Origin of the sequence: Xanthomonas melonis, assembly GCF_020783655.1 — a bacterium.
GTDB classification, from domain to species: Bacteria; Pseudomonadota; Gammaproteobacteria; order Xanthomonadales; family Xanthomonadaceae; genus Xanthomonas; species Xanthomonas melonis.
The window spans coordinates 56,660-114,330 of the sequence record NZ_JAJGQH010000012.1 but is presented as its reverse complement, the minus strand read 5'-3'; the positions used below and the strand labels follow the sequence as shown (position 1 = coordinate 114,330).

Genomic DNA, 57,671 nt, shown 5'->3' with positions numbered 1-57,671 from the left:
ATCGGCGTTGAACGGGCAGTGTTGCACCGGCAGCGCATGCCAGCGGCGCAGCGCCGTCGCCAGCGATTGCACGATGGCGAGGCCGCGTCCAGGCGCCTCCTGCAGCCATTCGTTCGCTGTCCGGCCCGGCATCGCGCGTGTCAGCAGCCAGCTGTGGCCTGCCGCGCACTCGAAGTGCTCGACGCTTGGCACCGGCGGCAGCTCGCCCGCCAAACTGGACAACCACTCCAGGCGGGCCATCTCCTCGGTCAGCGCGTGCGCGGTCGCGCCACTTGCCTGCTTGAGGAACACCTCCGGCCCGGTGGGGAGTCGCACGCGAAATACCTCCGCTCCCGCCTCTCCAACCAGATTGCGCTGCCATTGGCCATCCTGCAGGCGTGCAGCAAGGCTGGGCGAAAGAAACGGCGCTTGCGCTGCGATCTCGCGCGGCAATGCGTGGTCGCTGTGGTCGTCGTGCGGCTGCATCGTTACTCCCTCCAATGGAGCGGGTAGTGTAGCGGCCGGCGCAGCGGGCAACGGCTGCGCCGGCCTGCCGTGCGCGCTGCCTGGTCGGACGCGCGCGTTGGGCCGAGCCGGCTCAGCCCTTTTGCGCTGCGATCCAGCGCTGGATCTTGTCCTGCAGGATTTCCAGCGGCACCGAGCCGTCCTTGAGCACTTCGGTGTGGAAGGCGCGCACGTCGAAGCGCGGCCCCAGCTCGCGCTGGGCCTGTTCGCGCAACTGCGCGATCTTCATCTCGCCCACCTTGTAGGCCAGCGCCTGGCCGGGGATGGCCATGTAGCGGTCGACTTCGGCCTCGGCATCGGTGCGGCTCATCGCCGAGTTGTCCAGCATGTAATCGATGGCCTGGGTGCGCGTCCAACCCTTGCTGTGCAAGCCGGTATCGGCCACCAGCCGGATCGAACGCCACAGCGCGTTCTGCAGGTAGCCGTAGTAGTTGTAGGGGTCCTGGTAGAGCCCCAGCTCGCGGCCCAGCGATTCGGCGTACAGGCCCCAGCCTTCGATGTAGGCCGTCTCGCCGCCCAGGCGGCGGAACTTGGGCAGGTCGGTCAGCTGCTGCTGTAGCCCGAGCTGGTAGTGATGGCCGGGGATGGCTTCGTGCAGGTACAGGCTCTCCGCTTCCCAGGTCCGGCGCGAGGGCAGGTCGGAGGTATTGACGTAGAAGATGCCCGGTGTGCTGCCCGCGCTGCCATTCGCGCTGGGGCGCATGTACGAACCGCTGGCCGCCGACTGCGCGCGTTGCGGTTCCACCGCACGCACTTCCAGCTCGGGAATGCCCTGCAGCGCGAACAGGCGCGGCACCGCGGCCTGCACGCGTCCCTGCAGGCCGCGGTAATAGCCCAGCAGCTCGGTGTCGCTGCGGAAGCTGAAACGCTTGTCGGTCTGCATGAACTTGTAGAACTTGGGCAGGTTGCCGCGGAACTTCACCTGCCTGGTCAGCGTCTGGATCTCGCCCTGCAGGCGCGCCACCTCGTCCAGCCCGATCTGGTGGATCTGCTCGGGGGACAGCTCGGAGGTGGTGCTCTGGCGCACGTCATAGGCGTACCAGGCCGCGCCGTTGGGCAGCGCGGCCAGGCCGTCGGTATCGCGGCAGGCCGGCAGGTACTCGGTGGCGATGAAGCCGCGCAGCGCGCGATAGGCGGGCAGGATGCGCACTTCGATCAGCCGCTTGTACTCGGCGGTGAGGCGCTGCTTGTCGGCCTCGGGCATATCCGCCGGCAGGTTGCGGATCGGTCCCCAGAACAGGCTGTCCTCGGCGGTGCGCGCAATGATCGCATCCAGTTGCGGCAGCACCTTCTGCATCAGCACCTTGGGCTGCACCACGCCGGCCTGCATGCCGGCGCGCATATTGGCGATGGCCTGGTCGAACAGGTCGGGAATGCCGAGCGCACGCCGCGACCAGTTGTCGTAGTCCTTGACCGTCTTGAACGGTTGCGCGCCGGTGCCCGAGCCGAGCACCACCGCGATGCTGGCGATGTTGTAGAACTGGTTGATCGGCAGCATCCAGCTGGGGAACTGCTCGGCGGCCAGCGCGCTGCGCGCATCGCGCACGAAGATCTGGTAGCTGAGCAGGTCCTGGCCGCTCAGTCCGTCGGAGCCCAGCGCTTCGGCCTTGCCCAGCCACAGGACGGTGAAGTCGTGCGACTGCTGGCGGAACGCCGGCGACAGGAAATTGGGCAACTGGTCGTTGTAACGGCTCTCGCCCTGGAAGGTGGCCTGCAACGGGTTGAGCTTGAGCGAGGCGTCCCAGTACTGGTCGTAGAGCAGGTTGAGTTGCTGCGCCTTGCTCAGCACCACCGGTGCGGCCACTGCGCGCGGCCTGGCCTTGGCGGCTCTGCTGCCCTTGGCCGGCTTGGCGCTCCTGGCCGGCTTGGTGGTCTTCTTGGCCTTGCTCGCCTTCGCGCGCGTCTGCGTGGTCTGTGCCTTGGCGGTCTTCTTCTTGGCGGCATCGGCGGGCGGCGCCACCGACAGGCTCAGCACGGTGGCGAGGACCAGCGACAACAGGCGGGAAAAGCTCGGGGGCATTACCGGCTCCGGAAACAAGCGAGCGGGGAGCTTGCCCGATCCGCACCGCGACGGCCACCCATGGCGGGCATACCGCCCATCCGCAATTCATGCATGGCCCGGTCCTGGACCCGCCCGGCCACGCCTGGTGCGCTGCGCCAACCGGACCGGGCCTTTGCGGCGCCTGGCTCTGCGGAAGGCAGGCGCGCTGCGGCCAGGCTCAATCGGCGGCGGCTTCCTCGCGCAACTGCTCGGCACGCGCGGCGCCCAGATACAGGCCGATGCCGCGCCGCGCCAGATACAGCAGCGGGATCAGCGCCACCGCGAAGCCCATCTTGTAGACATAGTTGAGCGTGCTCACCGCCAGGAACTGGTCCATCGACCAATGCTGCGGGCCGAGCACGAAGGCGATGTAGATCACCACGAAGCTGTCCACCAGCTGGGAAACCGCGGTGGAACCGGTGGCGCGCAGCCACACGTGCTTTTCGCCGGTGACGCGGCGGATGCGGTGGAACACCGACACATCGATCAGCTGGCCGACCAGGAATGCCACCAGCGAGCCACCGATGGTCCACAAACCCTGCCCGAACACCGCCGCGAACGCCGCCTGGTAGTCCGGCACGCCCTGGCTCTGCGCTGCGGTGATCCACCAGCCAGCCGGTGCCAGTGCGATCGCAGCGAAGGCGAACACGAAGCCATAACCGATCAGCGCCACCGCCACCCACGAGATGAAACGCACCCCGCGGCTGCCGAAGAACTCGTTGATGGTGTCGGTCATGATGAACACCACCGGCCACAACAAGGTGCCGGCGGTGAAGCTCAGCGAGCCGGTCTGGCCGAACAGGTTCCAGTTCAGCGGCGCGATGCCCAGGGTGTCTTCCAGCGCGAAGATCTTGACCCCGATGAACTCGGCCAGCGCGGCGTTGACGCAGAAGAACGCAGCCAGCGCGATGAACAGGCGCACCGCGCGATCGTCCAGGGTCCGCGTGTGCGCCATGGTCTCAGCGATCCGCCGTGCGGGTGAAGGGCACCGATTCGGGTGCCACTGCGCCACCGGAGATGATGAAGCTCATCGCCTGGTCCACGCTCCAGTCGGTGGGCGTGAGCAGCTCCACCGGCACGATTTCCAGATAGCCGGAGGTGGGGTTGGGCGTGGTGGGCACATACACTGCCGCCAGCTCGCGGCCGGTGCCCTGCTCCTTGATCACGCGGGTGACCAGGCCCACCGATTTCATGTCGCGATGCGGGAAGTCGATCAGCACCACGCGCTGGGTGCTGCCGGGCTGCGTCTGCAGGATGTCCAGCAGCTTGCGCGCGCTGTCGTAGACCACGCTGGCCAGCGGAATGCGCCGCATGACCGCCTCGAACCAGCGCAGCAAGCGCTGGCCGATCACGCGCCGGCTCAGGATGCCGACGAACAGGATCACCGCCACCGTTGCGATCAGGGCGATGGTGTTCTGCACCCAGAGCGCCTTGATCCAGCCCAGGTAGTCCGGAAACGACGCGGCGATGCGCTCGGACAGGGGCACCACCCAGGGGCTACTGATGCCCGAGAGCAGCGCGAAGACAAACTTCACCACCACCCAGGTCAGCCAGACCGGTAGCAAGGTGAGCAACCCGGTCAGGAAGACGCGTTGCAGGGAAGGGCGTGCGTGCGGAGTGGGGGATTCGGACATCGGCATAGTGTAGGCATTCGGCCGCGTCCGGTGGAGGTGGGGCGGGGATTGGAGATTGGGCATTCGGGATTGGTCAAAGCGCTTCGCTGTGCGTCGACCGCCACAACCCGGTCATTGGTTCAAACGCTTCCCTTCTCCCCCTGAAAGAAGGTGGCGCGTAGCGCCGGATGAGGGCACCGCCGCCGCTGGTGTGCGGGACGATCGTTCTTGCAACGAATCTGCCGGGGAACAAGGTGGGAAGCGTCTGCTGCTCTTTGACGGAAGAGACGCGGGTTCGCCGCCCCATCGGCCGCCGAATGTTTTGCCCACTGAAACAGCGCGACATCGATAAGATGTGCGGCTTCCCAGGGAAGAACGTGCACATGCTCGCCAAGTTCCTCAAGACCGCCTTGCTCGGTGTCTGCATTCTGCTCGCGGTATTGGTGGCGCTGTATGCCGTTTCCCAACGCTGGCCGATCCCCGACGCAGAGCGGCAGGCGCTGGCGCAACTGCGTCAGCCGCTGCAGCCGTTGCGTGGGCCCAACATGTTCGCGGCGCTGTGGTCGTTGTCCTATGCGGTTCCGGAAGCGCAGCGCGAGACCGTGCTGGCCCAGGACATGGAACGCCTGAATCGGCTGCCGAGGCAGGCGCCGTTTCGCCGCGCCGCCGCGGACTATCCGCGCCTGCCTGGCTGGCCAGCCACCGCGCCAGCCCTGTGCCGTGCCGGCGCCGGCGGATGTCTGCAGCGCGTGCGCGAACAACCGCAGGCCTATGCCGATGCGCTGGCCGCACAGGCGCCGATGTTGGCCAGGATGCGGACGTTGGCGCACTACACCGACTACCGCAACCCGCTCCCGCCGCACGCCGAGACGCTGTTGCCGGAGCTGCCGCGGATAACGCTGGCGATGACGGCCAGCGCACTGGCCTTCGCAAAGGGGCATACCACCCAGGCCTTGAGCGATGTCTGCACCGATGCGCAGGTTGCCCGCGTCCTGCTGCGTAGCGGCGACAACCTGGCGATCACGTTGATTGGCGCTGCGATGCTGCGTGGCGATGCGCAGCTGTTCGCCGACATGCTGGCCGAGCTGCCTGCGCAGCTGCCGTTGCCAGCGCACTGTGCCGCGGCGTTCGCACCCGCAGGGATGGAGGAGCGTTCGCTCTGCAATGCCTTGCATGGCGAATCGCGGAGGGTGTTTTCGATGCTGCAGGACGCGTCCGTCCAGCAGGGCGATGGCGACTGGCTGGATCGCATCTCGCCACAGCTGCTGGATCGCGAGCGCACCCAGGCGCTGCTGGCGCCGACCTTTACCTGGGCCTGCAGCGCGCCGGTGCAGGCATTGCTGGCGCAGGATCAGGCGCTGCCGCCCGGCATGGTGGCAGAGCCCGACACGGCCACGGTGGCCTGCGTGGCCAATGCCATCGGCTGCCTGCTGGCCAACGTGGCGCGTCCGGACCATGCCAATCACCAGCACACGTTGCAGGACACCGCTGCGGCGGTACGGACGGTGACGGCCCTGCTGTGGCTGCGCGATCGTCCGGCCGATACAAGGCCGCTTGCGCAGCGACTCGCCGACCTGCCGCCAGCGCTACGCGGAACCACGCGCCCGCTGCAGGCCCAGGACGACGGCAAGCATCTGACCATCGTTCAGTACGCCCGACGCAAAGACGGCGCCGGAGAGTATCGCTGGCCAGTACCTGCCAGCCGGCGTGCCGCCGAGCGCGCGACCACTTCGATCCAGTCGCGTCGCGATGGGCGCAGTCTTCCGATGACGAGGGAGCGGGCAGCCACGGCCCAGTCCGCCAAACGTGGTCCTGGAGATTGAGGGCCGAATCGGTGCGGTCGCCACTGCAGCAGACGGTGTGCGGCCCGCGCTCCTGGCATCGACTGTCGTACAGACGGTGAAAAGCAACATGCCGCGCCCCGGACAGGGCGCGGCATGCGCATGCATCGCTGCTGCAGGTGAACGGCTGCACCGGCAAAACGCGTCGGTGCGCACGCGCACCGATCCACCGCAGGCACTCAGAAGCGGAAGTTCAACCAGCCCATCACGAAGGTCGAATCGCCGTAACCGGCCTTGGTCAGCGCCGGGCCGGCCATCAGGTGTTCGGCGCGGAAGGTCACCGACCAGTTCGGATCGATGTTCCAGGTGGCGTTGATGCGCGGCATGGTGCCGATGCGCCGTTCGCCGGTGTTCTGGGTCCGTGCATAGGCACGCGCCTGGTTGTTGTAGATCGCGTCGCTGGTGGTCTGGCGCCACAGGGTTTCCCATTCCAGATTGACGGTGATCTTGGAGGTGGGCGAGAAGGTGAACGTCGGCGCGGCGGTGACCAGATTGACCGGGCCGAAGAACGTGGCCCAGCTGAAGTAGATCGTGTTGCCGTACAGGAAATTGTTGTTGCGGAGCGTGCCGGTGCCGGACGTGCCGCCGCCGCCGGACGCGATTTCGCTATGGAAGCCCAGACGCGGCTTCCAGCCCGCATCGCTCAGGGTCCAGGCGTTGGAGGTGCTGGCCATATAGGCGCGCAGGTCACGCCCGCCGAAGCTGCCACGCTGCACGGCCACGAACGAATCGGTGCGCAGCTTGCCCACGTTGCCCCACAGGCGCAGGCCGTAGTAGTTGCGATTTTCCTCGGCGGTCTGCCGGCCCCAGACCTGGTTGTCGTTGCGGAACTGATAGAAGAACGGCTCCAGGTACATCGGCTTGGCGGTGGGCAACCGATAGCCGCCCACCACGCCGCGGAAATGCCGCGAACGGTCGATGCGGTCGTCGCCCAGGCCTTCGGTCCCGTCCAGGTTGAAGTTGAAGTCGAACACGTCCACGCGGGTCTTCTCACCGATCGCCCAGGCGCGCGCACCGTTGAAGGTGACGAAGATGTCGGTGTTGTCGCGCAGTGCCATCAAGGTGGTGGGGCCGTCGACAAACACCTGGCGGCCAACCCGCAGGCCGGTGTCGGCGCCGCCGATGTTGCCCTTCACGTCGAAGAAGACCTGCTGCAGGATGGCGTTGTTTTCCTGCGTACCGGTCTTGGTGCCTTCGTTGCGCCCGTCCAGGCTGCCGTGCGCCAGTTCGGTGTAGAGGCGGAAGTGCTCGCCCACGTGCCAGTCCGCGCCGAAGAACGCGCGGAACAGGTATTGCTGCTGCGAGTGGCTGCCGGGAATCAGGCCAGGATTGGTGATCGTATTGCTGCGCACGCGCAGCTCGTTGCTGAGCGAAACGTAGACATCGCCGTCCTCGCTGAGCGGAATGTATTTGAGCGGATCGAACGGACTCTTGCGCTTGGAGCGATCCTTCAGATACGACCAGTCCTCGGCCCAGCGCACCTGCCACATGTTGCCGCCCTGCTTGGAACCCCAGCCCTGGGCTTCGAGCGGGTAGCCCTTGGCCGTCGCCGGTGCCGTCGTGTCCGGGCGCTTGGCCGGCTCGGCGACCGCCTGTTCGGCGTTGGCAGGCGCAGGAGCGACCTGGGCCATGCCGAGTCCCGGCAGCGCCAGTCCGATCGCCAGGCACAGACGCCGGGTGGCGCCAAAGGAAGTGTCAGCCATGGCCGGCCGCGCCAAGCGTGTCAGTTGCATCGTATCGCCCTATCGAAAAGTGAAACCCACCTGGCCAGAGGTATCGGCACAGGGGACATCGACTGTAGATGAGCGCTGCCGGAATGGCTGTAACCCAAAGGTTTTAAGCTCATTCCCTGACACTGGGTCACGGGCGCTACTGACACGACGGGCAGGGAACATCGCCGGAGCGCTCTGCCACGCCCATAAACAACCATCCCCGGCCATTCCTGCCGGGGATGGTTGTCTGCCTGGATCAGGCGCGCTTGCCGCGCTTGCGGATCGGCGTGACGGTGGCCGGGTCGCGGCTGCCGACCGGATCGGCATCGTAGCGGGCGATGAATTCGCGCACCTGCGGGTACACCACTTCGCGCCAGCGGCGGCCGCTGAAGATGCCGTAGTGGCCGGCGCCTTCCACCACCAGGTGGCGGCGGTGCGCGGCATCGATGCCGGTGCACAGGTCGTGGACGGCCTCGGTCTGGCCCAGGCCAGCGATGTCGTCCAGCTCGCCTTCGATGCTGAGCAGGGCGGTGTTGCGGATCGCCGAGGGTTTGACCAACTGGCCATCCACGGTCCACTTGCCCTGCGGCAACAGGAACTCCTGGAACACCACGCGAATCGTGTCCAGGTAGTACTCGGCCGGCATGTCGAGCACGGCGTTGTACTCGTCGTAGAACTGCCGGTGTGCCTGTGCGTCCTGCAGGTCGCCCTTGACCAGATCGGTATAGAAATCCCAATGCGACATCACGTGCCGGTTGGGATTCATCGACAGGAAGCCGGCGTGCTGCAGAAAGCCTGGATACACCTGGCGGCCATGGCCCGGGTAGGGGAATGGCACGGTGTGGATCAGGTTGTTCTGGAACCACTCGATGCCGTTTTCGGTCGCCAGGTTGTTGACCTGGGTCGGGCTGCGCCGCGCATCGATCGGGCCGCCCATCATCACCAGCGAACGCGGCGTGGGTTCGTCGTTGGACGCCATCAGCGACACCGCCGCCAGCACCGGCACGGTGGGCTGGCACACGCTCACCACATGCAGGCGTTCGGCGCCGATATGACGGATGAAGTCCTGGATGTAGCTGATGTAATCCTCGAGCCGGAACGCGCCGGCTTCCAGCGGCACCATGCGTGCGTCTACCCAGTCGGTCACGTACACCTTGTGGTTGCGCAACAGGGTGCGCACGGTATCGCGCAGCAGGGTGGCGTGATGGCCGGACAGCGGCGCCACCACCAGCACGGCGGGCTGCTGCTTCATCGTGCCGATCAGCTCGACATGGTCGCTGAAACGCTTGAAGCGCAGCAGGCGGCAGAACGGCTTGCTCAGCACTTCACGTTCGATGATGGGCAGCGAATGGCCGTCCACTTCGACATCGTCCAGCGCCCAGGCAGGCTTTTCGTATTCCTTGCCCAGGCGATGGAACAGCTCGTTGCTGGCGGCCATGCGCTCGGCACCCGGAAGCGAAGCCCACAGGCTGTCGGGATCGGAGAACATCTTGGCGTTGGCCTGGGCCTGATGCACCCAGGGGGCAAGCAGATTGCGGGTCAGCTCATGCAGTTGATAAAGCATTCCACCCATCCGTGCGGTTTTGCTGCCGCGCAGCATACCGGTTTTGGCGCATTTGCACCTTAATGGGGCTGCTGGCGGTTGAGGTTGTCAGGGCAGAGGAAACGGGGCGAAGGCCGCGCCTCCGGTGCTCAGCCGTGCTCCAGGGCCGAGGCCTCGCTTGCCAGCGCCGGCGACAGCCAGCAATGCGACCCCAGCGCGGCAAAGCCGACGCTACCGAAGCGCTTGCGATACCAGCGCGCCGGGCGGGGCTGGAAACCGTCGTGGTCGCCCTCGAACGCGTCCTCCTGCGCAAAGGTTTCCAGGAACGCGACACCTGCACACAATTCGGCCAGCCCTGGCAGTCCCTGGTTGAGTTCGCGCGTGGGCACGTAATGCAGCACGTCCGAGCAGATCAGCAGGTCCACCGGCGCACAGGGGCGTAGCCAGGCGAAGTCGCCGAAACGGGCCGGATGGATCTGGCGGCTGCGGCCGTAGCGCTGCACGGCGTAGGCGCTGCTGTCGAAGCCCAGGTAGCTGAGCTTGGGGCGCAACGCCAACAGCGGCGCTCGCCATGCGCCTTCGCCGCAGCCGACGTCGAGCACGCTGCGGATCGGCCGCTCCAGGTAGTACTCGGCTTGGGCCACGGCCAATGCGACCTTGCGTCGCAGGCGCGCCGGGTCGGCCAGGCCGGCCTTGCCGTACCAGCGGGCGAAATAGGCGGCGTCGTACTGTTTGTCGTTGTGCATGTGCATGCCCGATGCGCTTTCGTAGCGGCGGATAGGTGAAAATGCGGGCCATCCTACGCGAGCCAGCGGAGCCAGCGCATGACCTTGTATCTGTGGATCAAGACCTTCCACCTGTTGTTCGTCATCGCCTGGATGGCTGCGGTGTTTTATCTGCCGCGCATCCTGGTCAATATCGCCGAAGCCGGCAGCGACACCGCCGTGCGCGCGCGCCTGGTGCTGATGGGCCGGCGGTTGTACAGGTTCGGCCACAGCATGCTCGGTCTGGCGCTGCTGCTGGGTGCGGTGCTGTGGCAGGGCTACCGCGTGATTCCCGATTTCCCGACGATGGTGGCCGGCGGCTGGTTGCATGCCAAGCTGTTCGCGGTGGCCTTGATCCTTGCGCACTACATCGTGGCCGGGCGCTGGTTGAAGGGCGTGGACCAACGCCGCGCGCTGCCCGGCGGCCGCGCGCTGCGGCTGTTCAACGAGGTGCCGGTGCTGCTGCTGGTGGGCGTGATCTGGCTGGTGCTGGCCAAGCCGTTCTGAGTGCAGGTCCAGGACGCATGCGGCAGCTCGTCACCGAAGCGGCGTGCGTAGCAGCGCGATCCGGTCGTCAACCGCGCGTCGTGACGGAGTGCGCCGATGAAAAGTGCGGCCGCCGCCGTGCCTGCAACGGCAATGATCGAAGCAGCACATCGACATGCGCGAGGGCCCGCCGTCGATGGTACGCCGAAGGGGCGCAGCACCGGGGCGGAGCGGCTTCATTCGCACTTGCGTGCCTGGTCCAGATACAACTCCAGATAGCGTTTCTGGTGCGCTGAAAATCCCTTCCTGCCGTACAGCGCGTAAATTCTGCCGAAGACTGCGCAGGCGCGTGCGTCATCTCCGAGCTGGAGCATCGCTTCGCCTTCGGTCATCAGCACGAGATGGTCGGTGCGTTCCGGGTCGTCGTACATCCGCGCCATCACCTCGATCCACTTGCGCACGTTGTCCGCATCGTGCAGGTCGGCGTAGTCCTTCACGAAGCTCGCCGACAGGCTTTGCGGGTAGTAGTCCCAGCTTTCCTTGGGCTCGGGAATCAGCGCCCAGGCCTGCAGGCCGAGGGCGAGCGATTCGGCCAGGGTGCCGCTGCGAAACGCCTGCGCCGACAACGCCAGCAAGTGATCGATCTCGGCTTTCAGGCCTGGCTCGATGTCGGGCTTTCTGGGCATGGTGGTCGCCTCGATCGCGGAGGGGCTATCCAAGGTGGGGCGCGCGTGGCGGTGCCTGGCGCGAGGTGATGCCTGAGCCAGCGTGCGATTACGCGCCCGTGTCCAGTTCGCGCAGGCCCTTGCGTGCCAGATCGACCCAGGCGCGTTGCTCGCGTTGGTAATGCTTGGGCGAGGCAGCGGCATGCCGCAGCACCTGTTCGTACACCGCCCTGGCCTGATCGCCACGGCCCATGCGGTGCAGCAGCTGTGCATAACGCACACGTGCTTCTTCGCCCGGGTAGCCCTGCGCCAACGTCTCATACTCGTGCAGGGCGGCATCGGTATCGCCGCAGTCTTCGACCGCACGCGCGTACAGCAGGTGACCGTCGTGCGAGCGGAAGCCGGGGTTGGCCGCAATCAGGGCATCCAGGGTCTGCCGTGCCTGCTGCGCCTGCCCGAGTCCGAACTGCGCCCGGGCCAGGCCGAGCATCAGGTGGGGATCGTCGCGATACAGCCCGCGCAAGGCGCCCTGGTAATGCTCGGCCGCCTGCGCGTAGTCGCCGCGAGCAAGCAGGCTCTCGGCGAGCTGGCGGCGATTCTCCGGGGTGTCGGCCACGTCCAGCCGGCGCGAGGCATCGCGCTGTTCGCGCTGCGGATCCAGGGTGTTGCGCACGCGCTTGAGGCTGCGGCGTGCGCCGGGGTCGTTGCGCAGATCGGGGATCACCGCCACGAACACGTAGACCAGCACCGCCAGCAGCGAAAACGCCAGCAGCAGAAAGATCCAGTACAGCGGGCGGCCGCTGCGCACCACATGGACGCAGCAGGCGGCTTGCAGCAACAGCGAGATCAGCAGGAGTGGGGTCATGCGAAGGAATCCTTTCCGAGGCCGCGCAGATGGCGCGGCCGGTCATCGTGCACGCGGATCAGTGCCCTTCGTAGGCGCCATAACTGCGCAGGCGCTCGTAGCGCTGCTGCAGCAGCGTTTCCATCGGGATCTTTTCCAGCGCGTCCAGTTCGTTGAGCAAGACCGCCTTCAGGCGCTTGCCCATCTGCTCCGGGTTGCGATGTGCGCCACCAGTGGGTTCGCGGATCACCTTGTCGACGAGCCCCAGGCCCTTGAGCCGCTTGGCGGTCAGGCCGAGCTGTTCGGCCGCATCCTTGGCCTTGGCCGCGTCCTTCCACAGGATCGAAGCGCAGCCTTCCGGCGAAATCACCGAATAGGTGCCGTATTCCAGCATCAGGGTGCGGTCGCCGACGCCGATGGCCAGCGCGCCGCCGGAGCCGCCTTCGCCGATCACGGTGCAGATCACCGGAATCTTCAGCTCGGCCATTTCCAGCAGGTTGCGCGCGATCGCCTCGGACTGGCCGCGTTCTTCGGCGCCGATGCCCGGGTAGGCACCGGGGGTGTCGATGAAGGTCAGCAGCGGCAGGCGGAAACGCTCGGCCAGCTTCATCAGGCGCAGCGCCTTGCGGTAACCCTCCGGGCGCGGCATGCCGAAGTTGCGTGCCACCTTGGTCTTGGTGTCACGGCCCTTCTGGTGGCCGATGATGACCACCGGGCGCCCGTCGATGCGGCCCAGGCCACCGACGATCGCCTTGTCGTCGGCATAGGCGCGGTCGCCGGCCAGCTCCTGGAATTCGTCGCAGATGGTGCCGATGTAGTCCAGCGTGTACGGGCGCTGCGGGTGCCGCGCCAGCTGCGACACCTGCCAGGCCGACAGGTCGCGGAAGATCTGCGCGGTGCGCACGCGCAGCTTGTCTCGCAGCGCCCGCACCTCGGTGTCCACGTTGACCGCAGGTCCGGTACTGGCCTTGCGCAGTTCCTGGATCTTGGCTTCCAGATCGGCGATGGGTTGCTCGAAGTCGAGGTAGTTGGGATTCATGCAGTGGCGTCGTCAACGTAAGGCGGGGAGTATAGCTGAAGCGCTGCGGCTGGCCCGTACGGGGGCGTTGGGATGGAGCCGGAGCTTGGAAGCCGGGACTCGGGACTCGGGACTCGGGACTCGGGACCCGGGACCCGGGACCCGGGACCCGGCAAGGCAAGGCAAGGCAAAGCAAGGCAAAGCAAGGCAAAGCAAGGCAAAGCAAGGCAAAGCAAGGCAAAGCAAAGCAAGGCAAAGCAAGGCAAAGCAAGGCAAAGCAAGGCAAGGCAAAGGCAAAGATCAAGACAGAAGCAGAGTCTGAGCGTGGAGGGTTTGGGGCCGCGTAAGCTCTTGCGGGTCCCGGGTCCCGGGTCCCGGGTCCCGGCTTCTGGCTTCTGGGTCCCGGCTTCTGAGTTCCGGCCTCACTGCGCCCACGGTGGGCTGTACTTGACCTTCACCGTGCGCACCGCCGGGTCGGCGCGCAGGCTGTCCATGAGGTGCTGGTCGATGCGTACCGAGTGGTTGCCGTTGAGGTCGAGCATGCCGGCCACGCCGCCGCTGGGCGCGCGTAGCAGCAGGTCCAGGCGCAGGGGGGTCTTGCCGGGACGGTGCTTGGCCAGCAAGGCGTCGATACGCGTGAAGGCCTGTTTCTCGCGCAGGTCCAGGCGCAGCGACAGCCGCTGGGCGTGGTCGGCGCAGATCTGCTCGTAGTCCCAGCACTGGCGGATGCGCAGGCTGTAGCCGCCGTTGAATTCGTCCTCGCGCAGGCCGCCCTTGACGATCAGGATGCGGTCGCGGGTGAGCAGGTGGCCGAACTCGGCCATCGCATCGGAAAACGCGCTGCATTCCACCCGCCCGCGGCCGTCTTCCAGTTGCACGAACACCTGGCTGTCGCCCTTGCGGCGCACGCCGACCACCTGGCCGGCCAGGATGGCACTGACCTCCGGGCGCCAGGCGCGTTTTTCGCCATCGCCGCCGCCTCCACCGCCGCCACGTTGTTGCGAGGCCAGGATCTTTTCCAGCGCACCCAGGTCGCAACCGACCAGCTCGCGCACGTCGTCGCGATGCGGGTCGAACGGATGCCCGCTGAGATAGAAGCCCAGCGTCTCGCGCTCGCCGCTCAGCAGCTGGCCCAGCGGCCATTCCTTGCTCTCGGGCAGGTCCAGTCGCATCGCCGGTGCGCCCGGATCCGGACCGCCGAACAGCGAGTTCTGGCCAGAAGCGCGCTCGCGCGCCATCTGCTCGGTGGCCTTCATCACCTCGGGCAGTTGCAGCATCAGCGAGGCGCGGTTCTTGCCCAGGCCATCCATCGCACCGGCATTGATCATCGCCTCCAGCGTGCGCCGGTTGAGCTTTGCGGTGCCCACGCGCGTGCAGAAATCCAGCAGCGTGGTGTACGGGCCGCCGCGCTGGCGTTCTTCGACGATCGCCTCGCAGGCGCCCTGGCCGACGCCCTTGATCGCGCCCAGGCCATATTGAATGGTGTCCGGGCTGGCCGCCTCGAACATATAGGCCGACTCGTTGACGCGCGGCGGCCTGACGCTGAGGCCGAGGTTGCGCACCTCATCCAGGAAGCCCACCACCTTATCGGTGTTGTCCATGTCCGAAGACAGCGTGGCGGCCATGAATTCGGCCGGGTAATGCCGTTTCAACCAGGCCGTCTGGTAGCTGACCAGCGCGTACGCGGCGGCGTGCGACTTGTTGAAGCCGTAGCCGGCGAACTTCTCCATCAGGTCGAAGATTTCGTCGGCCTTGGCCGCGCCGACGCCGCCCTTGGCCGCACCTTCGCGGAAGATCTCGCGGTGCTTGGCCATTTCGGCCGGCACCTTCTTGCCCATCGCGCGACGCAGCAGGTCGGCGCCGCCCAGCGAGTAATCGCCGACGATCTGCGCCATCTGCATCACCTGCTCCTGATACACCATGATGCCGTAGGTGTCTTTCAGGATGACTTCGGTGCGCGGGTCGGGGTAGACGATCTCCTGCTGGCCGTGCTTACGCGCGTTGAAGTCCGGGATCAGGTCCATCGGGCCCGGGCGGTACAGCGACACCAGCGCGATCAGGTCTTCGAAGCGATCCGGGCGCGCGTCCTTGAGCAGGCGGCGCATGCCCGAGGATTCGAACTGGAACACCGCGCCGGTGGCGCCGGAGGCGAACACGCCCTTGTAGGTCGGTGCGTCGTCGAGCGGGATGGCGGTGATGTCCACCGGATCGATGCCGGCGCGCGCATGGCGCACGTTGATCGCCTTGACCGCCCAATCGATGATGGTCAGCGTGCGCAGGCCGAGGAAGTCGAACTTCACCAGGCCCACTGCTTCGACGTCGTCCTTGTCGAACTGGGTGACCGGATTCTTGCCGCGGCCGTCCTCGTCGTGTTCGGCGAACAGCGGGCAGAACTCGGAGAGTGGATCGGGGGCGATCACCACGCCGCCGGCGTGCTTGCCGGCGTTGCGGGTGAGGTCTTCGAGCTGGCGCGCCAGATCCATCAGGTCGCGCACGTCGTCTTCGACCTGGTAGCGCTGGATCAGATCCGGCGAGGCCATCTCCGAGTCCTTGCCTTCGCCCATCGCGTCCTTGAGCGTGATGCCCAGGATGTTGGGAATCAGCTTGGCAACGCTATCCACCAGACCGTACGAGAAGCCCAGCACGCGGCCGGCATCGCGCACCACCGCCTTGGCGGCCATGGTGCCGTAGGTGATGATCTGGCTGACCCGCTCGCGGCCGTACTTGCGCGCCACGTAGTCGATGACTTCGTCGCGCCGGTCCATGCAGAAGTCGATGTCGAAGTCGGGCATCGACACGCGCTCTGGATTCAGGAAGCGCTCGAACAGCAGGTTGTACGGCAGCGGGTCCAGGTCGGTGATCTGCAGCGCCCAGGCCACCAGCGAGCCGGCACCGGAACCGCGGCCCGGGCCGATCGGGATGCCCTGGTTCTTGCCCCACTGGATGAAGTCGGCCACGATCAGGAAGTAGCCGGGGAAGCCCATCTTGATGATGGTGTCCAGCTCGAATTCGAGCCGGTCCACGTAGTCCTGGCGGGTCTTGCCCGGTGCGATCGGGTTCTTTTCCAGGCGTGCGGCCAGACCCTGCCGCGACTGGCTGCGGATCCAGGTGTCCAGGGTCTCGTCTTCCGGCACCGGGTAGGCGGGCAGGAAGTAGGTGCCCAGGCGCATCTCGATATTGCAACGCTGCGCCAGCGCGTGGGTATTGTCGATCGCGTCGGGGATGTCGGCGAACAGTGCCGCCATCTCCTCGCTGGATTTCATGTACTGCTGATCGCTGTACTCACGCGGGCGCTTGGGGTCGTCCAGCACGCGGCCGGAGGAAATGCACACGCGTGCCTCGTGCGCATTGAAGTCGCTGGCATACAGGAAGCGCACGTCGTTGCTGGCCACCACCGGCAGCCCGCGCACGCCGGCGGCATGCAGGGCGAACTGGTTGAAGCGTTCTTCGCCCTCGCGCCCGGTGCGTGTCAGCTCCAGATGCAGGCCATCGCCGAATACGCGCTGCCAGTCGGCCAGTTGCTGCTCGGCCAGGTCGGCACGACCTTCGGCGAACAGGCGCCCAGCCAGGCTGTCGCGGCCGGCCAGGGCGAACAGGTTGGCGTGGCCGGCCTGCAGCCATTCGGGATGGATCGCCACGCCCCCTTCGGGGCGATGGCCTTCCATCCAGGCGCGCGTGAGCAGCCGCGACAGGCTCAGGTAGCCCTCACGGTCGCGGCACAGCAGGGTCATGCGCCAGGGCGTCATGTCCGGCGTGGCGATCATCACGTCGGCGCCGGCAATCGGCTTGATGCCGACGCCTTCGGCGGCTTTGTAGAACTTGACCAGCGCAAACAGGTTGTTGAGGTCGGTGACCGCCAGCGCAGGCATGTCGAGTTCGACCGCGCGGCTCAGCAGATTGGCCTGTTTGGCTTTCTTCGGGTCGGCCTGATCCGGTTTCTCGGGCACACGGATGGTCGAATCCGCCAGCGAGAACTCGGTGTGGACGTGCAGATGGACGAAGCGGGAAGTGGACATGCGGAACCAGAACGATGCCCTGGCAGGGTAGCGGCGGGGGCGGGACGGAACAAGGCTTGACAGGTGGGCGGCGGGACCCGGGACCCGGGACCGGGGACCCGGAAAAGCAAAAGCGGGAATACGTGGCGGGACGCCACCCGCCGTTGCTGCTGCTGTGCTGTTGCTCTTCCGGGTCCCGGGTCCCGGGTCCCGACCTCTAAAGCGGGGCCACCAGCTGCCCCACTTGCAGCTGTTCCGGGTCCCCGGTCCCGGGTCCCGGGTCCCGGCCTTCCCGGCTCTCCCGGCTTTCCAACGCCAACCGCACGGGCGCAAAACTGCGCCGGTGTTGCGGGCATGGCCCGTGGATCTGCAGCGCGGCCAGGTGTACCGGGGTGCTGTAGCCCTTGTGCTGATCGAAGCGATATTCCGGGTGCCGCGTATGCAGTTCGTGCATCAGCCGGTCGCGCGTCACCTTGGCCACGATCGAGGCGGCCATGATGGCGCGGTCCAGCGCGTCGCCACCGATCAATGCCTCGGCCGGGCAGGGCAGGCCCTTGGGCACGCGGTTGCCGTCGATGCGTGCGAAGCCGGCCACGTGTGCCACCCCTTCCACTGCGCGGCGCATCCCGAGCATGGTGGCCTGGTAGATATTGATGCGGTCGATCTCTTCGCTGTCGATCAGCACCACCGACCAGGCCAGTGCGCGGTCGACGATGCGTGCATACAGCTGCTCGCGCCGCTCGGCCGTAAGCTGCTTGGAGTCGTCCAGCCCGTTGATGCGGGGCTTGCGCGGGTCGAACACCACCGCCGCCACCGCCACCGGCCCGGCCAGCGGGCCACGGCCGGCTTCGTCGACGCCAGCGTAGAGCCGGGACCCGGGACCCGGGACCGGGGACCCGGGGAACAGCGTCAGCGCTGCCTCTACCGCTTTCATAGGGGACTTTCTGCCTCCCGGGTCCCGACCAGCTCTGCGACCGCATCCGCTGCCCGTGCCGACGCATCGCGGCGCAACTCGGCATGCAGGGCCAGGTAGCGCGGCTGCAGGGCGGCGACTTTCTCCGGGTGCTTGAACCAGTCCAGCAGGGCCACGCACAGCCGTTCGGGGATGCAGTCGTCCTGCATCAGTTCCGGGGCGAGGTCGTCGTTGGCCAGGATGTTGGGCAGCGCATAGCGGTTGACCTTGAGCAGGCCCAGCGTCTTGACGATGCGATAGGTCAGCGGCGCGACCTTGTAGCCCACCACCATCGGGCGTTTGACCAGCATCGCTTCCAGCGTGGCGGTGCCCGACGCCAGCAGCACCACGTCGGCGGCCAGCATCGCGGTGCGCGCCTGACCGTCGAGCAGGTGCGAGCGCATCACCGGCAACGACGAGCGCGACAGCTGCTCGGCCAGCAGCTGCTTGCAGCCCGGGTTGGCGGCCGGCACCAGCACATGCAGGTTCGGCAGGTGTTCGGAGACCAGCCAGGCGGCCTGGAAGAAGGTATCGCCGAGGCGGCTGATTTCGCCATGCCGGCTGCCCGGCAGTACCGCCAGCACGGTACTGGAGGCGGACAGGCCCAGCGCGGCGCGTGCCGCCTCGCGGTCGGCCTGGTAGGCGATGTCGTCGGCCATCGGGTGACCGACGAAGCGCGCGTCCACGCCATGCTTGGCGTAGATCGGCGGCTCCATCGGAAACAGGCACAGCACCAGATCGGCGCTGACACCGATCTTTTCGGCACGCTTCTCGCGCCAGGCCCACACCGACGGGCTGACGTAATGCACGGTCTTGATGCCGCGCTGCTTGAGCCAGCGCTCCACCGGCAGATTGAAGTCCGGCGCGTCGATGCCGATGAATACGTCCGGCTTCCACGCCAGCACGCGCTCGCGGAATGCGCTGCGCAGCTTGAGCAGGCGTGGCAGATGGCGCAGCACTTCGGTCAGGCCCATCACCGCCAGTTCGCTGGCATCGAACCAGGTCTGGCAGCCGGCCCCACGCATCGCATCGCCGCCGATGCCGACGAATTCGGCATCCGGATAGCGCAGCCGCAGCTGCGCGATCAGTCCCGCGCCAAGAATGTCGCCGGAGGCTTCGCCGGCGATCAGCGCGATGCGGGGCGCGCGCGTGCGCGCGCCGGGATTCGGGATTCGGGATTCGGGATTGGCAAGGGCCGGGAAGACCGCCTCACTCTGCTGCGAGGTGACGCTGCTCATCCCCAATTCCGACTCCCGAATCCCGGCGTTCATCGCAGCAACGGCCGTTCCGCCGCTTCGATGAACTCCAGCATGCCGCGCACGTCTTCGCTGTCCCTGGCCTGTTCGGCCAGCTGCGCCTTGGCGTCGGCCAGCGGCAGGCCGGCCACGTACAGCGTGCGGTAGGCGCGCTTGATCGCGGTGATGCGTTCGGCATCGAAGCCGCGGCGCTTGAGGCCTTCGCTGTTGATGCCGCGCGGGCGGCCCAACGAATCGCTGCCGACCATGGTGAACGGCGGCACGTCGCCATTGGTCAGCGCACCCATGCCCAGGAAGGCGTGCGCGCCGATGCGGCAGAACTGGTGCGCGCCGGCGAAGCCGCTGATGATCACGTAGTCGCCGACGCTGACGTGGCCGGCCAGCGTGGTGTTGTTGGAGAACACGCAGTGGTTGCCCACATGGCAATCGTGCGCCACGTGCGTGTAGGCCAGCATCCAGTTGTCGTTGCCGACGGTGGTGATGCCGCCGCCGCCGCCGGTACCGCGGTTGATGGTGACGAACTCGCGGATCACGTTGCCGTCGCCGATCACCAGTTCGGTGCGTTCGCCGGCGTACTTCTTGTCCTGCGGCTCGCCACCGATCGCCGCGTGGCCGATGAAGCGGTTGTTGCGGCCGATCCGGGTCGGGCCGTGGATCGAGCAATGCGGGCCCACCTCGGTGCCTGCGCCGATCTCCACGTCCGCGCCGATCAGGCAGAACGCGCCGATGCGGACATCGTCGGCCAGCCGCGCCGATGGGTCGACGACGGCGGTGGGATGAATCAAGGGTGCTTGATCACGCATCGTGTCTCACCTCCAGAAAACGGATTATTCCTTGGCGCCGGCACACATGATCTCGGCGCTGGCCACGACCTCGCCGTTGACCTTGGCTTCGCCGTAATAGCATCCCATGTTGCGGATCAGGCGCTTCATCTGCACGTCCAGGATCAGCACATCGCCCGGCACCACCTGCTTGTTGAAGCGGGCATTGTCGACCTTGACCATATAGAACAGCTTGGACAACGCATCGCGCCCGAGGCCGAGCTGGGTCATCACGCCACCGGCCTGTGCCAGCGCCTCGATGATCAGTACGCCCGGCATCACCGGACGTGCGGGGAAGTGGCCCTGGAAGAACGGCTCGTTGATGCTCACGTTCTTCTGCCCGACGATGCGCTTGGCCTCCAGGTCCAGCTCGATGACCCGGTCGATCAGCAGGAACGGGTAGCGGTGCGGGATCAGCGTCTTGATCTGATTGACGTCGATCGGCAGTTCGTAAACGGGGTGACTCATGCGTTCTCCTTGCCCATAGCCAGGATGCGTCTTGCCAATGCATCGAGCTGTTTGAAGCGCGCGGCATTCTTGCGCCACGTGCGGTTGTCGGTGAGAGGGGTGCCGGACGAATACTCGCCCGGCTCATGGATCGAATTGCGCACCACCGACTTGCCGGTGATGACGACCCTGTCGCAGATTTCCAGATGACCGACCACGCCGACATGCCCGCCCAGCAGGCAATAGCGGCCGATCTTGGCGCTGCCGGCGATGCCGGTACAGCCTGCAATCGCACTGTGAGCGCCGATGCGGCAGTTGTGCGCGATCTGCACCAGGTTGTCCACGCGCACGTCCTCTTCCAGTACGGTGTCTTCCAGCGCGCCGCGGTCGATGCAGGTGTTGGCGCCGATCTCGCAATCGTCGCCGATCACCACCCCACCCAGCTGCGGCACCTTGATCCAGTGGCCAGCATCCATCGCCAGGCCGAAGCCGTCGGCACCGATCACCGCGCCGGGGTGAATGCGCACGCGCTTGCCCAGTCGCACCCGGGTCACCAGGGTGACGCGCGCGAGCAGTTCGCTGCCGTCGTCCACCACGCAGTCTTCGCCGATGATGCTGCCGGTACCGATCACGCAGCCATCGCCCACGCGGCTGCGCGCCCCGATGCTGACGAACGGGCCGATATGCGCGGTTGGCGAAATCTGTGCGCTGGGGTCGATCACCGCCGATGGATGGATGCCGGGCGCGCATAACGGCGCTACGTCGAACAGCGCGGCGATCTTGGCAAACGCGGTGTACGGGTCCTTGGCGACCAGCGCGGTGCCGCGCGCATCTGGCGCATCCTCGGCGCGCAGGACCACCACTGCCGCCTGGCTCTGACCCAATTGCGGCCGGTAGCGCGGATTGGACAGAAAGCTCAGTTGTCCGGCGCCGGCCTGTGCCAGGGTGGCGACACCACTGACTTCGACGGCGCTATCGCCGACGACGGTCAGACCAAATTGTTCGGCAATCGCACTGGCGGTCAAACGCATCAGGGTGAACCTCTCGTAAATGTGGGAGCGCCGTCTTAACGGGGAGAAAACACCATTAAACAGTTCCCAACAACGCCTGCGTATCTAGGGTCCTGTCGCAATCGAGCGGCGAATCCAGGAGCAAGCAAATGAAAACCGTTCTTTCCATCCTTGGTGGTCTGGTCATGATGGGCGCGGTCGCGAGTGCATCGGCCCAATCCTTCGATATCGAGCAGGGCAAGGCAACCGGTGAACAGCAGTTGCAGTGTCTCAGCCTGCCTGCCGACGCAATCGCCGGCTGCCTGTCCAATGCCGTCTCCACCTGGTTCGACAGCTGGTTCTGACCGGCCCCCATCCCACCGGCGATAGACGGGCGGCCCGCACACGCGGGCCGCCTTCCGTGCTGCGGTTGGCGTTTAGAACTGGCCGCCGAAGGTGAACTGCAGGCGCTCGATTTCGTCGTTGTCTTCCTTCTTCAGCGGGAATGCATAGCTGATCGAAATGGGGCCCACCGGCGCGCGCCACAACAGGGCCACACCGGTCGAGGCGCGCAATTCGTTGGCCTTGAAGTTGTCCACGCCGCTGTAGACGTTGCCGAAATCGAAGAACGCCGAGATACGCGCCGATGGGCTGTCGAACAGCTTGGGGAAATACATTTCCACCGAGCCCACGGTCTTGAACGAGCCGCCCAGCGGCTGGCCACGGTTGAAGCCGTTGATGGGTTCCGAACGCGGACCCAGGGTGTTGTCTTCGAAACCACGCACCGAGTTGGTACCGCCGGCGTAGAAGTTCTCGTAGAACGGCAGCCCGGTGGCGGTGACGCTGCGGATGCGGTTGCTACCGTTGCAGGCCTGCTCGGTCAGGGTTGCATTGTTGACCACGCCGCAGATGTCGCGCGTGCTGTCCTTGCCGTAGCTGTCGCCGTAGCCGAGCTCGAAACGGGTGTTCAGCACCAGCGCCGGGATGATCGGCCAGTAGTTGGAGATCTGGTAGTTGAGCTTGTAGTACTCGACCGTGGAGCCGGGCAGGGTGGTTTCCAGGCCGACGCGCTGGAACATGCCGCGGGTCGGCATGAAGAAGTCGTTGCGGGTGTCGCGCGCCCAACCGAATTCGGTGCGCACGGCCTTGAAGGTATCCGTGCCCACCGCCCGGATGTAGTCCACGATCGCCTGCGGCGTGGTACCGGGGAAGGTGGTGATCTGGTTGCTGTCCACGCCCACCATCGCCGACACGGTGTCGTTTTCGGTGATCGGCACGCCGAAGATCACCTGCGCCGAGCCGTTCTTGCTGTTGAACTGCGCGGTGTTGAAGTCCGAGTAGTCCAGCGAACGCCACGACAGGTTGTAGCCCAGCGACACGCCGTCGTCGGTAAAGAACGGATTGGTGTAGGAGAATGCATAGCGCTGCTGGAAGGTGCTGCGCGAGGCCTCCACCGCCACCCGGTTGCCGCCGCCCAGGAAGTTGTTCTGCGACAACTGCACCGAGGTGGTCACGCCGAAGGCCTGCGAGAAGCCCAGGCCGAACACGAAGCTGCCGGAGGTGGTCTCCTTGACGTTGTAGACCACGTCCACCTGATCGTTGCTGCCCGGCACGGCGGGGGTCTCCACGTCCACGCTCTCGAAATAGCCCAGGCGTTGCAGACGGATCTTGGAACGGTCGATCGCCGCCTGCGAGTACCAGGTGTTCTCGAACTGGCGCATTTCGCGGCGCAACACTTCGTCGGAGGTACGGCTATTGCCCTTGTAGAGGATGCGGCGCACGGTCACGCGCGGGCCGGGCACCACCTGCAGGTTCACTGCAACCGTGCGGTCCTCACGGTTCGGAGTGGGAATCGGGTTGACCTTGGCGAAGGCGTAGCCGACGTTGCTCAAGGTGTTGGTGATGGCGTCGGAGGTGTACTCCAGCAACGCGCGCGAGAAGATGTCGCCGGCCTTGGGAATGACCAGGCGCTCGATGTCGGCCTGCGGCAGCACGGTGTCGCCGGTGACCTTGATCTCGGAGATCTTGTACTGCTCGCCCTCGGTGACGCCGGCGCTGATGAACATGTCGCGCTTGTCGGGGCTGATCGACACCTGGGTGGAGTCGATGCTGAAGTCCACGTAGCCGCGGTCCAGGTACCACGAGTTGAGCTTCTCCAGGTCGCCGGACATCTTTTCCTTGGAGTACTGGTCGTCGCGGCGGTACCACGAGGCCCAGTTGTGCTCCTTGGACTCCCAGTTTTCCAGGATGTCCTCATTGGCGAACTTCTCCGTACCGATCAGGTTGACGTGGCGGATCTTGGCCGCCTTGCCTTCCTTGATCGCGATGGCCACATCCACGCGGTTGCGGTCCAGCGGGCTCACCGTCGGGGTGATCTCGACGTTGTACTTGCCGCGGTTGTTGTACTGGCGGGTCAGTTCCTGGGTCACCCGGTCCAGGCTCAGCCGATCGAAGGTGCCGCCTTCGGACAGGCCGATGTCGCCCAGGCCCTTGAGCAGTTCCTCGGACTTGATGTCCTTGTTGCCAGTCACGGTGAGCTTGTTGATCGCCGGGCGTTCCTTGACCGTGATCACCAGGATATTGCCCTGGCGGTCCAGCTGTACGTCCTCGAAGAAGCCGGTGCGGTACAGCGCCCGGATCGAATCGGCCACCTTGGCATCGTCCACGGTGTCGCCACGGTTCACCGGCAGATAGGTGAACACGGTACCGGAAGCGATGCGCTGCAGGCCGTCCACGCGGATGTCGCTGGCGACGAACGGCTCGGCGGCCAGGGCTGCGGCGGCTGGCAGGCTGAGGCCGGCGGCAAGAGCGAGGGCAAGCAGGCGGCGAGTGGGAAGACGCGTCATGTCACATCCGGTTGGAGTCGATTGCGGGTGTTGCTGGGTGCCGGCGTATGACGACGACAACAGGCGGAAAGAGTGGAGCAGCTTCATCGTGGAACCAGGCCAAGGATGTCGTTGTAGAACGCCAGTCCCATCAAGCCTGCCAGGACCGCCAGGCCGACATATTGCCCGGCAATCATGGCCCGTTCGCTGATCGGGCTGCCCTTGATCAACTCGATAAGGTAATACAGCAGATGCCCACCGTCCAAGATTGGGATGGGCATCAGGTTGATGATCGCCAGGCTCAGCGACAGCAGGCCGAGAAAATACAGGAACCAGTCGAGCCCGCGTTCGGCCGAGGCGTTGGCTGCGCGCGCGATGGTGACCGGGCCGGAGATGTTCTTGACCGAGGCCTGGCCGGTCAGCATGCGCTTCATCATGCCCAGCGAGTCGGCGGTCATCCTGCCGGTCTCGCGGATGGCCGCCGGCACCGCCGCGAAGACGCCGTACTGCTGGCGGCTGTCGTAGGGCGGCGCGGCCGGCGCCGCCGGGCGCACGCCGATCATCCACTGGCCCTGCGGGGACTTGCGCGGAGTCACTTCCAGCGCCAGGCGGTCTTCGCCGCGGGTCACTTCGATCATGCCCGGTCCACCGTGCTCGCCCAGCGTCTGTACCTGGGGGGCGATGTCCTGGGCCGCGCGGGTCGGCTGGCCGTCGATGGCCAGGATGCGGTCGCCCGGCTTGAGCAGGCCGTCGGCCGCCGAGCCGGGCACGACCTCGGCGATCACCGGCGGCTGCAGCATGAACTGCCAGCCGATCCCGGCCAGCGACGCCACGCGGCGTTCGTCGAAGCCGACCGGCAGCTGCGACAGACGCAGGCTGTGTTCGCGGGAGCCGGCGCCTTCGGCCACCGTGCGCACCTGGATGTCGCGCCGGTCCATCGCTGCCGTGGTCAGCTGCATGCTGGCATCGCTCCAGCTGCTCACACTGCGGCCGTCGATACGGTCGATGCGCTCGCCCGGGCGCAGCCCGGCTTCGGCGGCCAGACCATCGGCGCTGCCGACGGTGGCCGAATAATCCTGCTTGCCGACCACGAACATCGCCCACAGCATCGCCATGCACAGCAGCAGGTTGGCGATCGGGCCGGCGGCGACGATGGCGATGCGCTGCCAGACGGTCTTGCGGTTGAAAGCCTGATCCTGCTCGGCCGGGTGCACGTCGCCTTCGCGCTCGTCGAGCATCTTGACGTAGCCGCCCAGCGGAATGGCGGCCACCACGAACTCGGTGCCATGGCGGTCGCGGCGCATCCATAGCGGCTTGCCGAAGCCCACCGAGAACCGCAGCACCTTGACCCCGCAGCGGCGCGCGACCCAGAAATGCCCGAATTCGTGGAAGGTCACCAACACGCCCAGGCTGACGATCATCCACCAGACCGACCCGATGAAATCACCCATGGATGCAACTCGGCTGCGTAGGACGGTCAGGCATGAAGAGCGTAATGGGCCAGGGCGCGTTCAGTGATCTGCCGCGCTTGCGCATCGGCAGAAAGCAGGGTGTCCAGGGAGTCGGCAGGGTGCCGGGGGAGCGTTGCCAGAGTGTGTTCGACCAACGCGGGGATCGCTAGGAAACCTATTTGGCCCTGAAGAAACGCTGAAACGGCCACTTCGTTGGCCGCGTTCAGGATGGCCGGGGCGGTTCCACCGGCGCGCAGTGCGTCCCAGGCCAGGCGCAGGCAGGGGAAGGCGTCCATATCCGGCGCCTCGAACTCCAGCCGGCCGTGCTGCAACAGATCCAGCCCGGAAACCCCGGAATCGATCCGCTCCGGCCATGCCAGGCCGACCGCCAGGGTGGTGCGCATGTCCGGCAGGCCGAGCTGGGCCAGGGTGGAACCATCGACGAATTCGACCAGCGAATGCACCAGGCTCTGCGGATGCACCAGCACGTCGATCTGCGTGCCGGACAGACCGAACAGATGATGCGCCTCGATGACCTCCAGGCCCTTGTTCATCAGGGTCGCCGAATCCACCGAAATCTTCGGTCCCATCGACCATTTGGGGTGCGCCACCGCCTGTGCGGGGGTCACGGCCGACAATGCGGCCCGATCCCAGCCGCGGAACGGGCCGCCGGAGGCGGTCAGGATGACCCGACGCACACCGGCACTGGCATCGCACGAACGCAGGCACTGGAAGATGGCGCTGTGCTCGCTGTCGATGGGGATGATGTCGGCGCCGGCCGCGCTCGCGGTATGGGTCAGGAGTTCGCCCGCCAGCACCAGCGACTCCTTGTTGGCCAGCAACAGGCGCTTGCCGGCGCGCGCGGCGGCAAGGGTAGAGGGCAGGCCGGCGGCACCCACGACCGCGGCGACCACGGTGTCGCAGGCATCGCTGCCGGCCAGCGCATCCAGCGCTGCGCTGCCGGCATGCGCCTGGGTGGCGAGACCGGCGGCGCGCAGGCCGTCGCGCAGCGCCGGGTAGAGCGTGGCGTCGGCGATCACTGCATGCGCGGGCCGGTGGATGGCGCACAGGGCCAGCAAGGCCTCGACCTGGCGGCCGGCCGACAGCACGCTGGCGCGCAGCCGGTCCGGGTGACGCGCGATCACATCCAGGGCCGACGTGCCGATCGAACCGGTGGCGCCGAACACGGCAACCTGGCGGGGAGAAGGTCCGGCCATGCTCAGAATCCGAGAATTTCCTTGCCGAGTGCGAACACCGGCAGGGCGGCGAGGACGCCATCGATACGGTCCAGGACGCCGCCATGGCCCGGAATCACCGTGCCCGAGTCCTTCGCGCCGGCGTGGCGCTTGAGCAGGCTTTCGAACAGGTCACCGAGTACCGAGGCCAGCACGGCGACCGCGGCAACCAGGATCAGCTGCGGGGCGTGCGACAGCGTCAGCCCGGCCAGCCAGCCGAAGGCGCAGGCGACCACGATCCCGGCCAGCATGCCGCCGATCAGCCCTTCGATGGTCTTGTTGGGGCTGATCCGCGGCGCCAGCTTGTGTTTGCCGAACGTGCGCCCGGCGAAATACGCACCGGAGTCGGCCGCCCACACCATGGTCAGCGCGGTCAGCAACCACAGGTTGCCCTTGTCCGGACTGGCATGCAGCACCACCAGCGCGGCCCATGCCGGCAACACCGCCAGCGAACCGGCCGCCAGCTTGAGCGCGCGCGCCTGGCCGTTGCCGTGATCGGCGCCGAAGGTGAAAAATCGCAGCCAGGCCAGCGCCAGCACCCACCACACCACGCCCACCAGCGCGGCGATCTGGAACAGCACCATGGAGCCGGCCGAGGCCCACACCATCAGCACCATCAGCAGCAGGTTGAGCATCAGCAGCACGGTGCGCGGCAGGCTGTCGTCGATGCCGGAAAGCTTGAGCCACTCCCACAGGCCGGTCAGGAACAGCACCGCCGCCAATGCGGCCAGCCACTGGGTGGGCAGCAGGACGATCGCGCAGATGGCGAGCGGCGCCATGATCAGCGCGGCGATCACGCGGGTCTTGGTCATGCCGGGGTGGTCTCCGTCGCCTGCATGGCGATCTGGGCGCTGGTCAGGCCGAAGCGGCGTTCGCGTCCGGCATAATCGTCCAGCGCCTGCTGCAGCACGCTGGCATCGAACTCCGGCCACAGGGTCTCGGTGAACCACAGCTCGGTATAGGCCAGCTGCCAGAGCAGGAAGTTGCTGATGCGGGTGTCGCCACCGGTACGGATGAACAGGTCCGGGGCCGGCAGATCCGCCAGGGCGACCCGGCTGGCAAGCAGGGCCTCGTCGATCTGCTGCGGTTGCAGGCGGCCGGCGGCGACCTCTTCGGCCAACGCGCGCGCGGCCTGCGCGATGTCCTGGCGGCCGCCGTAGCTGGCGGCAATGCTCAGCACCAGCCGCGCGTTGCCGGCGGTGGCACGCTCGGCGGCGGCCATGCGCTCGCGCAGCGCCGCGGCGAAGCGGCCGCGTTCGCCGATGAAGCGCACCTGCACGCCGCGGCGCTGCAACTCGTCGACCTCGCGGTCCAGCGCATGCAGGAACAGCTTCATCAAGGCGTCCACTTCTTCCTGCGGGCGGCCCCAGTTTTCGCTGGAGAACGCGAACAGGGTCAGTGCGCCGACGCCCTTTTCCAGGCAGAAGTCGATGGTGCGGTTGACCGCCCGCGCACCGGCGCGGTGGCCGATCATGCGCGGACGTCGGCGACGCTGCGCCCAACGCCCGTTGCCATCCATGATGATGGCAAGATGGCGCGGCACCGCGTCGTTGGGAGGGGCTGGATGCATGGCAGGCGATGCCACGATCAGACCGTCATCAATTCCTGTTCCTTGGCCTTGACGACCTCATCCACGTCCTTGATGGCCTTGTCGGTCAGTTTCTGGATCTCGTCCTCGGAACGGCGCACCTCGTCCTCGGTGACCGCCTTGTCCTTGAGCAGATCCTTGACCTGCTGGTTGGCGTCGCGGCGGATGTTGCGAATGGCCACCTTGGTATCCTCGCCTTCGCCATGCACGGCCTTGCTGAGCTCCTTGCGGCGCTCTTCGGTCAGCGGAGGCAGGTTGAGACGGATCACGGTTCCCACCACGGTCGGGGTCAGGCCCAGATCCGAGGCGTAGATGGCCTTCTCGACATCCTTGATCATGCCCTTGTCGAACAGGGTGATGACCAGCGAGCGGCCTTCGGACACGCTGATGCTGGCAACCTGATTGAGCGGAGTGTCGGTGCCGTAGGCCTTGACCTTGATGCCGTCGAGCAGGGCCGGCGACGCGCGGCCGGTGCGCACCGTGGTCAGGGAATGGCGCAGAGCATCGATGCTCTTGGTCATGCGCGTGAGCGCGTCTTGTTTGATCTGGGTGAGCATCGCCGGAATCCGTGTGGAGCTGAATCCGGGGATTATAGCCGGGACTGGGGTTTCACGACTCGCGGGTCGCAAGGAGCCGCGCAGCCGGTTCACTCGCCGCCCCGTCTTGATGCCGGGTGAGGGGTTGGAGATCGCTGCGCAGCCTGCAGCACTGGGCGCTTGCAAATCCCCAATCCCGACTCCCGAATCCCCAGCCTCAGCTCCGGCCCTGCACCAGGGTGCCGATCTGCTCGCCGCGCAGGATGCGCAGCAGCACGCCGGGCTCGCTCATGCCGAAGATGCGCAGCGGCAGGTCGCTGTCGCGCGCCAGTGCGAAGGCGGCGGTATCCATCACTTCCAGGCCCTGCAGGATGACCTCGTCATAGGTGAGGCTGTCGTAGCGCACCGCGTCGCTGTGCTTCTTGGGATCCTTGTCGTAGACGCCATCGACCTTGGTCGCCTTCAGCAGCAGATCGGCGCCGATCTCGATCGCGCGCAGCGCGGCGCCCGAGTCGGTGGTGAAGAACGGGTTGCCGGTGCCGGCGGCGAAGATCGCGATGCGGCCCTTTTCCAGGTGGCGCATGGCGCGACGGCGGATGAAGTCTTCGCAGACGTCGTTGATCTTGATCGCGCTCATCACGCGCACCTTGGCGCCGAGCTTTTCCAGTGCGTCCTGCATCGCCAGTGCGTTGATCACCGTGGCCAGCATGCCCATGTGATCGCCGGTGACGCGGTCCATGCCGCTGGCGGCCAGGCCGGCGCCGCGGAAGATGTTGCCGCCGCCGATCACCAGGGCCACCTGCGCACCGGCCTGCTGGGCCTCGATCACTTCCAGGGCCAGGCGGTTGATGACCTTGGGATCGATGCCGTAATCCCCGTCTCCCATCAGCGCCTCCCCGGAAAGTTTGAGAAGAATGCGGCGATAGGAAAGTTCGGACATGGGAGGCCTCGGGGGTGGGGGATCGGCAAACGCCGGCAATTCTAGCGGAAGCCTGCCGCCGGGCGTGCTAAAAGTTCCTTTGGCCTGGACCGGCGTGCGCGCTCAATGCGCCCGCGGGCTCGGTGCAGCGGTGAGCTCGGTCGCGTCGTAGGCAGTGACGCGGTTGCGGCCGCGGTGCTTGGAGCGATACAGCGTGCTGTCGGCCGCCTGCAGCAGATGATCGATGCTGTCGAACTGGCGCTCGACGCCGCCATGCGTGGCCAGGCCCGCCGAAAACGTGATGTGCAACGGCCCGCCTTGCAGCTGCGCCATCGGCGTGCGGCCGGTTTCGGCCAGGATGCGCTCGATCACCATCAACGCCGCTTCGGCCGGAGTGTTGGGCAGGATCACCAGGAATTCCTCGCCGCCGTAGCGCGCGACCAGATCGCTGGTGCGCACCATGCGCTGCAGCGTCTGCGCGAAGTTGCGCAACACCTCGTCGCCCACAAGGTGGCCGTGCGCATCGTTGACGCGCTTGAAATTGTCCAGATCGATGAAGGCGATCGACAGCGGCCAACCCTGGCGCGAAGCCAGATCGAACTCATGCGCCAGGGCAGTGCCTAGCTGGTGCCGGTTGAACACCCCGGTCAATGCGTCGCGGCTGGCCTGTTCGGTCAGATGGCGCATGCGGTTTTCCGATTCGTCGGCGTGGCGACGCGCCTCGGCCACCTCCTGCAGCTCGCGCAGGTTGCGCAGCATTGCCAGTTCGCGCGCCTGCTCGAAGATCATCTGGATGTGTTCGGGCTGCGGCACGCGGATGTCGAACAGCGCTTCGAGCTCGGGTAGCGATTCGGCGATGCGTTCGATCACTTTTTCGAAGCGCTCGGCGTCAAGCTCCAGTACGTCCTGCGCCTGCCGTTGTGCGTGTTCGGTGGCGGCAGCCGCGCTGGCCGACAGCCAGATGTCGGCCAGGCGCCCGGACAGCGCCACGCAGGCCATGAAGGGCTCCAGGCTGGCCGGGTCCTCTTCGCTCTGCGCGATCGCATTCTGCAGATAGGGCGGCAGCTGCCACTGATGCGCCAGCCAGGCGCCGACTTCCGCATGTGTGGCGCCCAGATGTTCGCGCTCGGCCTGCAGCAACGCGGCGTTGTCCGGTGCCTGTTCGAACAATGGCGTATAGGTCTCAGGCGCACCCTGCAGCAGCGCCAGCGTGCCGATATCCTGCAGCAGCCCGGCCAGCATCAATTCTTCCGGCTTGCGGATGCCATACGCCTGGCCGAGGATGCGGCTGGCCAATGCCGATAGCCCGGCGCGGCGCCAGATGCGCTCGTGCAAGGGATGTGCTGTGAAGGTGCTGCGCACGCCATGCACCATCGAGAACCCCAGCGCCAGGCTCAAGGTGGCGTTGAGGCCGAGCATGGTCAGTGCCTGGCCGAGATTGTCGATGCGGCGGCGGCTGGCGTACAGCGGTGAATTGGCTACCCGCAGCATGCGCGCGCTCAAGGCCATGTCCATGCCGATGACATTGGCCGTGGTGGTCATGTCCACGTCCGGATCCTGCGCCAGTTCGATGATGCGCAGCGCGACGCCGGGCGGCGAGGGCAGGTTGCGGCAGTAGTGAAGGGCGGCCTGGAGATCTGGTTGCATGAGTCATCGCCGACAGTGGGCGCCAGCATACCGCCGCGCTCGTTTGAATGGGCGCGCCATGCTCCGCGTTCGCCGTCGGCGGCAACGCGTGCGCGAAAGACGCTGGAAGCCTGGTCGCCACCCAGGTTGTAACGGCCACCGCCGGGACATCTGTAGCCTGGCGGTCGATCGGGCGCGACGGCGGTGCGCGCGCTGGACGCGCCTGCGCAGCGGTAGCAGGCACAAAAAAGCCGCGGCATGCCGCGGCTTCTTCGGGTGTCGCAACGATCAGGCCAGGCCGGCCTGCTTCATCACTTCGGCGGCGTAGTCTTCCACCACCTTCTCGATGCCTTCGCCCACGGCCAGGCGCTGGAAGCCGATGACCTCGGCGCCGGCGGCCTTGACCGCCTGCTCGACGGTCTGGTCGGTGTTGAGCACGTACGGCTGGCCGTACAGCGTCACTTCGTTGACGATCTTGCTGATCTTGCCGCTGATGATCTTTTCCAGGATCTCGGCCGGCTTGGCCTTGTCCTTTTCGGACATCTTGGCCAGTTCGATTTCCTTTTCCTTGGCAACGAACTCGGCCGGCACGTCGGAGGCCTTGATGTGCGGGGGATTCATCGCGGCGATATGCATGGCGATGCCGCGGGCCAGCTCGCTGTCGCCGCCCTTCAGCTCCACCAGCACGCCGATGCGGCCGCCGTGCACGTAGGCAGCGACGTTGTTGGCGCTGTCGATACGGACCAGGCGACGCACCTGCAGGTTCTCGCCGACCTTGGCGATGACCGCCGCGCGACGCTCTTCGATGGTCTCGCCGCTGTCCAGCTTGACGCTCTTGAGCGCTTCGGCATCGGCCGCGTCCGCGTTCAGTGCGGCATTGGCGACGACTTCAGTGAAGGCGAGGAAGTTCTCGTCCTTGGCGACGAAGTCGGTTTCGGAGTTGACTTCGACCAGCACGGCCTTGCCGCCGGTCTGCGCGGTGGCGATGCGGCCTTCGGCGGCAACGCGATCGGACTTCTTGTCGGCCTTGGCCAGGCCCGACTTGCGCAGCCATTCGGCGGCGGCGTCGATGTCGCCAGCGTTTTCCACGAGTGCCTTCTTGCACTCCATCATGCCGGCGCCGGTGCGCTCGCGCAGTTCCTTGACCAGGGAAGCAGTGATTTCCACGGGATTACCTCATTGGACGAATACGTGCGGCGGAGTGTTTCCGCCAGTAGAAGACGGTGCAGCGTGCTGACCGCCCCCATGGTGTCTTCGATAGCCCGGACGACGGGACGCGACGGACCCGTCGGGGCTGCGGCCGCACAGCATGGTGCGGCCGCATTGCAGGCCGATTACTCGGCAGCGGCGTCAGCGGACTTCTTGTCGCCCTTCTTGGCCGGGGCGCGGCGGCCCTTGCCTTCGTCGGCGGATTCGGCCGAGAACTCTTCCTCGCGCACCGACGCGGCGTTCGGCGCGGCGGCCTTGCCTTCCAGCACGGCATCGGCAGCGGCGCGAGCGTACAGCTGCACGGCGCGGATGGCGTCGTCGTTACCCGGGATGGCGTAGTCGACCAGGGCCGGATCGTAGTTGGTATCGACCACGGCGATCACCGGGATGCCGAGCTTCTTGGCTTCCTTGATGGCGATGTCTTCATGGCCGATGTCGATCACGAAGATGGCGTCCGGCAGACGGTTCATTTCCTTGATGCCGCCCAGCGAAGCGTCCAGCTTCTCGCGCTCGCGGCGCAGGCCCAGCACTTCGTGCTTGACCAGCTTGTCGAAGGTGCCGTCGGTCTCTGCCGATTCCAGTTCCTTCAGGCGGGCGACCGACTGCTTGACGGTGCGGAAGTTGGTCAGCGTGCCGCCCAGCCAGCGCTGGGTCATGAACGGCATGCCGCAGCGCTCGGCTTCTTCCTTGATGGATTCGCGCGCGCTGCGCTTGGTGCCCAGGAACAGCACGGTGCCGCGCTTCTGCGCGACCGAGGACAGGAAGTTCATCGCGTCGTTGAAGAGCGGAACGGTCTTCTCGAGGTTGATGATGTGGATCTTGCCGCGTGCGCCGAAGATGTACGGCGCCATCTTGGGGTTCCAGTAGCGGGTCTGGTGGCCGAAGTGGACGCCGGCTTCCAGCATCTGACGCATGGTGACCTGAGGCATTGAAAAAACTCCTGGTAGCGGAATCGCCGTGCGCGGCTCGGACTTTTTTTAAAGAGTCCGCACATGGAGGTGCGGGCCGCTGCGAGAGACTCGCATCAAAACGCACACGATTCCGGGGTTGGGCTTCCCTGTTGCCTCCGTGGCGAACCCCTTGTGGGGGCACCCCGGCACGGATGGCGGCAGCAGGTGTGGATTCGTCGGTGACGTCCGACGTGGACGGCGCGATGCATCGCAGGACGCAAAACAGCCGGCGGAGTATAGCCGGCCGGTTGGCGTGGCGCAATTGGCGGGAATCGGGAATCGGGAATCGGGAGTCGCAGAGCCTGGTTCGCTCGAGCGTTCACCAGTCCACGATCAGCTGACGCGATCCGCCTTCCCCATTCCCGGGCCTCAATTGCCGATTCCCGGCTCCACCGCCAAGGTACTTTCGATCTCGCTGTTGATCCGGGCCACCACGCGGCCGCGACCGGCCGGGAGGTCGATCGGCAGGGGCCATTGCCGGGTCTGCCCCGGCAGGATGTAGCCGGCCAGGTTGTCACGGATGCTGCGACGGCTACCGCCGGCATCGATATAGGCCAGGTCAGCCAGGCGCGCGTGGCGCAGCCCCGCGTTGTGGACGCGCAGGGTGCGGCCCATGCCGTGCCCCGAGACCGTGGCCTGCAGCGCTGGATGCGGGTCTGCGGCCTGGGCGGGCAGGGCGAACACCGGCGTGGAGTAGCGCAGCAACTGGCTCTCGCCGCTGTCGGCATGCTGGGTCACCACCAGCCGGTAGCTGTCTTCGGTCTGTGCCGGACTGGGGGTCAGCCGGATCACCCGCAGCAACTGCCGGCCCTGCGGGGGAATCTCGAAGTGGCCGGGGCTGACCGTGGCGCCGGTGGCCGGTTCCAATATCTCGCGCTCGCCATCCTGGCGCCAGCGGTAGAGCTTGGCATCGGCAGGCCATGGCAGGGCCGCCTGGTTGTACAGCCAGACCGCGGTCTGGTCGCTGTCGGCCGGAATATAGGCGGTGGTCGGCGCGATCGCGATCTCGGCTCCGGTCGCAGCGCCAAGGGCCGCAAGACAGGCCAGCGTCAGGACCAGGGCAGGCAGCATGCGGCGCGTGAGGACGGTGGCCATGGCTCAGAAGGCGATGGTGGTGACGCGCGCAGCGTCGGCGGGAGCTGGGCCGGCCAGGGCGCTGGCGTCCTGACCAGTGGTGGACGCAGCGTCGTCGGCGCTGCGTGCTGGCGGCGCGATCGCCATGGGCGTGCCCCTGGAGCAGCTGGCGCGCGGTGGCGTGGTGCGCAGTTCGCAGCCGCTGAGCAGGCGCAGGCCGATGTGCAGGGTGGAATTCTCCGGCCCGCGGTTGCCGGCCGCGTAGGCCGCCGGCGCCCCGCAAACCAGGGTGGCCAGCATCAGGCGCTGCAGAAAGGCGATCGGCGTCATAAGGCAATCGTTTGCACTGGAGTCGTAGCAGATAACGACGCCGCCGAAGCGAACTTTATTAACTCTCAGTAAGTGATCGAGACGGTCACCGTGTCGTTGTAGTTGCCGGCGATCGGCAGTTGCGGAGCGGGCGCACGCCCGTAGACGGTGACCGTCTGGGCCACGCCATTGCCGGTGCCGGCCAGGGTATCGACCCCGATCGTGCTGCCCCAGCGGTTGCTGCGCCCGGCATCGCGGTACAACTCATAGACGATGTAGTTGGCGCTACTGGCGTGGCGCATGCGGCGGGCCCCCCCGCTGGCATTGCTGCCGAGATCCAGGCCGATGTTCCAGGCGGTACGGTTGGTGCAGGCCAGGCTGATGGTGGAGCTGCGGTCGATGGCGCTTTCGATGCTGCCGGCGATGCTGCCGAAATCCAGGTCGGTGGTGACATAGGTATTGCAGCGCGCCGGCACGTTGGCCGATGCGGTGAATGGGAAGGCATTGCTGGCGGTCTTGGTGCCGCTGCCGGCGGCATTGCAGTCGGCGGGCTGCTGGATGCCGCCGATGATGCTTTCGTTGTAGGCGTAGCGCACCACCGTATCGGCGCCGCCGAAGGTGCTGGTGTGGTTGCCCACCGACAGGATCTGGTTGCCCGGGATGCGCCCGTACAGCGTGACGGTGGTGGTTTGGGAGCCGCCGGTGATGACCGGGACCGGATAGGCGAAGGTGAGAACCAGGGGCGATGGCGTGGTCGAGCCGGTCGCCCCCCAGATCTGGGTACGCGCCGCATCGCTGTAGATCTGGTAGCCCAGGCTGTCGCCGGTGGCATTGCTCATGCGTCGCGGTGTGTACACGCCGGCACTGGCGCTGCCGGCGCCCAGGTCCAGGCACAGCGTCACCCGCGCGTTGCCCAGCACGCTGAGCGCGGCGGTGGCGCAGGACACATTCAAGGTGGCCACCCCATCGGTGGCGCCGTTGGCGGCCACGTTGCCGAATGCCAGCGGCGTGCCCAGGGTGACGGTGCAGACGGTGTCGGCCCGCGCCACGGCGCAGGGTGCCAGCCACAGCATGGCCAGGATCAGCACCAGCAGCGCGCCGCGGCGTCCATGCATGGTCATGGCGCTCGCTCGGGCAGGCAGGGCAGCGGACCCACCCGCGGAATGCCGCCTGCAGCCGCGGGGTAGGTGAACGTCGCAACGCAACGTCCCTGGGGCGTGTCGACCAGGATGCGGTTGTCGCCGCGCAGGTTGTCCAGATAGGTTTCGCCGTCGTAGCCGACCACCACCTGTGCGGCGTCGCCCTCGCGCTGCGCCACGCTGCCGACCGGCAGCGCTGCACCGGTGGCGTCGTGCAGCACGATGACCGCTGCCTGCACGCGGGTGATGCCGAAGCGCACCGCCACGCCGGATTGCTGGCGCGGGGTGACCGTGGTGTCGACCCGGTCCACGCGCAGCTCGGCCGGCAGGTCCAGAGTGTCGATCGAGAGCTGGTTGCGTTGCCAGGATTGCAGGGGCGTCACCAGCAGCGTGCCGCGTGCGTCGGTCACGCCGATCAGGCGGTTTTCCAGCCGGACCGGGATGCCGGCCTGCCCATCGGTGGACACCACCGCAAAGGAGTCCTGGATGTCGCGCGCCGCGAAACCGCGCCCGTTCATCCAGACCAGGCTGCCGCTGGCGCTGGCGTAGCCGAACGTGTCGCCGTCCTGGCTGGCCGCGCCCAGCGTGTAACGGCCCACCCGGTTCAACCAGCCCAGTTCGGCCAGTCCGCCACTGGCGTCGTCGCCGGCGCGCCCCTGTACGCGCCAGCCGATGCCCCCCAGATCGCCATCGCCGGGTAGCGGCTGGCTGACGTCGGCCACCAGACCGGTGCGGTTGCCGTTGCGCTGCATCGAGGCACTGGCCTGGCGCAGCTCGCCGAAGGTGGTGGACAGCGACAGATACATGCTGCGGTCGCTGCGTACGTCCAGGTTCTGGTTGGCCGACAGGTTGGCCGCCCAGTTGCGCCCGAAGCTGCGCGACCAGAACACGCTGGCGTAGCGCGAGGTGTCGCCCTGCGGGTAACTCAGCCGGACATAGCTGGTGCCCAGCGAACCGATCGACGACAGGTTGACGCCGGCCACCGCCCGGTCGCTGATGCGCGCTGGCACGCTGCCTTGCAGCGCGCCCAGATCGCGATAGGCGCCGTGGGTACGCTGGGTGCCCAGGTTGAAGTTGAAGCGGCGGTTGTTCCAGGCATAGCCCAGCACGTACTGGCCGCCGCGCAAGTCGTGCATGCGGCTATGCGCGTAAGCGGCATTGACCACGCCGCCGGCGCCGAGCAGCCAGATGCCGCCGGCACCGGCGGTGACCACGCCACCACCGGCTTCGGTGTGCGCCTCGATGGTGAAGTCGTCGCGCAGGCCGCGGCGCAGGGTGGCGCTGGCCACCGGTCGAGAGGCGTAGGAGAACGAGCGCACCCCGTAATCGCGGCGCAGATGGCCGATGCCGGCCGACCATTCGGAGATGCCGCGCGCCAGCAATTGCGGCGTGCCATAGAAGGCGAAGTCCAGGCGGCGCACGCGGCCGAAGGCGTCGGTCACCACGATCTGGGCCTGCCCTGTGCCGCTGATGCCCGGTTGCGCGGCCAGCTGGAAGGGGCCGGCCGGCACCTGGCCGCTGTACTGGCGTAGGCCATCGACATACAGCTCCACCGTGGAGGGCACGGCCGCTTCGCCGAGAAAGCTGGGCGTCGGGGTCAGCACCCGATACGGTTGCAGGGCGTAATTGCGCCCGATCTGCACCCCGCCCAGGCGGATCGAGCGGCTCCAGTCGACGAAGCCGCTATAGAAATCGCCGACCCGCAGGCTGGTGGCGGTTTCGGGAAAATCCATCTGCCAGGCGCTGTCCAGGCGCACCGCCTCGCTGCGCCAGCGCTCGTCCTGGGGGCGGTCGTAAGCCAGAAAGACGGCAGTGGTATCGATCATGCCGCGGCCGATGCCGAAGCCGCGCAGCTCGGTGGCCAGCGACACGCTGCTGGCGCCGGTGTTGCGCGTGGCGTACAGGTCGTAATTGAGCAGCGCGCCGGGCGAGGCGGTCGCATCGGGTGGGGCGATCTCCTCGGCCTTCAACACCGTGGTGGACAGCGACAACTGCGCCAGCGGCACCTGCAGGGCGAGTCGCTGCAATGCGGCGTCGTAGCGCACCTGCGCATCGGGCAGGCTGTCCAGTTCGATCGTTTCCTCGGGCGCGCGGTCGGCCAGTACGAACCCGAGCTTGCGTAGCGTTTCGACCGAGCCACGCAGGCGGCCATCCACCAGTTCGAACGGTGCCAGGCCGCGATCGGCCTGATTCAGGGTGACATCGAGATACAGCGTCTGCGGCTGGGCAGCAGCGCTGCGCACGGGCAGGTCCGGCAGCGTGGTCATATCGGCCAGATCGCTGGCCGCGACGGTACCCGGGCAGCCGGTGGTGGCGAGCAGCAGCATCGCCAGCAGGGCCGCATCACGGGGCTGCTGGCACGGCCAGCAAGGTGCGTTCGTCGGCCTCACCATTGATCCTTGCGACGATGGAGCCGCGCGCGAACTGCGCCACCGGGGCGCCCAGCGACCAACGCATGGTCTGGCCGGGCAGGACATAGCCGACCAGGCCGTTCAACGCGGTCCTGGTGGCGCCGTCGACGCGATGCTGCAGGTCCGCGACCTGGGCATGCCCGTCGCCGGTGTTGCGGATCTGGATCTGCGCCGTGCCGTCGTCGCCGGCGATCACCTCCGCGCTCAGCTTCGGTGTCGGCTCGCCCCTGCCGGGCGGCAGCACGAAGATCGGCACCGAATAGCGCAGCACGAACTGCATGCCCTTGCGGTCGGCGTCGGCGCTGGGCAGTTCGTCGACGATGATGCGGTAGCACCGTTCCTCGCCCGTCGGCGGTGGCCCGGCACGGATCACCCGGATCAGCTGGCGTTCGCCGGCGGCCAGGGTGCGCATCGGCGGGCTGACCAGCAACTCCTGGGTCGGCTCGAGCTGGTCCTGGCCGTCGCGCTGGGTCCAGCGATAGGCGCGGGTCTGTACCTGTACCGGCGCCCCGCCGCTATTGCTCAGCCACAGCCCGTCGGCAGACTGTTCCGCGCTCAGGCTGAGCGAGGTCGGCGCCAGCTGCAGGCTGGCCGCGTGCGCCGCCGGCAACATCCAGCCGCTACCGGGCACCAGCAGCAGCGCCAACACGGCCGGGATCAGCCAGGGCGGCAGGCGGAATGGCAGGGGGGGCAGTGGCATGCGTGGCCTCAGTAGATGATCGTGGCGGTGATCGTGTCCTGGTAGCTACCGGTGGCGGGGTTGTTGGCCGAGGGGTTGGTCACGCGGCCGTAGACCGGGTAGACCTGATTGATGCCGGTAGCGGTGCGGCTGAGCGTGTTGGTGCCGGTGGTGCTGCCCCAGACGGTGCTGCGGCCCAGATCCTGGTAGAGCTGGTAGGCGATGTAGTTGTTGGTGGTGACCAGCGGATCGGCGTTCTTCATCCGGCGGGTGGTGACGTCGTTGGCGGTGCCCGCGTTGCTGCCTGCGCTCAGTGCGATGTTGTAGGGAGTCAAGGCGGTGCATTGGGCGGTCACGCTGCCGTTGGCATCGGCATTGGCAGTCGAGGTCGACAGCACCGAACCGAAGTCCACGTCGGTAGCGGAAGCGGCGGTGATGGTGCAGGCCTTGGTCACGGCGATCTTGACGTTGAAGGTGGTGGTATCTGCTGCGTTCGCGACGCCGACGATCGAGAACAGGCCGAGGGACAGCAGGACAGGGCGGACAGTACGCATGGACATTTCCTTGACCGGTCAGGTCATTGATGACGCGACCACTCGTCGCATCCCATGCAATGCATCCGCCGTGCCAAACATAACGGCGAATTCAGCTTGCATCTACCTGTTTTCGCTGGCGCTTTTGTCGGAAGTGGGATGTCTTGCGCATGACTTCGCTAGTACTTAATTTGACGCTGCGTGCACATCGTCACGGATGAATAGGGAGTGGTGGCGGTTTCCTGCTGCCCGGTCTGCTTGCGTGGTGGTCAGGCGGCGCCCCGAACAACCTGGGCACGGGTCGTTCAGATTCAGCCCGAATCGGCGATAATCCCCCCCATGAGCGTCAATCTGAAAACCAAAGAAGAAATCGAACTGATGCGTATCGCCGGCCGCCTGGCCGCCGAGGTGCTCGACGTGGTGGCCCCGCATGTGAAACCGGGGGTGACCACGGCCGAGCTGGACCGCATCTGCCACGACCACATCATCAACGTGCAGGGCACCATTCCTGCCAACGTGGGCTATCGCGGCTTTCCCAAGAGCGTGTGCACCTCGGTCAACAACGTGATCTGCCACGGCATTCCAAGCGCGGCCAAGGTCCTGAAGGAGGGCGACATCGTCAACATCGATGTCACCGTCATCAAGGATGGCTGGCATGGCGACACCAGCCGAATGTATTACGTGGGCACGCCCTCGGTGATGGCCAAACGGCTGGTGGAAACCACGTATGAAGCCATGTGGCGCGGCATCCGTGCGGTCAAGCCGGGCGCCACGCTGGGCGACGTGGGCCATGCGATCCAGAAGTTCGCCGAAGCCGAGCGCTTCAGCGTGGTGCGTGACTATTGCGGCCACGGCATCGGCAAGGTCTACCACGACGAGCCACAGGTGATGCATTACGGCCGTCCGGGCGAGGGCCTGGTGCTCAAGCCGGGCATGACCTTCACCATCGAGCCGATGATCAACGAAGGGACCTATCACCATAAGACCCTGCCCGACGGCTGGACCGTGGTGACCAAGGACCGCAAGCTGTCCGCGCAGTGGGAACACATGGTGGCCGTCACCGAAGACGGCGTGGATGTGCTGACGCTGTCGGCCAATTCGCCCGCGCCGGTATGACGGACGCGCCGGCGGAGCGACCCGACCCGGGCGTCGCCGGCGACGCGGACTGGGCCGCTCAGGCCCGTCCGCTGCTGGTGCATGCGGACATGCGCCTGTGCAAACGCTTCGATCAGGGCGAGCCGATCGAGCGGCTGGTGGCCCTGCGCGCGCGCGCAGTCGATCAACTGATGCGCAACGCCTGGATCCGCTGCATCCCGGCCGAGAGTGGCCTGTCGCTGCATGCGGTGGGCGGCTACGGGCGCGGTGAGCTGTTCCCGCGCTCGGATGTGGATGTGCTGATCCTCGGCGAGGGCGCCGCCCAGCAGCAGCATGAGCAGGCGCTGGCCCGCCTGTTCGCATTGCTATGGGATGTGGGCCTGCCGATCAGCCATGCGGTGCGTTCGCCCGCGCAGTGCACTGCTGCCGCCGCTGACCAGACCGTGTTAACCGCGTTGATCGAGTCGCGCCCATTGGTCGCCGACGGCGCCGCGCGTGCGGCCCTGACGGCGGCGATCGCGCCGCAGCGGGTCTGGCCGCCGCGCGATTTCTTCCAGGCCAAACGCGAGGAATTGCTGGCGCGTCACCAGCGCTTCGGTGATACCGCCGACAACCTCGAGCCCGACATCAAGGACGGCCCGGGCGGCCTGCGCGATCTGCAGACGCTGGGCTGGATGGCATTGCGCGCGTTCGGGGTCAAGGATCTCGAGGCCCTGGTCGGCCTTGGGCATGTGGGTTTCGATGAAGCGGTGGCGCTGCGGCGCGAGCGCGAAGAACTGGCGCGGCTGCGCTTCGGCCTGCACATCGTCGCCAACCGTCCGGAAGAGCGCCTGCGTTTCGATTACCAGAAGACCCTGGCGCAGCGCCTGGGCTATGCCGACGACCTGGAAAGCCTGGGCGTGGAAAAGATGATGCAGCGCTTCTACCGCAGCGCTGCGGTGATCCGTCGCGTCAGCGACCGGTTGTTGCAACGGTTCGAAGAGCAATTCGATGGCGAGGCGGTGCCCGAGCCGCTGGGCGCTGGTTTCAGCCTGCGGCGTGGCTATCTGGCCGCCGATGCCGACAGCTGGCCCGAGGGCGATGTGCTGCAGGTGTTCGCGCTATTCGCGCAATGGGCGGCGCATCGCGAGGTGCGTGGGCTGCATTCGCTGACTGCGCGCGCGCTGGCCGAGGTGCTGCACGAGCTGCCGGCCTACGACGTGGCCGATGCGGCCACGCGCGAGCGCTTCATGGCGCTGCTGCGCGGCCCGCGTGCGGTGGAAACGCTCAACCGCATGGCGCGGCTGGGCGTGCTGGGGCAGTGGATTCCCGCCTTCGCCAGCGTCTCCGGGCGCATGCAGTTCGATCTGTTCCACGTCTACACGGTGGACCAGCACACCTTGATGGTGCTGCGGAACATCGCCCTGTTCGCTGCCGGCCGCGCCGACGAGCGTTTTTCGATCACCCATGAAGTCTGGCCGCGCCTGCGCAAGCCGGAGTTGCTGTTGCTGGCCGGGCTGTTCCACGACATCGCCAAGGGCCGTGGCGGCGATCATTCCGAACTCGGGGCGGTGGATGCGCGTGCGTTCTGCCTGGCGCATCGCCTGAGCGAAGGCGATACCGAGCTGGTGACCTGGCTGGTGGAGCAGCACCTGCGCATGTCGGTCACCGCGCAGAAGCAGGACATCTCCGACCCTGAGGTGATCCATCGCTTCGCCACGCTGGTGGGCACGCGCGAGCGCCTGGATTACCTCTATCTGCTGACCTGCGCCGATATCGCCGGCACCAGTCCCAAGCTGTGGAATGCGTGGAAGGATCGCCTGTTGGCCGACCTGTATTTCGCTGCACGTCGCGCCTTGCGCGAGGGGTTGGAACACCCGCCGCCGCGCGAGGAACGCCTGCGCGAAGCGCGCGAATCGGCGCGTGCGCTGATGCAGGCGCAAGGGCATGACGATGTCACCATCGATCGTCAGTTCGCCGGCATGCCGGACGAGAACTTCCTGCGCTTCCGGCCCGAGCAACTGGCCTGGCAGGCCGCCTCGCTGATCGAGGTGGAGATCGGCCAGACCCTGGTCAAGGCGCGGCGCGCGGTGCCGGACAACGATGCGCTGGAAGTGTTCGTGTACTCGCCCGACCGCGACGGCCTGTTCTCGGCGATCGTGGCCACGCTGGACCGCAAGGGCTACGGCATCCACCGCGCGCGCGTGCTGGACGCACCGCACGATGCGATCTTCGACGTGTTCGAAGTCTTGCCGCAGGACAGCTTTGCCGACGGCGACCCGCAGCGGCTGGCCGCCACCTTGCGCCAGGTACTGGCAGGCGACCTGGCGAAGGTGCGGCCGGCGCGGCGCGCGGTACCGCGCCAGCTGCGGCATTTCCGCTTCGCCCCACGGGTGGAGTTCAGCGAAAGCGCCGGCGGGCGCCGCACCCGTATCAGCCTGGTCGCACCCGACCGCCCCGGCCTGCTCGCCGATGTGGCACACGTGTTGCGCATGCAGCACCTGCGCGTGCACGACGCACGCATCGCCACCTTCGGCGAGCGTGCCGAAGACCAGTTCCAGATCACCGACGAGCACGACCGCCCGTTGTCAGAATCCGCCCGGCAGGCCCTGCGCGATGCGTTGTGCGCCTGTCTCGACCCCGCCTAGTACCTTCCGGAGACCCCCCCATGGCCACCACCAAGAAGAGCGCGCGCAAGTCCAGCGCGACCACCGCCGGCGCCGCGTCCAAGCGCACCGGCACGCGCAGCAGCACCGTCGCCAGCACCAAGCCGGCCGGCAAGGCGAAACCGCTGGCGGCTGTCGACAAGAAAGCGGCGTCCAAGCCTGCCGTCGCCAAGAAAGCTGCGGTGAAGAAGGTCGCCGGTGCAGCGCGCGTGGCCAGCCGGCCGACCACCGTGGTGGCGGCGCCGGCCAGCAAGAAAGCCGCTGCCGCGAAGAAGCAGCCGATCGCCGAGCAGGCCATGCAGGCCGCCCTGCAGGTGGGCAACGACGAATTGAAGTTCGGCATCGAAAGTGCCTTCGAGCGCCGCGCCACCCTCACCGTGGACGAGATCGAAGGCTCGACCCGCGCCATCGTCAACCGCGTGATCGACGGCCTGGAAAGCGGCGAGTTCCGCGTGGCCGAGCCGGACGGGCAGGGTGGCTGGACCGTCAACGAGTGGTTGAAGAAGGCGGTGCTGCTGTACTTCCGCGTCAACGAGATGGCGGTGATCGACGCCCAGCCGGCGCCGTTCTGGGACAAGGTGGAGTCACGCTTCGCCGACTTCCACGAAGCGGAGTTCCGCAAGGCCGGCGTGCGCGTGGTGCCGGGTGCGGTGGCGCGGCGCGGCAGCTACTTCGGCAAGGACGTGGTGCTGATGCCCAGCTTCACCAACATCGGTGCCCATGTCGGCGAGGGCACCATGGTCGACACCTGGGCCACGGTGGGCTCGTGCGCGCAGATCGGCAAGCATTGTCATCTGTCCGGCGGTGCCGGCATCGGCGGCGTCCTCGAGCCATTGCAGGCCAGCCCGACCATCATCGAAGACCACTGTTTCATCGGTGCGCGTTCGGAGGTGGTCGAAGGCGTGGTCATCGGTCATCACAGCGTGATCGGCATGGGCGTGTTCATCAGCCAGAGCACGCGCATCTACAACCGCGCTACCGGCGAGATTTCCTACGGTTACGTGCCGCCTTACAGCGTGGTCGTCTCCGGACAGCTGCCGTCCAAGGACGGGACGCACTCGCTGTATTGCGCGGTGATCGTCAAGCAGGTGGACGCGAAAACGCGCAGCAAGACCAGCGTCAACGAGCTGCTGCGTGGGTTGGCGGACTAATTCCTTTTCCCCTGCGGAGATAATTCTGCAGATAGTCGCGCGGTAGGTGACGGCGCGAGTGCTTTCCTTCTCCCACGGGGAGAGGGTGGCGCGAAGCGCCGGATGAGGGCGCGAGCGAAGCCTGATGCAGGGTCTGCACAAGGCCTCGCCCGTCCCCTCACCCTAACCCCTCTCCCAACAGGAGAGGGGCTTTATAGGCCGATTTACCGGGAACAGAGATGACCACGCTCTACGGATTGAAAAACTGCGACACCTGCAAGAAAGCCACCAAGTGGCTGGACCGTTTCGGTGTCGCGCATACGTTTGTGGATTACCGTGACAACAAGCCGTCGCCGGAAACACTGCTGGAGTGGGCTGGCAAGGCGGGCGGATTCGACGCGCTGATCAACAAGTCTTCCACTACCTGGCGGCAGTTGCCCGACAACAAGAAGACGCCCGGTTCTGAGGCGGAGTGGAAGTTGCTGTTGCGCGAGTACCCGCAACTGATCCGCCGCCCGGTGGTAGTGACCGACGACGGCACCGTCAGCCAGGGCTTCTCCGACAACGGTTTCAAGGCGCGCTTTTCGATCGGCTGACGCCAATGCGGCGCCATCGTTTCGCCTGATGGGCTGCACAGTGCTGCGTGCAAGCGCAGGCTGCCCGTTTCCACGCATGCGCGGCATGCATCCACCGGCAAGAGATCACGATGACCAGCGACGTCTTGCAATTGACCTGTGACCTGATCGCCCGCGCGTCGGTGACGCCCGACGATGCCGGCTGCCAGGCGCTGCTCGCCGAGCGGCTGGCTGCGGCGGGCTTTGCCTGCGAACACCTGCGCCTGGGCGAGGTCGACAATCTGTGGGCCACGCACGGGAGCGGCACGCCGGTGCTGGTGCTGCTCGGGCATACCGACGTGGTACCGCCGGGGCCACGCGAGACCTGGACCAGCGATCCGTTCGATCCGCAGGTGCGCGACGGCGTGCTGTATGGACGTGGCGCGGCCGACATGAAGGGCAGCGTGGCTGCGTTCGCGATCGCCGCCGAAGGATTCGCCGCTGCGCATCCGGATCACCCCGGTACGCTGGCGGTACTGCTGACCTCCGACGAAGAGGGCGATGCCATCGACGGCGTGCGCCGCGTGGCCGAGCTGCTGCGCACGCGTGGGCAGCGCATCGACTGGTGCATCACCGGCGAGCCTTCGTCCACCGAGCGGCTGGGCGACCTGTTGCGCGTGGGACGGCGCGGCAGCCTGTCCGGCACGCTGACGGTGCGCGGCGTACAGGGGCACGTGGCGTATCCGCACAAGGCGCGCAACCCCATCCATCAGGCCGCGCCGGCACTGGTCGAACTGGTGGCCCGGCAGTGGGACCAGGGCTTCGAAAGTTTTCCGCCCACCAGCCTGCAACTTTCCAATATCCATGCCGGCACCGGCGCCAACAACGTGATTCCCGGCGAGCTGCAGGTTGCCTTCAACCTGCGCTACACCCCGCACTGGGACGCGCCGCGATTGGAGGCGGAAATCACCGCCATGTTCGACCGCCACGGGTTGGAGTATTCGCTACGCTGGCATCGCAGTGGCGAGCCGTTCTATACCCCGGAAGGCCGCCTGCGTAGCGTCGCACGCGAGGTGCTGGGCCAGTTCGCCGGCGCGCCGCCGGAGGAAAGTACCGGCGGCGGCACCTCCGATGCGCGCTTCATCGCGCCGCTGGGCGCGCAGTGCATCGAGGTGGGCCCGGTCAATGCCAGCATCCATCAAGTCGACGAGCACGTACGTGTGGCCGATCTGGAGGCTTTGCCGGCGCTGTACCGCACGCTGATCGAGCGCTTGCTGATCGAGTGAGTGGTCGCGGGCACGGCGTCGTTGCCGCTGAAACAGTTGCGCCAGTCAAAACGAAGGGTTAGCGTCAGCTGCATGGTCGTCCGCCTCGCCAACCTCATTAATGCCAACCGCAATGGCCTGCGCGCGAATAATCGTGCGCGGCCGATGCGGGTCTGCGACTAGGCGAAGTACCACCAAACGCCCAGGAACCAGAAAACCCGCATCGGCCGATGCGGGTTTTTTTATGGGTGTCGTTTTCGTGCAGCACGCTAGCCACCGGCCATCAATCCCGCTGTGTCATCAGGAGTGTTTCCATGTGTTCCATCTTCGGTATCTTCGACCTGCAACCCGGCGACGATCTGCAGGCACTGCGCCGGCAGGCGCTGGAGTGTTCGCAGCGGCAACGCCATCGCGGCCCGGACTGGAGCGGTGTGTACGTCGACAGCGGCGCGATCCTGGTGCATGAGCGCCTGGCCATCGTCGACCCGGCCGGCGGTTCGCAGCCGTTGCTGTCCGAAGACGGGCAATTGGTGCTGGCGGTCAACGGCGAGATCTACAACCATCGCGAACTCAAGACCGAACTGCTGCAGCCGTATGCGTTCCAGACCGGCTCCGATTGCGAGGTGATCAATGCGCTGTACCGCGAGGACGCGCCAGCCTCGTACCTCAACCGTGTCAACGGCATCTTCGCGTTCGCGCTATGGGACAAGGCGGCCGGGCGGGTGATCATCGCGCGTGATCCGATCGGCGTGGTGCCGCTGTACTGGGGACATGATCGCGAAGGGCGGCTGCGGGTGGCCTCGGAGCTGAAGTCTTTGGTGGATACCTGCGCCGATGCGGCGCAGTTCCCGCCCGGCCATTGGTATGACAGCGCCACCGGCGCGCTCAGCCGCTACTACGAGCGCGCCTGGCGCGAATACGGCGAAGTGGAGGGCGTGCAGGTGCCGCTGCAGGAATTGCGACAGGCCTTTGAGCGGGCAGTGCACCGCCAGCTGATGACCGACGTGCCGTACGGCGTGCTGTTGTCCGGTGGCCTGGATTCGTCGCTGGTTGCCGCAGTTGCCGCCCGCTACGCACGCCATCGCATCGAGGAGAACGACACTACCGAGGCGTGGTGGCCGCGGCTGCATTCGTTCGCGATCGGCCTGAAGGGCTCGCCCGATCTCGCCGCAGCCGAAGTGGCGGCCGCGGCGATCGGCACCGTGCATCACGGCTTCGAATACACCTTCGAAGAGGGGCTGGATGCGTTGCCGGAAGTGATACGCCATATCGAGACCTATGACGTCACCACCATCCGCGCCTCCACGCCGATGTTTCTGCTGGCACGGCGGATCAAGGCCATGGGCGTCAAGATGGTGCTGTCGGGCGAAGGCAGCGACGAAATCTTCGGCGGTTACCTGTATTTCCACAAGGCGCCCAACGCCCGCGAATTCCACGAGGAGCTGGTGCGCAAGCTCGACGCGCTCAACAACTACGATTGCCTGCGTGCCAACAAGTCGATGATGGCCTGGGGGGTGGAGCCGCGGGTGCCTTTCCTGGATCGCGAGTTCCTGGATGTGGCCATGCGCATGGACGCCAGCGACAAGATGATCGACAAGACCAGCAGCGGCGCAACGCGCATGGAGAAGGGCGTGCTACGCGAGGCGTTCGCCGGCTACCTGCCCGATTCCATCCTGTGGCGGCAGAAAGAGCAGTTCAGCGACGGCGTGGGCTACGGCTGGATCGACGGGCTCAAGGCACACGCCGCTGCGCATGTCAGCGATCGTGAGCTGGCTGCGGCGGACCGGTGTTTCCCGGTCAATCCGCCGCAGACCAAGGAAGCGTATTTCTATCGCAGCCTGTTCGAGCAGTTCTTCCCGGGCCAGGCGGCGGCCGAGACGGTGCCGGGTGGCAAGTCGATCGCGTGTTCCTCGCCGACGGCCATTGCCTGGGATGCGAGTTTCGCCGCGATGGCCGATCCTTCCGGCCGTGCCATCGCCGGCGTGCATGCGCAGGCACTGGCGTCCTGATCCGTTGCAACGGCGGCGGGCGGTGCCCGCCCTGGCGCCGCCGGCTGCTCTTATTGCTCGTGGCGCACGCAGTAACCGTAACGCTGTGGTTCGATATCCACGCCTGCCACATCGGCCTGATTGTTGCGCCACAGATTCGGCTTGAAGTCGGCCGCAGTGCAGTTGGCCGCACGGTCCACGCCGATGGTGTAGGTGAACGGCGTATTGGCGAAGCGATTGTTCTCGAACACGTTGTCCTGGCTCATGCTGTTGTCCCAGCACAGGATTTCCGGCGTGCGGTAGCGGATGGCACAGGCCAGGAACACGCCGGCGGCCTTGTTGCCATCGAACACGTTGTTGCTGAAGCGGTTGCGTCGCGCATCGGACAGGTAGATGCCCTGGCTGCCGTTGCGCTCGAAGCGGTTGTTGCGGATCTCGCTGTCTTCCAGATGTTCGGTGGTCAGGCCGGCGGCCACGTTGTCGTGGATGTAGTTGTTGACCATCGTGACCTTGGCAGTGCGGTTGAACGACACGCCGTCCCAGATCGCGCCGGAAACGTCGTTGTTCTCGATGGTGATCTCGCGCGTGTCGTACTCGCTCAACAGACAGGCGCTGCGGCATTTGTTGACCTGCAGGCCGGCCAGGCGGATGCCCTGGCCGGAACGCACCACCACCGCGCTATTGCTCAGATACGGACGCTCGGGCATGAATTCCTTGTCGCCGGTGCTGGCGACGATCTGCATGTCTTCGATGCTGACATTGCGGATCACTCCGGTCGGCTGCTGGTTCTCGTAGTCGCCGACCACCAGTACCGGTTGCTGCACTCCATCGGCCATGCGCAGCACGGTGGCGGGACCCTTGCCGCGCAGGGTGAGATTGCCGCGGTGGATGGAGACCAGCCCGTTCAGTGGAAACTCGCCTTTGTCCAGGCAGAGCACCGACGGCGTGTCGCTGTGCGGCAGCTTGTCGATGGCGTTTTGCAGACTCTGCCCCGGCTTCACCTTGGCGGTGCAACTGGCGACCGGTGCCGGCGGAGGGCCGGGAGGAGCGGGCGGCGCGGCCGAGCAGGCAGCGGCGAACACGAGCGGCAGCAAGGCGGAAGCGGTGCGGGCAAGCGGGGGCATGCGGATTCCGGTCAGTGGGGAGAGGAGGGCGATCGCGCTGGCATGCGGCTTCGATCGCGACGGCCTCTAGTGTGTCCCACGCGACGTTAAGTTCCAGCCCATGCATGCCCGTCCGATTGGGCGCAGGTTCATTGCCTGGCTGGCGACGCGGCACCGATCGTCCGCCATGCGGCAGCGACCGCAGGGCGTTCGCCGCGACCAGATGCGACGAACGCCGTCGCGGTGCGCCACGCTCAGAAGCTGTAAGCCAGCTGCGCGTAGATGCGTCGCGGCTCGCCGGGGAAGTGCCCACCGCGTGCATTGAAGCCGCTCACTGCGTACACCTTGTCGAACAGGTTCTTGACGTTGACCTGCAGCTTCCACGCGTCCCACTGGGTCTGCCAGCTGATGTCGTAGATGGCGTACGGTTTGACGCGTTGACCCTCCAGGCTGACGCGCTCGCCAACGTAGTCGGCGCCGAAGGCGATGGCCGAGCGCCAGGCCGGCAGATCGTAGCGTGTCCACAGGCCGAAGGTATTGCGTGGCGCATTGGCGAAACGATCGCCGGAAGCGTTGGTGATGCCGTTGGTGCCGGCATCGATGACGCGTGCGTCGTTGTAGGCGTAGGTAAGATTGAAGACCCAGCGCTCGGTGAGGTCGGCCAGCAGATCCACTTCCAGTCCCTCGCTGCGGACCAGGCCGAGCGCGGACAGCTGGTTGACGCCGTCCACGATCGCGCCGTTGGCCTGCACGATGTTGCTTCGCTCGATGCGATACAGCGCGGTGTTCAAGCTGAGCCCACCATCGTAGAGTGAGGTCTTCAGGCCCAGCTCCCATTGCGTGCTGCGCTCCGGTTCGAAGGGCCCGCCGACGCTGGCGTCCTGGCTGGCAGCATCCTGGGGCACGAATCCGCTGGCGTAACTGGCGTAGGCATTGATGCCCTCGCGCAACACCACGGTGCTGCCGAGACGCCAGCTCAGATCGTTGCCGGTGACGCGCGAATCATCCAGCCGGTTGTCGTCCTTGAAGCCGTCCCAGCGCAGGCCCGCCATCGCATGCCAGCGCGGGGTGAGGGTGAGTTCATCCTGCAGATAGGCGCCGTAGCGCTGGCTGCGGGTGCTGGTGGCGCGCCAGGGCAGCGTGTCCAGGCCGTAGTCGTAGAAGCCGCTGCGGCCATAAGCCGGGTTGAACAGGTCGATGCCCGGCACCGGCCCGCGGACACGCCCGGTATCTGCGGTATTGGCGGTCTGCGCGCGGAAGTCGGCATCCAGCCGGTAGTAATCGGCGCCCATCAGCAGCTTGTGCGCGATGTCGCCGGTGCTGGTGCGGAACACCGCATTGACGTTGCTGGAGATCGCATCGTTGTCGCGGTACTGGTTACGCAACTGGCGCGTCATCCACTCGGCGGTGCCGTCGCGGTTGCGATCGATCAGCCCCATCGGCTCGTGATAGATCTGGTGTTCGTCGTTCTTGAACCAGCGTAGCGCCATGTCCAGATCCCATGCGCTGGACGGTGAGAAGCGATACTGCGCGAACGCCACCTTGGCGCGCATGTCCAGGAAGTCGGTAGGCTCGTTGTGGTTCCAGCGGCGGTTGGTGAGGAAGGTGCCGGCATCGTCCACCGGCACACCGCGCAGCCGGTTGCCGCCGAGGTTCTGGGTGATGTCGGTGTACTGCAGGGTCAGTTCGCCGGTCTCGCCAACATCCAGTGCCGCCGATGCATCACCGATCTGGCTCTGGCTGTCGGTGTTCCAACGGAAACCGTCTTCGCCGTCGGCATAGGCGCCGATGCGGTAGCGCACGCGGCCGTCCTCGCGCGCCGGGCCGGTGGCTTCGAACGAGGCCGCGCCGAAGGATTGATTGCCTGCTTGCAGCTCCACCCGGCGCTGTGCCTGATGTGCAGGCTTGCGGGTGACGTAGTTGATGACGCCGCCCGGTTCGCCGCCGCCGTACAGGGCGCCGGCCGGTCCCTTGAGCACTTCCACGCGTTCGATGTTGAACAGCTGCGGCACCGAGAAGCCCGCATACGGATCGCCGCGCAAGCCGTCGTACAGCACGTTTTCCTGCCGGAAACCGCGCAAGGTGACGCCGGCGTAGCTGAAGAAACTGATGCCGCTGATGCTGCGATACAGATCGGTGATCTGGCGTGCGGCCTGATCGTCGATCAGCTCGCGCGGCAGCACCTGCACCGATTGCGGCACCAGCGCCAGTGGCGTGTCGGTACGTGTCGCCACCGCTGCGTCTTCGGATTTGTACAGGGTCTGCGCGCGGCCGACCACGTTGACGCCATCCAGGTCGGTGACGGTTGCAGCGCCGGTGCGTTGTTGGGCGAGGGCGCAGGGGGAGGTTGAAGCCAGGGCGACGGCGAGCGCGGTGACAAGAAGCGTGGGGCGCATTGATCACTAATGGGAATGGTTATCAAATGCATCTTAGCATGTTGTGCTCGCTTGATGGACTGGAGCGCTCATCCCTTGTCCCGCGGGGAGAAGGTGCCCGAAGGGCGGATGAGGGTGCGCGCGCAGCCAGGTGCCGTCTGTCACCTAGCAAGCCGTTCGTCGACATGGAACGCTGGTTGAGGCCGGCGCGGAATGCGTGGCATCGCAGGCGACCGGTCGCATGACGTGGGTGCGTCCTCTTCTCCAGCTCCCGTTCCGCGCCCCGGCCAGCGCCCGCAGCGCGGGTTGCGCGCGTGTCGATCGACGAGGCAATACGCCACGCCTATTCCGGCTGCAACTGCAGCGTATGGCGGGTAGCGGTCGGCAGAAATGGCGTCGGCCGGCCATGCACCCAATCGTCGTGTCCTGCACCCCAGAATGGCGATAGCGGGTGTCCGCTCTGGCCGCCCGGCATGTGCACGATGCCGTCCTGCTCGTGGCCGGGCGACACCACCATGCGTTCGGAGGCGCCGAATGCCGGGCCTTGCACGCGTGGCATGTCGCGATCGCCCGGCAGTTGATCCGGTGGCATGCACAGCCAGCGCTGGACGAGTGGCAAAGCGCGCGCGATCGGGTGGCAGATGGCGGCGGTATTGCGCTCGCCCCAGGTGTGATCGGCAAGCGACTGGCCCGGCTCGCCCTGCGCAAGCAGCGCGGTCTGCGCATCGCGTGCGGCATCGATGAGCAGCCGATCCCAGCTGGCATGGCCCGGTGGCAGCAGATGCGCCGGGCGCTGCTGCAGCAATGGCCAGACGATGCCTTCCAGCTGTGCACGCCGTGGTGGCTGGAACGCCTCGCCCAGCGCGGACCTGGCTGGCGCCAGCAAACCGGCTTCCACCGTTGCGATGGTGTTGCTGCGGAAGTCGCGCACGATGCGGTAGCTGGCCGATCCGGCGGATGCGCGGCCGTCCCACTGCCGCGTGGCGCGTTCGATCTGCTGCAGCGCCGGATCCTTGCTGTGTTCGACCACGCCGCGCAGCAGCTGCCACCAGCGGGTCAGCAGCAGGGCGCGGTCGTCCAGCTGGATCGCGAGCAAGTCGCGCTCGGTGAAGCGTTGTCTGGCGAACAAATCGTCGCGGATCTGCTGCGCCCGCGCACCAAGGTCGTAGCCGGCGTTGCCGAGGATGGCCAGCTGTTGCGCGTCGACGACGCGACTGTTGGCGGTCCACAGCCGGTGCGAGGGTGGGTCGATCAAGGCAGGCGCCGCGTCGCTGCGCACCGGCCAGGGCTGGCAGCCGGTTGGCGGGGGCGGCGTTGCCGCCTGGGCAGGCGCGGGCGAGGTTGCAGCCGCACCGGCGAACGAGCTCGCCAATTCGGAGATGCCACTGGGGCTGCAGCCCGCATTGCGCGCAGGGCGCGCGCCGATCAGGCGCCAGGCGATGCGTCCGCTGCGGTCTGCCACCAGCAGGTTCTGCGCGGGAATTCCCGAGCGGTCTGCCACTGCGAACGCATCTTCCAGGTCGCCGACACTGCTCATCTGCGCAAAATCCAGGCCGATCGCGCCCGGCAGCTGCGCCGCCCAGCGCAACGCCAGCAGGCTGCCATCCGGGTTGACGTGCACGATCGGTCCCCAGGCCGCCTCGCGCACCCGCAACTGCACCGGCGCTGCACCGGCGACGCGGATGGTTTCGACATGCGTGGTCAACGCCTGCCGATGCCCGGGCGCGGGCGCCGGAATGCGTGCGAAGTCGGCGGTATCGATATAGCTGTTGGTAAATGCCCAGGCCACGTGCCCATTGCTGCCGACCACCACCGCAGGCAGGCCGGGCAGGGTGAAGCCGGTGACGTCCACCTTGCCGCCCGCTGCCTCGGCATCCGGGTAACGCAGCCGCGCGCGGAACCAGATATTGGGTGCGCGCAATCCCAGATGCATGTCGTCGGCGACGATGGCGCGGCCGTCGGCGGTGAGCGTGCCGTCCACGGCGAAGTTGTTGCTGCCCGGGGTGGGCGGCTCGGCGCGCGGCATGGCGGGGGCATGCGGCAGGCGGCGCAGGTCCAGCGCGGTTGCGTCGGGAAGCACGGCATCGCCCTGTGCCGGACCGAACAGGGGCGCGTCCCAGCTGGAGCCCTGGTGATCGAGCAGTGCGGCCAGGGCCGGCGGCACCACGGCGCGGATGCGCGCGGTCGCCAGTTCGGTCTGGTTGTCGTTGTCCTGCAGATCGGCGTACATCGCCATGCCGGTCAGGATGGAGTCGTCCAGGGTCCAGGCGCGCGGGCGCTGGCGCAGCAGCAGGTAAGGCCATGGCCGCACCTGCAGGGCTGCCAGCCCGGCGTTCACGCCCTCGGTATAGGCCTGCAGCGCGTCGCGCTGGCTGCCGACGGCGATGTCCAGGCTGGCATGCACGCGTGCGCGCAGCCGATGCACGCGATTGCGTCTGTCCAGCTCCAGCGCCTTGGCACCGAACAGTTCGGACAGCTCGCCAGCCGGCGCGCGGCGCATCAGGTCCATCTCGAAGTAGCGTTCCTGTGCGTGGATGTAGCCCAACGCACGCAGCGCATCGAGCCGGCTCCGCGCATCGATGGTGACCACGCCATTGGCGTCGCGCTGCACCTGTACCGCGGTATCCAGCCCGCCGAGCGCGGCGGCACCGTCCAACTGCGGCAGGCTGCCGCGCAGCAGCAAGTAGACGCACACAACGACGAGCAATGCCAGTATCACGAATCCCAGCGACAGCCGGACCAGCCATTGGCGCATCGTCGTTCCCTCACGAAAGGTGCAAGTGTGGCTGCCGGGCATGATCGTGGTGCGTCTGGCCGCAAGCGCAACTGAAAGTGATTCCGATTAGATCATTGCCTGGCCGCATAGGGCACCATGCGCGCATTGCGTCGCTGGAGCACACCATGAAAGGCCATCCCGAAGTCGTCGATTACCTCAAGCAGCTGCTGCGCGGCGAGCTGGCGGCACGCGACCAGTATTTCCTGCATTCGCGCCGCTACGAGGATCAGGGCCTGATGGCGCTGTACGAGCGCATCAACCACGAGATGCAGGAAGAAACCGAACACGCGGACGCGTTGTTGCGGCGCATCCTGTTCCTGGAAGGCGATCCGGACATGCGCCCGGCCGAATTCACTCCGGGCAAGACGGTGGTGGAAATGCTGGAACGCGATCTTGTCGTGGAATACGAAGTGCGTGCCGCGCTCGCCGCCGGCATGAAACTGTGCGAAGAACATGGCGACTACGTCAGCCGCGACGTGTTGCTCAAGCAATTGCAGGACACCGAAGAAGACCACGCCTGGTGGCTGGAACAGCAGCTGGGCCTGATCAAGCGGATCGGCCTGGAGCTGTACCAGACCTCGAAGATCGACAAGGGCCACGTGGCCGGCTGATCGCGCGCGGAACTCCGCCCCGGCCCTGCAAGGCCGTGCGCCGATGGGCCGCCGCCGGTCCGGATGCGCTGCGCCACTGCCAGCAGCGCACCGGGCGCAGTCAGTGGCGTTGCAGGCGATACACCGCGGTGGACAGGGCGGTCACGCCATCGGCACGGAAGCGCGGTTCCTGGTCGAGGATGTCGCGCTGTTCCAGTCGCTGCACCCGCCACTGCGCATCGAATAGCGCGTGCACTTCGCCGGGATCCACCGCGAAGGGCGGGCCGGCTTTTTCGGCCTGCGGATAGTCCAGGGTGATCAACAGGCCGCGGCAGTCGGCCGGCAGGCGCGCGTAGGTCGTCTGCAGGTACTGCCGGCGCAGGCCGGCGGGCAGCGCCACCAGTGCGGCGCGGTCGTACACCGCGCTGCAATCGGCCAGCACGCTGGGATCCAGCGCAAACGCGTCGCCACAGATGATCTCGATGGGGCCGGCAATGAAGTGCTCGCCGGCATTGCTGGCGTGGCGCTGCGGCTGCAGGCCCGCTTCGGCGAAGAACTGCGCCACGGCCAGCGGCGACAGCTCCACGCCCAGCACGCGATGTCCCTGCGCGGCCAGCCAATGCATGTCCAGCGTCTTGCCGCACAGCGGTACCAATACGCGTGCAGCGTGTGGCAGCTGCAGTGCCGGCCAGTGCTTCTGCAGCAGCGGCATCACCTCATCCTGGTGAAAGCCGATCTGTCCGTCCTGCCAACGTTGCAACCAGAAGTCTGTATCCATGGTCTCGTCGTATCGGTGCAATGCAGTGCGGTATCGCACTGATAAAGAGTGCGCTTGTGTGGGCAGCGCGTCAGGGTTAGCCAGTGTTGCGGGCGGCGGAGTGCGTTTTGCAGCCAGGCGCATCGCTCGAATCCACGGTACTGCATATCGATCTGGATAAGACCGCCGGCTTTCGATTCTTGGCCATCCGCGTACAGCAGTGAATCTCCGGGCCAATCCGCTGCAACGCGGGTGATTCTCTGCCTCGGCTGCGTGCCGCGCCTCAGTGATCCGAGGCGACGGCAGCCACAGCCGCGTCGCTGCGCGTCCGGCGAGTCAATACCCGTGACTACTGCACCTCCAGCCCATCCACCTTCTGCCACCCCCTCGGCAACAACGAACCACGGCTGGCACGCGCGCCCACATACGTATCCAGATCCTTGAACGACAGGCTCATGGTGCGTGCGCCGCTGCGCACCAGCAGCGTGTTGCCGGGTGCCACCGCGACCACCGCGACCACGCGCTCGGTGCCGAGCTTGGCCTTGGGAATCTCGATGATCTTGTTGCCCTTGCCCTTGTCCAGCTCGGGCACTTCGGTGGCCGGCACGGCGAGCAGGTTGCCGGCGCTGGTGACCGCAACGATCCGGTCGGTCTGCGGGTTGCTCACCTGTGCAGGCGTGAGCACATGCGAACCGGCGGTGAGATTGAGCATCGCCTTGCCGGCCTTGTTGCGGCCGGTGAGGTTCTCGAAGCGGGTGACGAAGCCGTAGCCGTGCGAGGACGCCAGCACGAAGCGGGCGGCGTTGTCGGCGCTGGCCATGACCTGGAACGCCGCGCCCGAGGCCGGCGAGAAGCGCCCGGTCAGCGGCTCACCGTTGCCGCGCGCCGAGGGCAGGGTGTGCACGGCGGTGGAATAGGCGCGCCCGTCCGAATCCAGGAAGGCTACCTGATGCGTGCTGCGGCTGCGCACTGCCGCCAGCAGGCCATCGCCTTCGCGGTAGGACATGCCGGCCGGGTCCACCTCGTGGCCCTTGGCCGCACGTACCCAGCCTTTTTCCGACAGCACCACGGTCATCGGTTCGCTGGCGACCATCTCGGTTTCGTCGATCGCCTGCGCCGCGCCACGCTGCACCAGCGGCGAGCGGCGCGCGTCGCCGAACTTCTTGGCGTCGGCGGTGAGTTCGTCCTTGATCAGCTTCTTCAGTTTGGGCTTGCTGTCCAGGATGGCCAGGATCTGTGCGCGTTCCTTGGCCAGTGCTTCCTGCTCGCCGCGGATCTTCATTTCTTCCAGGCGCGCCAGCTGGCGCAGCTTGGTTTCCAGGATGTATTCGGCCTGTTCCTCGCTCAGCGCGAAGCGGGCGATCAGCACCGGCTTGGGTTCGTCCTCGCTGCGGACGATGCGGATCACCTCGTCCAGG

47 protein-coding genes (2 of these 47 running past the window's edge) are annotated in these 57,671 nt (G+C 66.7%); 10 read left to right on the top strand and 37 right to left on the bottom strand.

The window, feature by feature from the left end; translation table 11 throughout:
- From LL964_RS13370 to LL964_RS13355, 4 genes are all read right to left on the bottom strand, one after another.
- On the bottom strand, positions 1-432 hold the 5' portion of the coding sequence (locus LL964_RS13370) for an APH(3') family aminoglycoside O-phosphotransferase (protein WP_425478175.1). Its footprint begins 384 nt before the window's first position; the window shows 432 of its 816 coding nt (coding positions 1-432); its start codon is at positions 430-432; its stop codon lies off the left edge, out of view.
- Positions 433-577: 145 nt separating this feature from the next.
- Positions 578-2,524, bottom strand: coding sequence for a DUF885 domain-containing protein (locus LL964_RS13365; protein WP_104588070.1), 1,947 nt, complete (start codon positions 2,522-2,524; stop codon positions 578-580).
- A 199-nt stretch (positions 2,525-2,723) separates the two neighbouring features.
- Complete coding sequence (locus tag LL964_RS13360; RefSeq protein ID WP_104588069.1) at positions 2,724-3,500, bottom strand: queuosine precursor transporter; 777 nt, start codon at positions 3,498-3,500, stop codon at positions 2,724-2,726.
- A gap of 4 nt (positions 3,501-3,504) precedes the next feature.
- Positions 3,505-4,179 (bottom strand): DUF502 domain-containing protein, encoded by a 675-nt coding sequence (locus tag LL964_RS13355; protein ID WP_104588068.1) that lies wholly within the window; start codon positions 4,177-4,179, stop codon positions 3,505-3,507.
- A gap of 362 nt (positions 4,180-4,541) precedes the next feature.
- Between LL964_RS13355 and LL964_RS13350 the strand changes: the two genes are divergently transcribed.
- Positions 4,542-5,981: a hypothetical protein gene (locus tag LL964_RS13350; protein ID WP_228329451.1), complete on the top strand. Its 1,440-nt coding sequence runs from the start codon at positions 4,542-4,544 to the stop codon at positions 5,979-5,981.
- A gap of 197 nt (positions 5,982-6,178) precedes the next feature.
- Here LL964_RS13350 and LL964_RS13345 read toward each other — a convergent pair whose 3' ends face one another.
- The 3 genes from LL964_RS13345 to LL964_RS13335 form a co-directional block, all read right to left on the bottom strand.
- A complete protein-coding gene (locus LL964_RS13345) occupies positions 6,179-7,732 on the bottom strand; it encodes an alginate export family protein (RefSeq protein ID WP_146092396.1) in 1,554 nt (517 codons plus the stop codon).
- 235 nt (positions 7,733-7,967) lie between these two features.
- On the bottom strand, positions 7,968-9,311 hold the full coding sequence (locus LL964_RS13340) for a polyhydroxyalkanoate depolymerase (RefSeq protein WP_208621466.1): 1,344 nt from the start codon (positions 9,309-9,311) through the stop codon (positions 7,968-7,970).
- 92 nt (positions 9,312-9,403) lie between these two features.
- Positions 9,404-10,006, bottom strand: coding sequence for a methyltransferase (locus LL964_RS13335; protein ID WP_104588066.1), 603 nt, complete (start codon positions 10,004-10,006; stop codon positions 9,404-9,406).
- 72 nt (positions 10,007-10,078) lie between these two features.
- Here LL964_RS13335 and LL964_RS13330 point away from each other — a divergent pair, with 72 nt between their 5' ends.
- Entirely contained in the window at positions 10,079-10,525 is a 447-nt protein-coding gene (locus LL964_RS13330; RefSeq protein ID WP_104588065.1) for a CopD family protein, read from the top strand.
- Between the two features lie 215 nt (positions 10,526-10,740).
- Here LL964_RS13330 and LL964_RS13325 read toward each other — a convergent pair whose 3' ends face one another.
- From LL964_RS13325 to lpxD, 9 genes are all read right to left on the bottom strand, one after another.
- Positions 10,741-11,190 carry a hypothetical protein gene (locus LL964_RS13325; protein WP_104588126.1) on the bottom strand — a complete coding sequence of 150 codons (450 nt, stop codon included), beginning with the start codon at positions 11,188-11,190 and terminating at the stop codon, positions 10,741-10,743.
- Between the two features lie 88 nt (positions 11,191-11,278).
- Positions 11,279-12,034, bottom strand: a complete 756-nt coding sequence (locus tag LL964_RS13320) for a tetratricopeptide repeat protein (RefSeq protein WP_104588064.1) — start codon at positions 12,032-12,034, stop codon at positions 11,279-11,281.
- Between the two features lie 58 nt (positions 12,035-12,092).
- Positions 12,093-13,052: an acetyl-CoA carboxylase carboxyltransferase subunit alpha gene (locus tag LL964_RS13315; RefSeq protein WP_104588063.1), complete on the bottom strand. Its 960-nt coding sequence runs from the start codon at positions 13,050-13,052 to the stop codon at positions 12,093-12,095.
- 401 nt (positions 13,053-13,453) lie between these two features.
- Positions 13,454-17,047, bottom strand: a complete 3,594-nt coding sequence (gene dnaE, locus LL964_RS13310; RefSeq protein WP_104588061.1) for a DNA polymerase III subunit alpha — start codon at positions 17,045-17,047, stop codon at positions 13,454-13,456.
- Positions 17,048-17,243: 196 nt separating this feature from the next.
- Positions 17,244-17,960 (bottom strand): ribonuclease HII, encoded by a 717-nt coding sequence (locus LL964_RS13305; RefSeq protein ID WP_104588060.1) that lies wholly within the window; start codon positions 17,958-17,960, stop codon positions 17,244-17,246.
- A complete protein-coding gene (lpxB, locus tag LL964_RS13300) occupies positions 17,957-19,216 on the bottom strand; it encodes a lipid-A-disaccharide synthase (RefSeq protein ID WP_146092394.1) in 1,260 nt (419 codons plus the stop codon). The genes LL964_RS13305 and lpxB overlap by 4 nt, the downstream gene beginning before the upstream one ends.
- A gap of 29 nt (positions 19,217-19,245) precedes the next feature.
- Entirely contained in the window at positions 19,246-20,037 is a 792-nt protein-coding gene (lpxA, locus tag LL964_RS13295) for an acyl-ACP--UDP-N-acetylglucosamine O-acyltransferase (protein WP_104588059.1), read from the bottom strand.
- 24 nt (positions 20,038-20,061) lie between these two features.
- Positions 20,062-20,523 (bottom strand): 3-hydroxyacyl-ACP dehydratase FabZ, encoded by a 462-nt coding sequence (gene fabZ, locus LL964_RS13290; RefSeq protein WP_104588058.1) that lies wholly within the window; start codon positions 20,521-20,523, stop codon positions 20,062-20,064.
- Positions 20,520-21,533, bottom strand: a complete 1,014-nt coding sequence (gene lpxD / locus LL964_RS13285) for a UDP-3-O-(3-hydroxymyristoyl)glucosamine N-acyltransferase (RefSeq protein ID WP_104588057.1) — start codon at positions 21,531-21,533, stop codon at positions 20,520-20,522. The genes fabZ and lpxD overlap by 4 nt, the downstream gene beginning before the upstream one ends.
- A 128-nt stretch (positions 21,534-21,661) precedes the next feature.
- Between lpxD and LL964_RS13280 the strand changes: the two genes are divergently transcribed.
- Positions 21,662-21,856 (top strand): hypothetical protein, encoded by a 195-nt coding sequence (locus tag LL964_RS13280; RefSeq protein ID WP_104588056.1) that lies wholly within the window; start codon positions 21,662-21,664, stop codon positions 21,854-21,856.
- 72 nt (positions 21,857-21,928) lie between these two features.
- On the opposite strand, the gene bamA is transcribed toward LL964_RS13280, so the two are convergent.
- The 16 genes from bamA to LL964_RS13200 all read right to left on the bottom strand — a co-directional run bounded on the left by bamA (position 21,929) and on the right by LL964_RS13200 (position 39,996).
- The gene (gene bamA / locus LL964_RS13275; RefSeq protein ID WP_167395378.1) at positions 21,929-24,337 is read right to left on the bottom strand and encodes an outer membrane protein assembly factor BamA; all 2,409 of its coding nucleotides are present in this window, start codon (positions 24,335-24,337) and stop codon (positions 21,929-21,931) included.
- Positions 24,338-24,420: 83 nt separating this feature from the next.
- Positions 24,421-25,767, bottom strand: a complete 1,347-nt coding sequence (gene rseP, locus LL964_RS13270; RefSeq protein WP_104588054.1) for an RIP metalloprotease RseP — start codon at positions 25,765-25,767, stop codon at positions 24,421-24,423.
- Between the two features lie 26 nt (positions 25,768-25,793).
- Positions 25,794-26,984, bottom strand: a complete 1,191-nt coding sequence (locus tag LL964_RS13265) for a 1-deoxy-D-xylulose-5-phosphate reductoisomerase (protein WP_104588053.1) — start codon at positions 26,982-26,984, stop codon at positions 25,794-25,796.
- A 2-nt stretch (positions 26,985-26,986) separates the two neighbouring features.
- Entirely contained in the window at positions 26,987-27,814 is an 828-nt protein-coding gene (locus tag LL964_RS13260; RefSeq protein ID WP_104588052.1) for a phosphatidate cytidylyltransferase, read from the bottom strand.
- A complete protein-coding gene (uppS, locus tag LL964_RS13255) occupies positions 27,811-28,572 on the bottom strand; it encodes a polyprenyl diphosphate synthase (RefSeq protein ID WP_104588051.1) in 762 nt (253 codons plus the stop codon). The genes LL964_RS13260 and uppS overlap by 4 nt, the downstream gene beginning before the upstream one ends.
- A gap of 17 nt (positions 28,573-28,589) precedes the next feature.
- Positions 28,590-29,147 carry a ribosome recycling factor gene (gene frr, locus LL964_RS13250; protein ID WP_104588050.1) on the bottom strand — a complete coding sequence of 186 codons (558 nt, stop codon included), beginning with the start codon at positions 29,145-29,147 and terminating at the stop codon, positions 28,590-28,592.
- 196 nt (positions 29,148-29,343) lie between these two features.
- A complete protein-coding gene (gene pyrH, locus LL964_RS13245; protein WP_104542672.1) occupies positions 29,344-30,066 on the bottom strand; it encodes a UMP kinase in 723 nt (240 codons plus the stop codon).
- A gap of 102 nt (positions 30,067-30,168) precedes the next feature.
- A complete protein-coding gene (locus tag LL964_RS13240; RefSeq protein ID WP_104588049.1) occupies positions 30,169-31,692 on the bottom strand; it encodes a sensor domain-containing diguanylate cyclase in 1,524 nt (507 codons plus the stop codon).
- A 267-nt stretch (positions 31,693-31,959) separates the two neighbouring features.
- Complete coding sequence (gene tsf, locus LL964_RS13235; protein ID WP_104588048.1) at positions 31,960-32,838, bottom strand: translation elongation factor Ts; 879 nt, start codon at positions 32,836-32,838, stop codon at positions 31,960-31,962.
- A 167-nt stretch (positions 32,839-33,005) separates the two neighbouring features.
- Positions 33,006-33,809 carry a 30S ribosomal protein S2 gene (gene rpsB / locus LL964_RS13230; RefSeq protein WP_104588047.1) on the bottom strand — a complete coding sequence of 268 codons (804 nt, stop codon included), beginning with the start codon at positions 33,807-33,809 and terminating at the stop codon, positions 33,006-33,008.
- Between the two features lie 390 nt (positions 33,810-34,199).
- Entirely contained in the window at positions 34,200-34,925 is a 726-nt protein-coding gene (locus LL964_RS13225) for a fimbrial biogenesis chaperone (RefSeq protein ID WP_104588046.1), read from the bottom strand.
- A gap of 3 nt (positions 34,926-34,928) precedes the next feature.
- Positions 34,929-35,234, bottom strand: a complete 306-nt coding sequence (locus tag LL964_RS13220; RefSeq protein WP_104588045.1) for a hypothetical protein — start codon at positions 35,232-35,234, stop codon at positions 34,929-34,931.
- A gap of 65 nt (positions 35,235-35,299) precedes the next feature.
- A complete protein-coding gene (locus tag LL964_RS13215) occupies positions 35,300-36,334 on the bottom strand; it encodes a Csu type fimbrial protein (protein WP_167395377.1) in 1,035 nt (344 codons plus the stop codon).
- Positions 36,331-38,679, bottom strand: coding sequence for a fimbria/pilus outer membrane usher protein (locus tag LL964_RS13210; RefSeq protein WP_104588044.1), 2,349 nt, complete (start codon positions 38,677-38,679; stop codon positions 36,331-36,333). Before LL964_RS13210 ends, LL964_RS13215 begins: the two co-directional genes overlap by 4 nt.
- Before the next feature lie 16 nt (positions 38,680-38,695).
- Complete coding sequence (locus LL964_RS13205; RefSeq protein WP_146092393.1) at positions 38,696-39,463, bottom strand: fimbrial biogenesis chaperone; 768 nt, start codon at positions 39,461-39,463, stop codon at positions 38,696-38,698.
- An 8-nt stretch (positions 39,464-39,471) separates the two neighbouring features.
- On the bottom strand, positions 39,472-39,996 hold the full coding sequence (locus tag LL964_RS13200; RefSeq protein ID WP_167395376.1) for a Csu type fimbrial protein: 525 nt from the start codon (positions 39,994-39,996) through the stop codon (positions 39,472-39,474).
- Positions 39,997-40,314: 318 nt separating this feature from the next.
- Between LL964_RS13200 and map the strand changes: the two genes are divergently transcribed.
- From map to asnB, 6 genes are all read left to right on the top strand, one after another.
- The gene (map, locus tag LL964_RS13195; protein WP_104588041.1) at positions 40,315-41,091 is read left to right on the top strand and encodes a type I methionyl aminopeptidase; all 777 of its coding nucleotides are present in this window, start codon (positions 40,315-40,317) and stop codon (positions 41,089-41,091) included.
- Positions 41,088-43,697, top strand: a complete 2,610-nt coding sequence (locus tag LL964_RS13190) for a [protein-PII] uridylyltransferase (protein WP_104588040.1) — start codon at positions 41,088-41,090, stop codon at positions 43,695-43,697. The genes map and LL964_RS13190 overlap by 4 nt, the downstream gene beginning before the upstream one ends.
- 20 nt (positions 43,698-43,717) lie before the next feature.
- Positions 43,718-44,866 (top strand): 2,3,4,5-tetrahydropyridine-2,6-dicarboxylate N-succinyltransferase, encoded by a 1,149-nt coding sequence (dapD, locus tag LL964_RS13185; RefSeq protein ID WP_146092392.1) that lies wholly within the window; start codon positions 43,718-43,720, stop codon positions 44,864-44,866.
- Between the two features lie 218 nt (positions 44,867-45,084).
- Positions 45,085-45,441 carry an arsenate reductase gene (locus tag LL964_RS13180; RefSeq protein ID WP_104588039.1) on the top strand — a complete coding sequence of 119 codons (357 nt, stop codon included), beginning with the start codon at positions 45,085-45,087 and terminating at the stop codon, positions 45,439-45,441.
- 110 nt (positions 45,442-45,551) lie between these two features.
- Positions 45,552-46,685 (top strand): succinyl-diaminopimelate desuccinylase, encoded by a 1,134-nt coding sequence (gene dapE, locus LL964_RS13175; protein ID WP_104588038.1) that lies wholly within the window; start codon positions 45,552-45,554, stop codon positions 46,683-46,685.
- Between the two features lie 293 nt (positions 46,686-46,978).
- The gene (gene asnB, locus LL964_RS13170) at positions 46,979-48,673 is read left to right on the top strand and encodes an asparagine synthase B (RefSeq protein WP_104588037.1); all 1,695 of its coding nucleotides are present in this window, start codon (positions 46,979-46,981) and stop codon (positions 48,671-48,673) included.
- A gap of 50 nt (positions 48,674-48,723) precedes the next feature.
- On the opposite strand, the gene hpaM is transcribed toward asnB, so the two are convergent.
- The 3 genes from hpaM to LL964_RS13155 form a co-directional block, all read right to left on the bottom strand.
- A complete protein-coding gene (gene hpaM / locus LL964_RS13165; RefSeq protein WP_104588036.1) occupies positions 48,724-49,776 on the bottom strand; it encodes a type III secretion-associated outer membrane-bound protein HpaM in 1,053 nt (350 codons plus the stop codon).
- Between the two features lie 233 nt (positions 49,777-50,009).
- Positions 50,010-52,151, bottom strand: a complete 2,142-nt coding sequence (locus LL964_RS13160) for a TonB-dependent siderophore receptor (RefSeq protein WP_104588035.1) — start codon at positions 52,149-52,151, stop codon at positions 50,010-50,012.
- A gap of 322 nt (positions 52,152-52,473) precedes the next feature.
- Positions 52,474-54,885, bottom strand: coding sequence for a penicillin acylase family protein (locus LL964_RS13155; RefSeq protein ID WP_104588034.1), 2,412 nt, complete (start codon positions 54,883-54,885; stop codon positions 52,474-52,476).
- 146 nt (positions 54,886-55,031) lie between these two features.
- Between LL964_RS13155 and bfr the strand changes: the two genes are divergently transcribed.
- On the top strand, positions 55,032-55,517 hold the full coding sequence (gene bfr, locus LL964_RS13150) for a bacterioferritin (RefSeq protein WP_064509054.1): 486 nt from the start codon (positions 55,032-55,034) through the stop codon (positions 55,515-55,517).
- Positions 55,518-55,617: 100 nt separating this feature from the next.
- On the opposite strand, the gene LL964_RS13145 is transcribed toward bfr, so the two are convergent.
- Positions 55,618-56,274, bottom strand: coding sequence for a thiopurine S-methyltransferase (locus tag LL964_RS13145; RefSeq protein WP_104588033.1), 657 nt, complete (start codon positions 56,272-56,274; stop codon positions 55,618-55,620).
- Positions 56,275-56,602: 328 nt separating this feature from the next.
- Positions 56,603-57,671 carry the 3' end of a DNA topoisomerase IV subunit A gene (gene parC / locus LL964_RS13140; RefSeq protein ID WP_104588032.1) on the bottom strand. Its footprint extends 1,175 nt past the window's final position, so the window shows 1,069 of its 2,244 coding nt (coding positions 1,176-2,244); its start codon lies beyond the right edge, outside the window — the gene reads right to left on this strand; the stop codon is at positions 56,603-56,605.

Bases quoted from the DNA above. Each gene is read 5' to 3' on its own strand.
- LL964_RS13355 (WP_104588068.1), bottom strand. From the start codon at position 4,179: ATGTCCGAATCCCCCACTCCGCACGCACGCCCTTCCCTGCAACGCGTC.
- LL964_RS13265 (WP_104588053.1), bottom strand. From the start codon at position 26,984: ATGGCCGGACCTTCTCCCCGCCAGGTTGCCGTGTTCGGCGCCACCGGT.
- LL964_RS13220 (WP_104588045.1), bottom strand. From the start codon at position 35,234: ATGACGCCGATCGCCTTTCTGCAGCGCCTGATGCTGGCCACCCTGGTT.
- fabZ (WP_104588058.1), bottom strand. From the start codon at position 20,523: ATGAGTCACCCCGTTTACGAACTGCCGATCGACGTCAATCAGATCAAG.
- rseP (WP_104588054.1), bottom strand. From the start codon at position 25,767: ATGGGTGATTTCATCGGGTCGGTCTGGTGGATGATCGTCAGCCTGGGC.
- bfr (WP_064509054.1), top strand. From the start codon at position 55,032: ATGAAAGGCCATCCCGAAGTCGTCGATTACCTCAAGCAGCTGCTGCGC.
- LL964_RS13260 (WP_104588052.1), bottom strand. From the start codon at position 27,814: ATGACCAAGACCCGCGTGATCGCCGCGCTGATCATGGCGCCGCTCGCC.
- uppS (WP_104588051.1), bottom strand. From the start codon at position 28,572: ATGCATCCAGCCCCTCCCAACGACGCGGTGCCGCGCCATCTTGCCATC.
- LL964_RS13325 (WP_104588126.1), bottom strand. From the start codon at position 11,190: ATGCCCAGAAAGCCCGACATCGAGCCAGGCCTGAAAGCCGAGATCGAT.
- map (WP_104588041.1), top strand. From the start codon at position 40,315: ATGAGCGTCAATCTGAAAACCAAAGAAGAAATCGAACTGATGCGTATC.
- hpaM (WP_104588036.1), bottom strand. From the start codon at position 49,776: ATGCCCCCGCTTGCCCGCACCGCTTCCGCCTTGCTGCCGCTCGTGTTC.
- lpxB (WP_146092394.1), bottom strand. From the start codon at position 19,216: ATGAGCAGCGTCACCTCGCAGCAGAGTGAGGCGGTCTTCCCGGCCCTT.
- LL964_RS13305 (WP_104588060.1), bottom strand. From the start codon at position 17,960: ATGAAAGCGGTAGAGGCAGCGCTGACGCTGTTCCCCGGGTCCCCGGTC.
- LL964_RS13240 (WP_104588049.1), bottom strand. From the start codon at position 31,692: ATGCAACCAGATCTCCAGGCCGCCCTTCACTACTGCCGCAACCTGCCC.
- LL964_RS13205 (WP_146092393.1), bottom strand. From the start codon at position 39,463: ATGCCACTGCCCCCCCTGCCATTCCGCCTGCCGCCCTGGCTGATCCCG.
- LL964_RS13155 (WP_104588034.1), bottom strand. From the start codon at position 54,885: ATGCGCCAATGGCTGGTCCGGCTGTCGCTGGGATTCGTGATACTGGCA.
- LL964_RS13190 (WP_104588040.1), top strand. From the start codon at position 41,088: ATGACGGACGCGCCGGCGGAGCGACCCGACCCGGGCGTCGCCGGCGAC.
- LL964_RS13335 (WP_104588066.1), bottom strand. From the start codon at position 10,006: ATGCACATGCACAACGACAAACAGTACGACGCCGCCTATTTCGCCCGC.
- LL964_RS13315 (WP_104588063.1), bottom strand. From the start codon at position 13,052: ATGAATCCCAACTACCTCGACTTCGAGCAACCCATCGCCGATCTGGAA.
- rpsB (WP_104588047.1), bottom strand. From the start codon at position 33,809: ATGCCTCAGGTCACCATGCGTCAGATGCTGGAAGCCGGCGTCCACTTC.
- LL964_RS13200 (WP_167395376.1), bottom strand. From the start codon at position 39,996: ATGCGTACTGTCCGCCCTGTCCTGCTGTCCCTCGGCCTGTTCTCGATC.
- LL964_RS13145 (WP_104588033.1), bottom strand. From the start codon at position 56,274: ATGGATACAGACTTCTGGTTGCAACGTTGGCAGGACGGACAGATCGGC.
- pyrH (WP_104542672.1), bottom strand. From the start codon at position 30,066: ATGTCCGAACTTTCCTATCGCCGCATTCTTCTCAAACTTTCCGGGGAG.
- dapD (WP_146092392.1), top strand. From the start codon at position 43,718: ATGGCCACCACCAAGAAGAGCGCGCGCAAGTCCAGCGCGACCACCGCC.
- LL964_RS13320 (WP_104588064.1), bottom strand. From the start codon at position 12,034: ATGACCCCACTCCTGCTGATCTCGCTGTTGCTGCAAGCCGCCTGCTGC.
- LL964_RS13350 (WP_228329451.1), top strand. From the start codon at position 4,542: ATGCTCGCCAAGTTCCTCAAGACCGCCTTGCTCGGTGTCTGCATTCTG.
- LL964_RS13180 (WP_104588039.1), top strand. From the start codon at position 45,085: ATGACCACGCTCTACGGATTGAAAAACTGCGACACCTGCAAGAAAGCC.
- LL964_RS13280 (WP_104588056.1), top strand. From the start codon at position 21,662: ATGAAAACCGTTCTTTCCATCCTTGGTGGTCTGGTCATGATGGGCGCG.
- LL964_RS13160 (WP_104588035.1), bottom strand. From the start codon at position 52,151: ATGCGCCCCACGCTTCTTGTCACCGCGCTCGCCGTCGCCCTGGCTTCA.
- lpxA (WP_104588059.1), bottom strand. From the start codon at position 20,037: ATGCGTGATCAAGCACCCTTGATTCATCCCACCGCCGTCGTCGACCCA.
- LL964_RS13360 (WP_104588069.1), bottom strand. From the start codon at position 3,500: ATGGCGCACACGCGGACCCTGGACGATCGCGCGGTGCGCCTGTTCATC.
- asnB (WP_104588037.1), top strand. From the start codon at position 46,979: ATGTGTTCCATCTTCGGTATCTTCGACCTGCAACCCGGCGACGATCTG.
- LL964_RS13210 (WP_104588044.1), bottom strand. From the start codon at position 38,679: ATGCTGCTGCTCGCCACCACCGGCTGCCCGGGTACCGTCGCGGCCAGC.
- LL964_RS13215 (WP_167395377.1), bottom strand. From the start codon at position 36,334: ATGACCATGCATGGACGCCGCGGCGCGCTGCTGGTGCTGATCCTGGCC.
- LL964_RS13225 (WP_104588046.1), bottom strand. From the start codon at position 34,925: ATGGCCACCGTCCTCACGCGCCGCATGCTGCCTGCCCTGGTCCTGACG.
- lpxD (WP_104588057.1), bottom strand. From the start codon at position 21,533: ATGCGTTTGACCGCCAGTGCGATTGCCGAACAATTTGGTCTGACCGTC.
- dapE (WP_104588038.1), top strand. From the start codon at position 45,552: ATGACCAGCGACGTCTTGCAATTGACCTGTGACCTGATCGCCCGCGCG.
- dnaE (WP_104588061.1), bottom strand. From the start codon at position 17,047: ATGTCCACTTCCCGCTTCGTCCATCTGCACGTCCACACCGAGTTCTCG.
- bamA (WP_167395378.1), bottom strand. From the start codon at position 24,337: ATGACGCGTCTTCCCACTCGCCGCCTGCTTGCCCTCGCTCTTGCCGCC.
- frr (WP_104588050.1), bottom strand. From the start codon at position 29,147: ATGCTCACCCAGATCAAACAAGACGCGCTCACGCGCATGACCAAGAGC.
- LL964_RS13340 (WP_208621466.1), bottom strand. From the start codon at position 9,311: ATGCTGCGCGGCAGCAAAACCGCACGGATGGGTGGAATGCTTTATCAA.
- LL964_RS13345 (WP_146092396.1), bottom strand. From the start codon at position 7,732: ATGCAACTGACACGCTTGGCGCGGCCGGCCATGGCTGACACTTCCTTT.
- LL964_RS13365 (WP_104588070.1), bottom strand. From the start codon at position 2,524: ATGCCCCCGAGCTTTTCCCGCCTGTTGTCGCTGGTCCTCGCCACCGTG.
- LL964_RS13330 (WP_104588065.1), top strand. From the start codon at position 10,079: ATGACCTTGTATCTGTGGATCAAGACCTTCCACCTGTTGTTCGTCATC.